58 protein-coding genes and 1 pseudogene (2 of these 59 only partly in view) are annotated in these 54,509 nt (G+C 62.1%); 28 read left to right on the top strand and 31 right to left on the bottom strand.

Annotated features, from left to right (window positions below):
* The 3 genes in view from PZN02_RS28735 to PZN02_RS28725 are tightly spaced (at most 45 nt apart) and all read right to left on the bottom strand, a layout consistent with a single transcriptional unit that may run on beyond the window.
* On the bottom strand, positions 1–619 hold the 5' portion of the coding sequence (locus tag PZN02_RS28735) for an SDR family oxidoreductase (protein ID WP_280662338.1). 161 nt of this gene lie to the left of the window's left edge; only the first 619 of its 780 coding nucleotides appear in the window; it begins with the start codon at positions 617–619; its stop codon lies beyond the left edge, outside the window.
* A 32-nt stretch (positions 620–651) separates the two neighbouring features.
* A complete protein-coding gene (gene dgoD, locus PZN02_RS28730) occupies positions 652–1,800 on the bottom strand; it encodes a galactonate dehydratase (protein WP_280662337.1) in 1,149 nt (382 codons plus the stop codon).
* 45 nt (positions 1,801–1,845) lie between these two features.
* The gene (locus tag PZN02_RS28725; RefSeq protein ID WP_280663311.1) at positions 1,846–2,625 is read right to left on the bottom strand and encodes a FadR/GntR family transcriptional regulator; all 780 of its coding nucleotides are present in this window, start codon (positions 2,623–2,625) and stop codon (positions 1,846–1,848) included.
* A 192-nt stretch (positions 2,626–2,817) separates the two neighbouring features.
* Here PZN02_RS28725 and PZN02_RS28720 point away from each other — a divergent pair, with 192 nt between their 5' ends.
* From PZN02_RS28720 to PZN02_RS28705, 4 genes are all read left to right on the top strand, one after another.
* Positions 2,818–3,801 (top strand): arabinose ABC transporter substrate-binding protein, encoded by a 984-nt coding sequence (locus PZN02_RS28720; protein WP_280662336.1) that lies wholly within the window; start codon positions 2,818–2,820, stop codon positions 3,799–3,801.
* Positions 3,802–3,869: 68 nt separating this feature from the next.
* The gene (gene araG, locus PZN02_RS28715) at positions 3,870–5,396 is read left to right on the top strand and encodes an L-arabinose ABC transporter ATP-binding protein AraG (protein WP_280662335.1); all 1,527 of its coding nucleotides are present in this window, start codon (positions 3,870–3,872) and stop codon (positions 5,394–5,396) included.
* A 2-nt stretch (positions 5,397–5,398) separates the two neighbouring features.
* Complete coding sequence (gene araH, locus PZN02_RS28710) at positions 5,399–6,349, top strand: L-arabinose ABC transporter permease AraH (RefSeq protein ID WP_280662334.1); 951 nt, start codon at positions 5,399–5,401, stop codon at positions 6,347–6,349.
* 6 nt (positions 6,350–6,355) lie between these two features.
* Positions 6,356–7,240: an aldose 1-epimerase gene (locus PZN02_RS28705; RefSeq protein ID WP_280662333.1), complete on the top strand. Its 885-nt coding sequence runs from the start codon at positions 6,356–6,358 to the stop codon at positions 7,238–7,240.
* 92 nt (positions 7,241–7,332) lie between these two features.
* On the opposite strand, the gene PZN02_RS28700 is transcribed toward PZN02_RS28705, so the two are convergent.
* The 7 genes from PZN02_RS28700 to PZN02_RS28670 form a co-directional block, all read right to left on the bottom strand.
* Positions 7,333–7,479, bottom strand: a complete 147-nt coding sequence (locus PZN02_RS28700; RefSeq protein ID WP_280662332.1) for a DUF1127 domain-containing protein — start codon at positions 7,477–7,479, stop codon at positions 7,333–7,335.
* Positions 7,480–7,688: 209 nt separating this feature from the next.
* Positions 7,689–8,996 carry a Gfo/Idh/MocA family protein gene (locus PZN02_RS28695; protein ID WP_280662331.1) on the bottom strand — a complete coding sequence of 436 codons (1,308 nt, stop codon included), beginning with the start codon at positions 8,994–8,996 and terminating at the stop codon, positions 7,689–7,691.
* Between the two features lie 166 nt (positions 8,997–9,162).
* Entirely contained in the window at positions 9,163–9,987 is an 825-nt protein-coding gene (locus PZN02_RS28690; protein ID WP_280662330.1) for a sugar phosphate isomerase/epimerase family protein, read from the bottom strand.
* A 19-nt stretch (positions 9,988–10,006) separates the two neighbouring features.
* On the bottom strand, positions 10,007–11,428 hold the full coding sequence (locus PZN02_RS28685) for an enolase C-terminal domain-like protein (protein WP_280662329.1): 1,422 nt from the start codon (positions 11,426–11,428) through the stop codon (positions 10,007–10,009).
* Between the two features lie 7 nt (positions 11,429–11,435).
* A complete protein-coding gene (locus tag PZN02_RS28680) occupies positions 11,436–12,599 on the bottom strand; it encodes a dihydrodipicolinate synthase family protein (protein WP_280662328.1) in 1,164 nt (387 codons plus the stop codon).
* A gap of 3 nt (positions 12,600–12,602) precedes the next feature.
* Positions 12,603–13,751: a Gfo/Idh/MocA family protein gene (locus PZN02_RS28675; RefSeq protein WP_280662327.1), complete on the bottom strand. Its 1,149-nt coding sequence runs from the start codon at positions 13,749–13,751 to the stop codon at positions 12,603–12,605.
* A 123-nt stretch (positions 13,752–13,874) separates the two neighbouring features.
* Positions 13,875–14,552: a TetR/AcrR family transcriptional regulator gene (locus tag PZN02_RS28670; RefSeq protein WP_280662326.1), complete on the bottom strand. Its 678-nt coding sequence runs from the start codon at positions 14,550–14,552 to the stop codon at positions 13,875–13,877.
* Between the two features lie 212 nt (positions 14,553–14,764).
* On the opposite strand from PZN02_RS28670, the gene PZN02_RS28665 reads away from it, so the two are divergent.
* The 9 genes from PZN02_RS28665 to PZN02_RS28625 all read left to right on the top strand — a co-directional run bounded on the left by PZN02_RS28665 (position 14,765) and on the right by PZN02_RS28625 (position 23,504).
* Positions 14,765–16,051: an ABC transporter substrate-binding protein gene (locus PZN02_RS28665; protein WP_280662325.1), complete on the top strand. Its 1,287-nt coding sequence runs from the start codon at positions 14,765–14,767 to the stop codon at positions 16,049–16,051.
* Between the two features lie 4 nt (positions 16,052–16,055).
* Complete coding sequence (locus tag PZN02_RS28660; RefSeq protein ID WP_280662324.1) at positions 16,056–17,012, top strand: carbohydrate ABC transporter permease; 957 nt, start codon at positions 16,056–16,058, stop codon at positions 17,010–17,012.
* Entirely contained in the window at positions 17,005–17,892 is an 888-nt protein-coding gene (locus PZN02_RS28655; RefSeq protein ID WP_280662323.1) for a carbohydrate ABC transporter permease, read from the top strand. The genes PZN02_RS28660 and PZN02_RS28655 overlap by 8 nt, the downstream gene beginning before the upstream one ends.
* Before the next feature lie 22 nt (positions 17,893–17,914).
* The gene (locus PZN02_RS28650) at positions 17,915–18,919 is read left to right on the top strand and encodes a Gfo/Idh/MocA family protein (RefSeq protein ID WP_280662322.1); all 1,005 of its coding nucleotides are present in this window, start codon (positions 17,915–17,917) and stop codon (positions 18,917–18,919) included.
* Positions 18,920–18,932: 13 nt separating this feature from the next.
* Positions 18,933–20,006, top strand: a complete 1,074-nt coding sequence (locus PZN02_RS28645) for a Gfo/Idh/MocA family protein (protein WP_280662321.1) — start codon at positions 18,933–18,935, stop codon at positions 20,004–20,006.
* Positions 20,007–20,034: 28 nt separating this feature from the next.
* Positions 20,035–21,114, top strand: coding sequence for an ABC transporter ATP-binding protein (locus tag PZN02_RS28640; RefSeq protein WP_280662320.1), 1,080 nt, complete (start codon positions 20,035–20,037; stop codon positions 21,112–21,114).
* Positions 21,115–21,328: 214 nt separating this feature from the next.
* A complete protein-coding gene (locus PZN02_RS28635) occupies positions 21,329–22,009 on the top strand; it encodes a redoxin family protein (RefSeq protein WP_280662319.1) in 681 nt (226 codons plus the stop codon).
* A 167-nt stretch (positions 22,010–22,176) separates the two neighbouring features.
* A complete protein-coding gene (locus PZN02_RS28630; protein WP_280662318.1) occupies positions 22,177–22,647 on the top strand; it encodes a carboxymuconolactone decarboxylase family protein in 471 nt (156 codons plus the stop codon).
* The gene (locus tag PZN02_RS28625; RefSeq protein ID WP_280662317.1) at positions 22,647–23,504 is read left to right on the top strand and encodes a sigma-70 family RNA polymerase sigma factor; all 858 of its coding nucleotides are present in this window, start codon (positions 22,647–22,649) and stop codon (positions 23,502–23,504) included. Before PZN02_RS28630 ends, PZN02_RS28625 begins: the two co-directional genes overlap by 1 nt.
* Before the next feature lies 1 nt (position 23,505).
* Here PZN02_RS28625 and PZN02_RS28620 read toward each other — a convergent pair whose 3' ends face one another.
* Positions 23,506–24,600, bottom strand: coding sequence for a helix-turn-helix domain-containing protein (locus PZN02_RS28620; protein WP_342394725.1), 1,095 nt, complete (start codon positions 24,598–24,600; stop codon positions 23,506–23,508).
* 69 nt (positions 24,601–24,669) lie between these two features.
* On the opposite strand from PZN02_RS28620, the pseudogene PZN02_RS28615 reads away from it, so the two are divergent.
* A pseudogene (locus PZN02_RS28615) lies at positions 24,670–25,735 on the top strand (alpha/beta hydrolase family protein).
* Positions 25,736–25,745: 10 nt separating this feature from the next.
* On the opposite strand, the gene PZN02_RS28610 reads toward PZN02_RS28615, so the two are convergent.
* Positions 25,746–26,630: an SMP-30/gluconolactonase/LRE family protein gene (locus PZN02_RS28610; protein ID WP_280662316.1), complete on the bottom strand. Its 885-nt coding sequence runs from the start codon at positions 26,628–26,630 to the stop codon at positions 25,746–25,748.
* Positions 26,631–26,792: 162 nt separating this feature from the next.
* Here PZN02_RS28610 and PZN02_RS28605 point away from each other — a divergent pair, with 162 nt between their 5' ends.
* A complete protein-coding gene (locus PZN02_RS28605) occupies positions 26,793–27,749 on the top strand; it encodes a dihydrodipicolinate synthase family protein (RefSeq protein ID WP_280662315.1) in 957 nt (318 codons plus the stop codon).
* A 352-nt stretch (positions 27,750–28,101) separates the two neighbouring features.
* Here PZN02_RS28605 and PZN02_RS28600 read toward each other — a convergent pair whose 3' ends face one another.
* Positions 28,102–28,824, bottom strand: coding sequence for a FadR/GntR family transcriptional regulator (locus tag PZN02_RS28600; RefSeq protein ID WP_280662314.1), 723 nt, complete (start codon positions 28,822–28,824; stop codon positions 28,102–28,104).
* 77 nt (positions 28,825–28,901) lie between these two features.
* Here PZN02_RS28600 and araD point away from each other — a divergent pair, with 77 nt between their 5' ends.
* Positions 28,902–30,626, top strand: a complete 1,725-nt coding sequence (araD, locus tag PZN02_RS28595) for an L-arabinonate dehydratase (protein WP_280662313.1) — start codon at positions 28,902–28,904, stop codon at positions 30,624–30,626.
* A gap of 14 nt (positions 30,627–30,640) precedes the next feature.
* Entirely contained in the window at positions 30,641–31,432 is a 792-nt protein-coding gene (locus PZN02_RS28590) for an NAD-dependent epimerase/dehydratase family protein (protein ID WP_280662312.1), read from the top strand.
* A 276-nt stretch (positions 31,433–31,708) separates the two neighbouring features.
* Here PZN02_RS28590 and PZN02_RS28585 read toward each other — a convergent pair whose 3' ends face one another.
* Positions 31,709–32,995, bottom strand: coding sequence for an ABC transporter substrate-binding protein (locus PZN02_RS28585; RefSeq protein ID WP_280662311.1), 1,287 nt, complete (start codon positions 32,993–32,995; stop codon positions 31,709–31,711).
* A 147-nt stretch (positions 32,996–33,142) separates the two neighbouring features.
* Between PZN02_RS28585 and PZN02_RS28580 the strand changes: the two genes are divergently transcribed.
* The 7 genes from PZN02_RS28580 (at position 33,143) to PZN02_RS28550 (ending at position 39,604) form a co-directional block, all read left to right on the top strand.
* Positions 33,143–34,168 carry a LacI family DNA-binding transcriptional regulator gene (locus PZN02_RS28580; RefSeq protein ID WP_280662310.1) on the top strand — a complete coding sequence of 342 codons (1,026 nt, stop codon included), beginning with the start codon at positions 33,143–33,145 and terminating at the stop codon, positions 34,166–34,168.
* On the top strand, positions 34,165–36,018 hold the full coding sequence (locus PZN02_RS28575) for a DUF2264 domain-containing protein (protein ID WP_280662309.1): 1,854 nt from the start codon (positions 34,165–34,167) through the stop codon (positions 36,016–36,018). The genes PZN02_RS28580 and PZN02_RS28575 overlap by 4 nt, the downstream gene beginning before the upstream one ends.
* The gene (locus PZN02_RS28570) at positions 36,015–37,025 is read left to right on the top strand and encodes a hydroxyacid dehydrogenase (protein WP_280662308.1); all 1,011 of its coding nucleotides are present in this window, start codon (positions 36,015–36,017) and stop codon (positions 37,023–37,025) included. The genes PZN02_RS28575 and PZN02_RS28570 overlap by 4 nt, the downstream gene beginning before the upstream one ends.
* A complete protein-coding gene (locus tag PZN02_RS28565; RefSeq protein WP_280662307.1) occupies positions 37,022–37,792 on the top strand; it encodes a sugar phosphate isomerase/epimerase family protein in 771 nt (256 codons plus the stop codon). The genes PZN02_RS28570 and PZN02_RS28565 overlap by 4 nt, the downstream gene beginning before the upstream one ends.
* Positions 37,793–37,922: 130 nt before the next feature.
* Positions 37,923–38,348, top strand: a complete 426-nt coding sequence (locus tag PZN02_RS28560; protein ID WP_280662306.1) for a low affinity iron permease family protein — start codon at positions 37,923–37,925, stop codon at positions 38,346–38,348.
* A 98-nt stretch (positions 38,349–38,446) separates the two neighbouring features.
* Complete coding sequence (locus tag PZN02_RS28555) at positions 38,447–38,818, top strand: hypothetical protein (protein WP_280662305.1); 372 nt, start codon at positions 38,447–38,449, stop codon at positions 38,816–38,818.
* A 3-nt stretch (positions 38,819–38,821) separates the two neighbouring features.
* Positions 38,822–39,604 carry an SDR family oxidoreductase gene (locus PZN02_RS28550; protein WP_280662304.1) on the top strand — a complete coding sequence of 261 codons (783 nt, stop codon included), beginning with the start codon at positions 38,822–38,824 and terminating at the stop codon, positions 39,602–39,604.
* A gap of 515 nt (positions 39,605–40,119) precedes the next feature.
* On the opposite strand, the gene PZN02_RS28545 is transcribed toward PZN02_RS28550, so the two are convergent.
* The 3 genes from PZN02_RS28545 to PZN02_RS28535 all read right to left on the bottom strand — a co-directional run bounded on the left by PZN02_RS28545 (position 40,120) and on the right by PZN02_RS28535 (position 40,837).
* The gene (locus tag PZN02_RS28545; RefSeq protein ID WP_280662303.1) at positions 40,120–40,365 is read right to left on the bottom strand and encodes a hypothetical protein; all 246 of its coding nucleotides are present in this window, start codon (positions 40,363–40,365) and stop codon (positions 40,120–40,122) included.
* 11 nt (positions 40,366–40,376) lie between these two features.
* Entirely contained in the window at positions 40,377–40,619 is a 243-nt protein-coding gene (locus tag PZN02_RS28540; protein WP_280662302.1) for a hypothetical protein, read from the bottom strand.
* An 86-nt stretch (positions 40,620–40,705) separates the two neighbouring features.
* Positions 40,706–40,837, bottom strand: a complete 132-nt coding sequence (locus PZN02_RS28535) for a hypothetical protein (RefSeq protein WP_280662301.1) — start codon at positions 40,835–40,837, stop codon at positions 40,706–40,708.
* Positions 40,838–41,072: 235 nt separating this feature from the next.
* On the opposite strand from PZN02_RS28535, the gene PZN02_RS28530 reads away from it, so the two are divergent.
* Positions 41,073–41,930, top strand: a complete 858-nt coding sequence (locus PZN02_RS28530) for an SDR family oxidoreductase (RefSeq protein ID WP_280662300.1) — start codon at positions 41,073–41,075, stop codon at positions 41,928–41,930.
* 148 nt (positions 41,931–42,078) lie between these two features.
* Here the strand turns inward: PZN02_RS28530 and PZN02_RS28525 are convergent, their stop codons facing one another.
* The 5 genes from PZN02_RS28525 to PZN02_RS28505 form a co-directional block, all read right to left on the bottom strand.
* Entirely contained in the window at positions 42,079–42,345 is a 267-nt protein-coding gene (locus PZN02_RS28525; protein WP_280662299.1) for a DUF982 domain-containing protein, read from the bottom strand.
* Positions 42,345–42,815: a CBS domain-containing protein gene (locus PZN02_RS28520; RefSeq protein WP_280662298.1), complete on the bottom strand. Its 471-nt coding sequence runs from the start codon at positions 42,813–42,815 to the stop codon at positions 42,345–42,347. Before PZN02_RS28520 ends, PZN02_RS28525 begins: the two co-directional genes overlap by 1 nt.
* Positions 42,816–43,225: 410 nt before the next feature.
* On the bottom strand, positions 43,226–43,501 hold the full coding sequence (locus tag PZN02_RS28515) for a hypothetical protein (protein WP_280662297.1): 276 nt from the start codon (positions 43,499–43,501) through the stop codon (positions 43,226–43,228).
* A gap of 37 nt (positions 43,502–43,538) precedes the next feature.
* A complete protein-coding gene (locus PZN02_RS28510; protein WP_280662296.1) occupies positions 43,539–43,823 on the bottom strand; it encodes a DUF1236 domain-containing protein in 285 nt (94 codons plus the stop codon).
* Between the two features lie 292 nt (positions 43,824–44,115).
* Positions 44,116–44,436, bottom strand: a complete 321-nt coding sequence (locus tag PZN02_RS28505; RefSeq protein WP_280662295.1) for a hypothetical protein — start codon at positions 44,434–44,436, stop codon at positions 44,116–44,118.
* Positions 44,437–44,769: 333 nt separating this feature from the next.
* Between PZN02_RS28505 and PZN02_RS28500 the strand changes: the two genes are divergently transcribed.
* Positions 44,770–45,291 (top strand): sigma-70 family RNA polymerase sigma factor, encoded by a 522-nt coding sequence (locus PZN02_RS28500; protein ID WP_342394734.1) that lies wholly within the window; start codon positions 44,770–44,772, stop codon positions 45,289–45,291.
* A 22-nt stretch (positions 45,292–45,313) separates the two neighbouring features.
* Here PZN02_RS28500 and PZN02_RS28495 read toward each other — a convergent pair whose 3' ends face one another.
* The 8 genes from PZN02_RS28495 to glgX form a co-directional block, all read right to left on the bottom strand.
* Complete coding sequence (locus PZN02_RS28495) at positions 45,314–45,472, bottom strand: hypothetical protein (RefSeq protein ID WP_280662293.1); 159 nt, start codon at positions 45,470–45,472, stop codon at positions 45,314–45,316.
* Between the two features lie 178 nt (positions 45,473–45,650).
* Positions 45,651–45,839, bottom strand: coding sequence for a DUF3008 family protein (locus PZN02_RS28490; protein ID WP_280662292.1), 189 nt, complete (start codon positions 45,837–45,839; stop codon positions 45,651–45,653).
* Positions 45,840–45,955: 116 nt separating this feature from the next.
* The gene (locus tag PZN02_RS28485) at positions 45,956–46,615 is read right to left on the bottom strand and encodes a DUF6766 family protein (RefSeq protein WP_280662291.1); all 660 of its coding nucleotides are present in this window, start codon (positions 46,613–46,615) and stop codon (positions 45,956–45,958) included.
* 43 nt (positions 46,616–46,658) lie between these two features.
* Positions 46,659–47,177, bottom strand: a complete 519-nt coding sequence (locus PZN02_RS28480) for a hypothetical protein (RefSeq protein ID WP_280662290.1) — start codon at positions 47,175–47,177, stop codon at positions 46,659–46,661.
* A 228-nt stretch (positions 47,178–47,405) separates the two neighbouring features.
* A complete protein-coding gene (locus PZN02_RS28475; RefSeq protein ID WP_280662289.1) occupies positions 47,406–47,846 on the bottom strand; it encodes a CBS domain-containing protein in 441 nt (146 codons plus the stop codon).
* A gap of 71 nt (positions 47,847–47,917) precedes the next feature.
* Positions 47,918–48,157, bottom strand: coding sequence for a DUF2934 domain-containing protein (locus PZN02_RS28470; RefSeq protein ID WP_280662288.1), 240 nt, complete (start codon positions 48,155–48,157; stop codon positions 47,918–47,920).
* A gap of 463 nt (positions 48,158–48,620) precedes the next feature.
* On the bottom strand, positions 48,621–49,670 hold the full coding sequence (locus PZN02_RS28465) for a DNA topoisomerase IB (protein WP_280662287.1): 1,050 nt from the start codon (positions 49,668–49,670) through the stop codon (positions 48,621–48,623).
* The gene (gene glgX / locus PZN02_RS28460) at positions 49,663–51,768 is read right to left on the bottom strand and encodes a glycogen debranching protein GlgX (protein ID WP_280662286.1); all 2,106 of its coding nucleotides are present in this window, start codon (positions 51,766–51,768) and stop codon (positions 49,663–49,665) included. Before glgX ends, PZN02_RS28465 begins: the two co-directional genes overlap by 8 nt.
* Positions 51,769–51,921: 153 nt before the next feature.
* Between glgX and treZ the strand changes: the two genes are divergently transcribed.
* Positions 51,922–53,730, top strand: a complete 1,809-nt coding sequence (gene treZ / locus PZN02_RS28455) for a malto-oligosyltrehalose trehalohydrolase (protein ID WP_280662285.1) — start codon at positions 51,922–51,924, stop codon at positions 53,728–53,730.
* Between the two features lie 107 nt (positions 53,731–53,837).
* On the top strand, positions 53,838–54,509 hold the full coding sequence (locus PZN02_RS28450) for a UdgX family uracil-DNA binding protein (protein ID WP_425336328.1): 672 nt from the start codon (positions 53,838–53,840) through the stop codon (positions 54,507–54,509).
* On the bottom strand, positions 54,504–54,509 hold the 3' portion of the coding sequence (locus PZN02_RS28445) for a glutathione S-transferase (protein ID WP_280662283.1). It continues 729 nt past the right edge of the window; only the last 6 of its 735 coding nucleotides appear in the window; the start codon falls outside the window, past its right edge; it ends in the stop codon at positions 54,504–54,506. The two genes, PZN02_RS28450 and PZN02_RS28445, sit on opposite strands and share 6 nt — an antisense overlap.

Raw genomic sequence — 54,509 nt, 5'->3', positions numbered from 1 at the left:
CCGCTGCCGGATCGGGGAAGCTATTCCAGTAGTCGATCACCTTCTGGGTTAGCACATAGCCCGGGGCCAGGGCGTTCACGCGGATTCCCTTCGATGCATATTCGATCCCAAGCGACTTCGTCATGCCGATGAGTGCATGCTTGGCAACGGGATAGGGGAAGGTGTGCGGAATGATGGTGAAGGCATGTGTCGAGGCGATGTTGAGGATGACCCCGCCGCCCGCCTCAATCATGCCCGGAAGCGCCGCCTTGCAGCAATTCCAGGTGCCCTTGAGGTTCACGTCGAAGCAGCGTTGCCAGTCCGCATCGCTCGTCGCCAGCGGTTCCGCGAAGACGTTGATGCCGGCATTATTGACCAGCGCGTTGGGGCGCCCGATGGTTTTCTCCGCCCTGGTAAAGGCCGCCGCGATTGCGGGAGCATCGGCAATGTCGGCGACCGCCGAGGAGACCGTGCCGCCCTCAGCCTGGAGTCTTTCTGCTTCCTTTTCCAGAAGCGGCCCATCGCGATCGATCAGGAACAGGCTGGCACCCTCGCCGTGGAAGATCTCGGCGATGGCGAGGCCAATGCCCTGCGCCGCGCCCGTTATGACGATGCGTTTGCCATCGAGCCGGTTGCCCATGATCTTTCCTCCTTTAGCCATCTAATCCCGCGTCACCACTCGGCGACGCTACCATCCTCGTGGCGCCAGATCGGATTGCGCCAGCGATGGCCTTCGCGCGCACGCTCGATGACATAGGCCTCGTCGACGTCGACACCGAGGCCTGGCCCTTGCGGGATCGACACAAAACCATCTTCGTAGCGGAACACCTCCTTGTTGGAGATGTAATCGAGGATGTCGTTGCCGGCGTTGTAATGGATGCCGAGGCTCTGCTCCTGGATGAAGGCGTTGTAGCTGACGGCATCGACCTGAAGGCAGGCGGCGAGCGCGATCGGCCCCAGCGGGCAATGCGGCGCCAGCGCCACGTCATAGGCTTCCGCCATCGCCGCGATCTTGCGGCACTCGGTGATGCCGCCCGCATGCGAAAGATCGGGCTGGATGATGTCGACATAGCCATCGGTCAGGACCGACTTGAAATCCCAGCGGGAATAGAGGCGCTCGCCAAGCGCGATCGGCGTCGACGAATGGTTGGCGATCTCCTTCAGCGCCTCCCGGTTTTCCGACAGCACCGGCTCCTCGATGAACATCAGCTTGAACTGCTCGAGTTCCTTGGCGAGTACCTTGGCCATCGGCCGATGCACGCGACCATGGAAGTCGACGCCGATGCCGACATGCGGGCCGATCGCGTCGCGGATGGTGCCGATGGTCGAGACGGCCTTGTCGATCTTCTCGTTGCTGTCGACGATCTGCATCTCTTCGCAGCCGTTGAGCTTGATCGCCTTGAAGCCGCGGGCGACGACGTCCTTGGCATTGCGCGCAACGTCGCTCGGCCGGTCGCCGCCGATCCACGAATAGACCTTGATCCTGTCGCGGCATTGGCCGCCGAGCAGCTGGTGGATCGGCTGGCCGAGAGCCTTGCCCTTGATGTCCCAGAGCGCCTGGTCGATGCCGGCGAGAGCGCTCATATGCAAAGCGCCGCCACGATAGAAGCCGCCGCGATACATCACGTTCCAGTGGTCCTCGATCAGGAACGGATCCTTGCCGACGAGGTAATCGGCGAGTTCATGCACGGCCGCCTCGACCGTCAGCGCGCGGCCTTCAACCACCGGCTCGCCCCAGCCGACAATGCCCTCGTCGGTTTCGATCTTGAGAAACAGCCAGCGCGGCGGAACGATATAGGTGGTGAGCTTGGTAATCTTCATGACGTGATGTCCATTGGGGAAGAGCAAACGGGCGGGCTGCCCGTTTCACGGGTTGTTCAGGAGACCGGCGCCTGAGGGCCGGTGCCGTTTGACGGCCGCCGCGAGGTCGCGTGCCGCAAGATCCAGCATGCGCATCGAGCATTCGCGCGCGCCCGCCTTGTCGCGCATGCGCAATGCCTCCACCAGCTCGCCATGGATGTCGATGGCCTCATCCCGGCGTTCGGCGGCTTCGTTTGAAGCGTGCAGCGAGAATTTGAGCGCGGCCTGGATGATGCCGACGAGTTGCAGGAAGACCTGATTATGGCTCGCCTTCAGAAGGCAGGTGTGGAAGGCGACGTCGGCCTCCGTGAAGTCCGCGACGTCGCGCTCGCCGTCACGCATATCGCGCCAGGCGCGTTCAAGATCGGCGATTTCCTGCACCGTCGCGCGCTCGGCAGCAAATTCCGCCGCCGCCGGCTCGATTGCCCGGCGCGCTTCCAGGATGCAGTTCAGCAGATCGAATTCGAAGATGCGCTCGCCGATCCATTCGAGAACCTGCGAATCGAGAATGTTCCACTCTTCCTTGTTGCAGACGACCGTGCCGACGCGGGAACGGCCGCGCACCATGCCCTTCGATTCTAGGATCTTCAACGATTCCCGGATCACGGTGCGGCTGACGCCATAACGCTCGCAAAGATCGTTTTCGCGAGGCAGGAACGTACCGACCGGAAAGATCTCGGCGCAGATGTCGGAGGCAATGGCCCGCGTGATGTTCTTCTGGACGCGCGGACGGCGCTGCAGCCGTTCCGCCACGATACCCTGATGCTCCTGCCCTTCCGCTGCCATCGCCTTCCCCACGCTGATCAAGTCGATGCTCCATAGCGCAGATCGCCCTAACTGGCGACAGCGCGCCGAAGCGCACGCGTTCACTGTCATACATCACTATCGTATTCATCATACAAAGGCAATTGACGAATATGATGATTCATCATACACAAATGCCAACTGCAGGAGGCAGTTCACCAGGGGAGAGACATCATGCGCTTCATCAAGGCAGCCATTCTGGCTGGTACCGTCGCCGTATTCGCCGCCACTTCGGCATTCGCCGCCGACGTCAAGATCGGCTTCATCGTCAAACAGCCCGAGGAGCCGTGGTTCCAGGACGAATGGAAGTTTGCGGACGTTGCCGCCAAGGAAAAAGGCTTCACGCTGGTCAAGATTGGCGCCGAAGACGGCGAGAAGGTCCAGTCGGCCATCGACAATCTCGGGGCCCAGGGCGCACAGGGCTTCATCGTTTGCACGCCCGACGTCAAGCTCGGCCCGGGCATCGTCGCCAAGGCTGCCGCCAACGACCTCAAGCTGATGACCGTCGACGACCGCCTGGTCAACGCCGACGGCAGTCCGATCGAAGATGTGCCGCACATGGGGATCTCGGCCACCAAGATCGGCGAGGCCGTCGGCCAGGCGATCGTCGACGAGATCAAGAAGCGCGGCTGGGACATGAAGGAGGTCGGGGCGATCCGTGTCTCCTACGACCAGTTGCCGACCGCCGTCGACCGCGTCGAAGGCGCCCTTTCCGTTCTCAAGGCCAACGGTTTCCCGGAAGCCAACATCTTCGACGCGCCGCAGGCAAAGACCGATACGGAGGCCGCACTCAACGCCTCGACGATCGTGCTCAACAAGAACGCCGGCATCAAGAAATGGGTCGCAGTCGGCCTCAATGACGAAGCGGTGCTCGGCGCCGTGCGCGCCACCGAATCCGTCGGCATTCCCGCCGACAGCATGATCGGCGTCGGCATCGGCGGCGCGGAGTCGGCGATCAACGAGTTCAAGAAGCCCGCCGCCACCGGCTTCTTCGGCACCGTCATCATCTCGCCGAAGCGTCACGGCTACGAAACCGCGCTCAATATGTACGAGTGGATTGCCAACGAGAAGGAGCCGGAAAAGCTGATCCTGACCGCCGGCCAGCTCGCGCTTCGCGACAATTACGAAGCCGTCCGCAAGGAACTCGGCATCGAGTAATCGTCCCTTTCGACGCCATCGAGCCCGGCGGTACTCGTACCGCCGGGCACCTCGCTTCGGAGCAGCGCATGCAGGACTTCCTCGAATTCCGATCCATTTCCAAAGGCTACCCCGGCGTCCAGGCGCTCTCGGATGTCTCCTTTGCCGTCAGCAAGGGCGCCGTCCACGGGCTCATGGGCGAGAACGGCGCCGGTAAGTCGACGCTGATCCGGGTTCTGTCCGGCGACCAATCGGCCGATGAGGGCGAGATCCGCATCGACGGCGAGCTGCAGCACTACCGTTCCGTGCGCGACGCCTTCCATGCGGGCGTCATCGTCATTCACCAGGAACTGCAGCTCGTGCCGGAGCTGACGGTCGCCGAAAACCTTTGGCTCGGCCATTTCCCCGGCAAGGGTGGCGTGATCGACCGGCGGAAACTCGTCGGCGTCGTCTCCCAAAAACTGGCCGAGATCGGCATCGATGTCGACCCAACCGCCAAGGTCGCATCGCTTTCGATCGGCGAGCGCCAGATGGTCGAGATCGCCAAGGCGGTGATGCTCGATGCGCGCGTCATCGCTCTCGATGAGCCTACCTCTTCGCTGTCCTCCCGCGAGAGCGAAATCCTCTTTGCCCTCATCGAGCGCCTGCGCGCGAATGGTACCGTTATTCTTTACGTCTCGCATCGCCTCGACGAGATCTTCCGGCTTTGCGACAGCCTCACGGTGCTGCGCGACGGCAAGCTCGCCGCCCATCACACCGACATCGCCAAGGTGACGCGCGACCAGATCATTTCGGAGATGGTCGGGCGTGAAATCGCAAACATCTGGGGCTGGCGGGGACGCAGCTTCGGCGCCGAGCGGCTGCGGGTCGAAAACATCGCGGGGGCAAAACTGAAGGTCCCGTTGAGCTTCTCCGTCAGGCGCGGCGACATCGTCGGATTCTTCGGCCTGATCGGCGCCGGCCGCAGCGAGATGGCGCGGCTCGTCTATGGAGCCGATACGCGCAGCCAGGGCAGCGTGTCGGTCGATGGCGCGGCGGTACCGGCAGACAGCCCGCCGAAGTCGATCCGTGCCGGCATCGTTCTTTGCCCGGAGGACCGCAAGTTCGATGGCATCGTCCAGGGCCGGTCGATCGAGGAGAACATGGCGATCTCCTCGCGCCGCCACTTTTCTCGCCTTGGCATCATCAACCCGAAGAAGGAAAGCGAGCTCGCCGACAAGTTCATCGCCAAGCTTCGGGTGCGAACGCCGTCCCGCCGTCAGGACATCGTCAACCTCTCGGGCGGCAACCAGCAAAAGGTCATTCTCGGTCGCTGGCTGTCCGAAGAAGGCGTCAAGGTTCTCATTATCGACGAGCCGACGCGCGGCATCGACGTCGGCGCGAAATCCGAGATCTACGAAATCCTCTACGGGCTCGCCGAACAGGGCATGGCGATCGTCGTCATCTCCAGCGAGCTGCCGGAGGTAATGGGCATCACGGATCGCATCATCGTGATGTGCGAGGGTCGACTGGCGGCCGACATGCCGCGCGCGGAATTCGATGAGCGGCGAATCCTCGCGGCAGCCCTTCCCGACATCAAGAACACCAAAGACCTTCCCCTCTCACAGGTGCAGTGACGATGACCTCTTTGAAAAAAATCCTTCTCGGCGAACAGGGCCTCGTCGTCATCTTCGCGGTCGCTTTCGTCATCGTGTCGCTGACGGTTCCGAATTTCCTCAGCGAACGCAATATGCTCGGCCTGCTGCAGTCGGTCGTCACCATCGGCATCATTGCCTGCACCATGATGTTCTGCCTCGCCTCACGCGATTTCGACCTTTCCGTCGGCTCGACGGTGGCGTTTTCCGGCATGGTGGCCGTCATGGCCTCGAACGCCTCTGGCTCGATCCTGATTGGGCTGCTGGCCGCCGTGCTGTGCGGCGGCTTTGTCGGCACGATCAACGGCGTCGTCATCGCCCGCTTTCGCATCAATGCGCTGATCACGACGCTTGCGACCATGCAGATCGTCCGCGGCTTCGCGCTGATCGCGTCGGACGGCCGCGCCGTCGGCATCAACGATCCCAGCTTCTATCAGCTTGCGCTGTCGCGCTTCCTCGGCGTCCCGACTCCGATCTGGGTGATGGGCCTGTTCTTCATCGTCTTCGGCTTCGTGCTGAACCGAACCGTCTTCGGCAAGAACACGCTGGCGATCGGCGGCAATCCGGAGGCCTCGCGTCTCGCTGGCGTCGACGTCGCCCGCATGCGCATCTGGATCTTCGCGCTGCAAGGCATCGTCTGTGCCGTTGCCGGCGTGCTGCTTGCCTCGCGCATCACCTCCGGACAGCCCAATGCCGCGACGGGCCTCGAACTCTCGGTCATCTCGGCCTGCGTGCTCGGCGGCGTGTCGCTTGCCGGCGGCCGCGCGGCGATGACCGGCGTCATCGTCGGCGTTTTGATCATGGGCATCGCCGAAAACGTCATGAACCTGCTCAACATCCAGGCCTTTTATCAATACGTGGTCCGCGGCCTGATCCTGCTGCTCGCGGTCCTCCTCGACAATCTGCGCTCGGTCGCGGGCAGACAGCGCGTCTGATCGGCAATGCCGAACGATGTCCTGCATCTCAAGAATGACGAGCTCTCGATCGAGCTGAGCCGCTTTGGCGGCTCGCTCATCGCCGCCGCCTGGCGCGGCATCCCGTTCGTGAAGCCGATTGCGACCGCCGGAATCGCGACGCAGCGGTTTGGAGCGGAGGCGGGCTTCCCGCTCGTGCCCTTCGGCAACAGGATAGAAGGCAACAGCTTCACCTTCGATGGCGAGCGCTTCTTCCTCGAGCCGAATACATCAGGCGATCCATTCTGCCTGCATGGCGATGGATGGCTCAGCGAATGGGAGCTGAAATCGCACAGCGGCGAACAAGCGACACTTTCCTTTGTGCACGCCGAGCGAGCCGGTAGTCCCTATGCCTATGAGGCCGTGCAGGATGTGCGGCTTGATGGCAGCACTCTGGTTCTCTCCCTGACGGTCACGAACATATCGGCTCGCCGCTTACCCTTTGGATTGGGGCACCACCCCTTCTTTCCTCGCACGGCCGGGACGCGGCTCCGGGCGAGGGCAAAGCGCATCTGGGGCGAGAGGATCGGACACCTGCCCGACGTTCCCGGCCCAATTCCCCGCACGCTCGATTTCACCGAGGGCAATGTGCTCCCCGCTCACTGGATGAACAATGCCTATGACGGCTGGGACGGCGACGCCTCGATCGAATGGCCCGAGCGTCAGCTTGCCTTAAGGCTTGAAACTCAAGGCGCGTTCGGGTGCTTCATGATCTATTCGCCGGGTGCGGACGCGGACTTCTTCTGTTTCGAGCCGATGACGCATCTGCCGAACGCTCACAACATGCCGAACGAAGCCGGCGGCCTCGTTGCGTTGAAGCACGGACAAAGTCTCGCTGGCACCGTCAGGTTTCATCTGACGCCCATACGCTGAGAGCGGAGCAAAACAAAAGCGCCCGCTGGGAGGTGCAGGCGCCTTGAACAAATCTAAATCAGTTCTGAAGTGGGCGTACCCGTGTCCGAGCCTTAGCGGCCGACAGCGGCGCGGGCGACGCTATGGATATCGCCGCGGGTAATGCCAAGGTCGTTGAGTTCGCGCGTCGACATACGGCCCAGCTCGGCGACCGTCTGACGGTACTTACGCCAGTTGTTAAAAGAGCGTGCTACGTTCATTTTGATCCCCTTTCATGGGCTTTCGAAGCCTGGCTGCCAGTCCGTGGCGCCTCGCTTGCTTCGATGCGCAACATATAGTGACTGACCTCGGGGGATTGCAGCGCTCATATGTCAGCGCACCCATGCGTCAAATGCATGGGTGCGAGCGTGACCAATTGTGACGGCGCGAGGAAGCGTTCAGCTAAGCTGCAGGAGCGGCCGACTGAAACTCATTGCCGACCGGCAGAGGCAGAAACTTGCGCCGCGGATCGGGGAACAGAGCCGAACTCGTCCTCGAAGAGCTCCGGCATCAGATCGGCAAGCCGGACCAGCTTGCCCGTGCGCGAGCTCTGGAGTGCCGCGATGCCGCAGAGGACGGACATCGCACCGGCGCGGGCGCCTGCCCGCTGCCCCAACGGGTCCGTCGCATCTGGCTTGAAAAGCATGTTCCGCAGCCGATCATCGCCGCCATAGTGCCCGCCGGGGGAATGCGGCACGGCGATGCGCTCGACTCCCGGGCGGCCTTTCGGAAAATTGCGAACCAGCAGGATGACGTCCTCCTCCGGCATCTCCCACGGCTGGTCCTCGTACTGGCGAAGCTCGATCCTGCCCTTCGTTCCGTTGAAGGCGATGTGGTGGCCCTCGATCGGCTGGAAGGTGTTCAGCGAATAGGAGACGTGGACATTGTTGCGGTAGCGTATGTTCGCGACCATCGTATCGGGAATGTCGATATCCTCGCGGAAGACGCAGCCGTCGCGGAAGTAACCGTCGATCTCCGAGGGGTCCTCGTAGAGCGCGTCGAGGAATGGATCGGCTTCGAGATCCAGGTAGAAATCGCATTCATTCTTGTGAGGACAGAGCTTGCAGCGCGGCCCGCGGAAGGGACCCCTGCGGCCGTACATCTGCAGGTCGGCAAACGCCGTGACGGCATCCGGATCACTGTCGAGATACCAGTTCAGCAGGTCGAAATGGTGGGTCGCCTTGTGCACGAATAGGCTGCCCGACTTGTCCGTATAGGCGTGCCAGCGACGGAAATAGTCGGCACCGTGCCTGGTATCGAGGTACCAATGAAAGTCGACGGAGGTCACTCGGCCGATCTCGCCGGAATTCAACAGTTCCTTGATGCGCGCCGCAGTGGGCGCGAAGCGGTAGTTGAACGAGACGTCAACCCGCCGGCCGTTGCGCTTCTCGGCGTCCAGAATGCGGCGGATCTTTTCAACGGTCGTCGACATCGGCTTTTCGGTGATGACATCGGCACCGGCTTCAAGCGCGCGTACGACGATGTCGTCATGCGTGTCGTCGGGCGTGCAGACGATCACGAGATCGGGCCGCGCTTCGGCAAGCATCGTGTCGACATTGCCGTAGATGGGCGCGTTGGTGGCAATCATCGTGCGCGCGCGTTCGGCTCTGAGCGCATTCGTGTCGGCAATGGCGACGAGATCCACCTCGCTGCGCCAACCGGCGAGTAGATACTTGCCCCACATCGTGGTGCCGCGGTTGCCGGTACCGACCAGCGCAAAACGACGTTTGTTGTCCATCTTCCTCACGCAATCCTGTCTGGAGTGAAGCCGCGCGACTGGCGGCTGTGGTTAGCACAACATGTAAATTCAACATACATGCTAGTGGCTGAAATCCGCGAGCGTCAAGGTGTTTTCCGCCGGTCCTGTCACCCAACTTGTAAGAAGCATGATCGAGGAACCCATCTCAGCAGGAGCTACGATAACGCTCCACGCAGGTGGCGATCACCTCCTCGGCCGGCCGCTTCCACCAGTTCTCGGCTGAGAAGATCTCGACCTCCTGCGTCCCATGAAAGCCGGCTGCCTCGATCCGGCGCCGAATCCCCTTCAAATCGATGACGCCGTCGCCCATCATGCCGCGATCCGTCAGCATGTCCCTGGTCGGGACCAGCCAGTCGCAGACGTGGTGTGCGAGGATCGCCTTCATTTCGCCCGCCCGCGCGATCTGGTTGGCGAGATCGGGGTCCCACCAGACGTGATAGACGTCGATCGCGACGCCGACGCCGGGGCCGAGCGCCTCGCACATGTCGAGCGCCTGGCCGAGCGTGTTCACGCAGGCGCGGTCGGCGGCATACATCGGATGCAGGGGCTCGATCGCAAGCGGAACGCCGGCGGCGCGCGCATGCCGCAGCACCGTGGCGATGCCATCCTCGACCATCCGGCGGGCAGCATCGATGTTCTTCGATCCACCGGGCAGACCGCCGACGACCAGCACCAGGCAATCGGCGCCGAGCGCGGCCGCCTCGTCGATTGCGCGCCTGTTATCGTCGATGGCCTTCTCTCGACCCGCTGCGTCCGCCGCCGGGAAGAAGCCGCCGCGGCAGAGACCGGTGAGCCTCAAGCCGTTGGACTTGACAATGCGGACTGCCTCATCGAGCCCAACCGCTGCCACCTGGTCCCGCCACGGGGCGATCGCCGTGATCCCGTGCCGCAGGCAGATGTCGACCGCTTCAGCAAAACCGCACTGCTCGCGGATCGTCGCCAGATTGATGGAAAGCCCCTCGACCTGCATGATGTTCTCCTCCCGCTGTTCATGAGACCGCCGTCATCGACGCCCAGTCCGGCTCGACCGAGGAGCCGAGACCGATCGCCCCCAAGGCGGTTCCGAAAGTGACTTCGCCGCCCCGGATGACGAGCCGTGCCCGTCCGGACGCGCCCTCGTACAGATCCGCATGGGCAGCGAGGTAAGACGCCTGCTCGCCCGCCGGGGCCCGTCCCATGCCGTCGACATAGTGATGACCGTTGCGCTCGACATGGCCGGCGCCGACGAGCGCGGCCAGGACCAGATCCTGCTGGAGCGCGAGGCCTGATTGCGTTGTCAGGTCCTCGGCGGACATGAAATACCGGGAAGCGCCCGCCTCGCGGTTCCATTTCTCGACGCGCGCGCGGTTGATCAGCGCCCGGTAGAAACCCTTGCAGGATTTCGAGGAGATGCCAGCATAGCCCAGGTCGCGGGCGCGCGGAAAGGCGCCGACGTCGCCGTCGGACTCGTCTATTTCGAGCGGCATGCGCTGCGCGAGCCCGGCGACCGATTTCGACAGCGCCTCGGCACGCGCGATCGGCTGCTCGAAAAAGAGAAGGGATCGGCGCAGCCTGGAAAGGCGCGGCTCCTTCTGCAGGCGATCAAGAAGGTCGGCCGCCGCATCGGCGCTTTCGAACTGTTCGTTGCCGTCGAGCGTCGCCCGATAGCCGTCGACCGTGCGATCGAGCACCGCGGCAATGGCTATCAGGCGCTCTAGGTCTTCGGCTGGGCGCCCGGACACTTTGATCTTGAAATAGCGGTGCCCATAAGCGGCAATCACCTCTTCGAGCGTCTGCGGCAGACCGTCCTTGAGCCGCTGCTCCGACGCTAGATCGGCGGCGGTCAGCGCATCGGCGAGGCCGATGGTATGACGCACGGCGAGCCGCGGCGAAGGCTCGAGCCGCGAGAGAAAGCCCGCGAGGTCAAAACCCGCAAGGTCCGTTGCGGTGGCATCGGTGATGCCGAGCAGATCGTGCCTGATGGCGTCGACCGCACTTACGCCTTTCATCCGGCACACGACATCGATGATGGCGCGATCGACGAGCGCAAGGCCGTACGACGCCACGAGCGGCGGGAGGCCCCGGCCCGCAGCCGCCTCGTGATGATCGGCCTCGACGGCGGCATGCAGCCCGAAGGGCGTCGCTGCGCCAACCGCCCGCAAGCTTTCGATAGCCAGGTGGAGCGACGCGCGAAGCTGCGCGACGTTGTCATCCGGCGAAAGGACCGGATTCTTGTCGAACCATTTCGGCATCATCATCTCGGCCGACCAGCCGGTGGACTCATGGCCGCTTTCGTCCGCGATCCTCACCCGAACGAAGGCCTGCGGCGCGCTCTCGACACGCGCCGCTCCAAATCGGAAAGGAAAGCGGAAGCCGACCTGCCGCTCGAAGATATCCGCCTCAACGAGCCTGACCACGGGAGCCTCGGTCATGGCGGCTTCAATCGATGCCGTGGACAGCGAGGACGCGCTGCATGCGCGAGATCGCCAGTTCCGGATCAGCAAGAGCGCCCGCCCTGTCCGCCAGACGGAAGAGTTCGGCGAGATGGGCAAGCGAGCGCGCGCTCTGCTGCCCACCGATCATCACAAAATGATCCTGCAGGCCGTTCAGATAGGCGAGGAAGACGACGCCGGTCTTGTAGAAGCGCGTCGGCGCCTTGAAGATATGGCGCGACAGCGGCACGGTCGCCTCCAGCAATTCGAAGAATTCGCCTTTGCGCCCTTTGCCGAGCGCCTCAAGCGCCGCTGAAGCCACCGGCGCGATCGCATCGAAGATGCCGAGCAGCGCGTCCGAGTGCCCCTCCTCGTCGCCGGCGATCAACTCGGCGTAATTGAAGTCGTCGCCGGTATACATGCGCACGCCCTTTGGCAGCCGGCGCCGCATCGCGATTTCCTTCTCCTTCGACAGCAGCGATATCTTGATGCCGTCGACCTTTTCGGCATGCGCTTCGATGACAGCAAGGCAGGTTTTCATCGCCGCCAGATGGTCGGCATTGCCCCAATAACCGTCGAGCGCCGGATCGAACATTTCGCCCAGCCAATGGATGATCACCGGCTCCTTCACCTGCGAAAGGATGCGGTCATAGACGCGGATATAATCTTCCGGCCCCTTCGCCGCTGCCGCGAGCGCCCGGCTCGCCATCAGGATGATCCGCCCACCTTCGGCTTCGATCGCTTCGATCTGGCTCTCATAGGCCTTGAGAATATCGTCGATCGAGACATCGGGGCCTGGCGCCAGATGATCTGTGCCTGCGCCGCAGGCGATCAGCGCCCCGGAGCGCCCGCGCGCTTCGGCAAGCGCACGGCGGATGAGTTCACGCGCTTCCGGCCAGCCGAGGCCCATGCCGCGCTGGGCCGTGTCCATCGCCTCGGCGACGCCGAGGCCGAGGTCCCAGAGGCGGTGGCGAAAGGCGAGTGTCCGTTCCCAATCGATCGCCGGCGTCAGCCACGGATCATTATCGGCAAGCGGGTCGGCGACGACGTGCGCCGCCGCAAAGGCAACTCGCGGGAAATCCGCCGGTGCACGCTTTTGCAACGGAACCGGCCGTCCGATGAGCTCGTAACGCGTAAGCCTGCCTTCAAGAGGAAGATCGATGCTGGTCATCGCTCAAAACTCCAATGCCGGTACATCGAGCCAGCGGCGCTCGGCCCAGGATTTCAGTCCGAGTTCCGCAAGCTGCACGCCCTTGGCGCCTGCCTCCAGCCCGTAGGGCCATGGACTGTCCTCGGCGACATGGCGCAGGAACATCTCCCATTGCGCCTTGAAGCCGTTGTCGAAGACCTGCGTGTCCGGCACTTCATCCCAGGTCTTGTAGAAGTCGATGGTCTGCGGCTGATCCGGGTTCCAGACCGGCTTCGGCGTGTTGACGCGGTGCTGGGTCCAGCATTTCGTCAGCCCGGCGACGGCCGAACCATGTGTGCCGTCGACCTGGAAGGTGACGAGATCGTCGCGGCGCACGCGGACCGTCCAGGAGGAATTGATCTGCGCGATCACGCCGCCGTCGAGCTCGAAGGTCGCATAGGCCGCATCGTCCGTATCGCAGTCATAGGTGCGGCCCTGCTCGTCGACGCGGGTCGGTATATGGGTGGCGCCGAGGCAGGAGACGGCCCGGACCTCGCCGAAGAGGTTGTCCAGCACGTAGCGCCAGTGGCAGAGCATATCCAGAATGATGCCGCCGCCGTCGCCCTTGCGGTAATTCCAGGAGGGACGCTGGGCAGGCACGCCCCAATCGCCTTCAAAGACCCAGTAGCCGAATTCGCCGCGCACCGAGAGGATCTTCCCGAAGAAGCCCGAGTCCCTGAGCAGCGCCAGCTTGCGAAGTCCGGGTAGGAACAGCTTGTCCTGCACGACGCCGTGCTTGAGACCGGAGGCGCGCGCCTTGCGGGCGAGTTTAAGGGCTATGCCGAGATCATCGGAAATCGGCTTCTCACAATAGACATGCTTGCCGGCATCGAGCGCCCTGCCGATGAGCTCGGCGCGCATCAGCGTCGTGCCAGCGTCGAAAAAGATCTGGTCGTTGGGATCGGCTAGCGCCGCATCGAGATCTGTCGACCAGCGAGCGATATTATGACGCTTCGCGAGTTGCTCCATCTTGTCTCGGTTGCGGCCGACGATGATCGGGTCGATCTCCAGCCGTTCGCCGGACTTGAGCGTGACCCCACCCTGATCGCGAATGGCCAGTATCGAGCGCACCAGGTGCTGGTTGTAGCCCATGCGGCCGGTGACGCCGTGCAATATGATCCCCAAACGTGGCATGCGGTCTCCTCCCTGCCAGGCCTCACGGGAGCGGACCCAGCCCTCCCAAGCCAGTAACTAAACAGTTACTTTGTGGCAGAGAAAAGCCACGCCTGTCAACAAAAAAAACGACATGTCGAAGATTCAGCGCCTGATCGAAGCCAAAGTCACATGAACGATGTGACGTTCCCAGCCCTCGATATTGGCACGCTCCGCGAGATCACGACCAAAGATCGTCGACAGCGTGTACTGGTTCGAGAGGTAGAAATAACCGAGCGCCGCCATCGTCAGATAGAGGTGCAACGGGTCGACATCCTCCCGGAAGAGGCCCTTTGCCCTGCCGCGGTCGAGCAGGTCGGAAAGCTTGCCCATGAGTTGCGAATGCAGCTCCTTGAGCCGGGTCGATTGACGCAGCCAGCGGGCGCGGTGAAGGTTCTCCGTACCGAGCAGACTCAGGAACTCTGGATGCTCGAGGAAGTACCTCCATGTGAACATTGCCAGCTCGGCGATGCCCTGTTCCGGCTCCAAGTCACTGAGATTGATCGATTTTTCAGCCGTCCTTATGCCGATATAGGCCTCCTCCAGGACGGCGAGGTAGAGCTGCTCCTTGTCGCCGAAGTAGTGATAGAGCATGCGCTTGTTGATGCCGGCTCGCTCGGCTATGGCATCGACTCGCGCCCCGCCCATGCCGTTCTCCGCGAACTCCTTGGTGGCGGCCGCGAGGATAGATGCGCGCGTCCGCTCGGGATCGCGCTGCGCGGAGCGTTCAGCGCGCTCGCCGTTTCCATTCCTTCCTCTGGGACCCGCCTGCGGCTTTTCCATTACATCACCTCCGGCACCTCTTGCCTTCGGCGGCATTCGATGCGACATCGTAAAGAAAATTTACAAGATAATGACAGCACTTCACACAACTGCTTGACACGATCTTTGCTTGCCCCTAGTTTGTAACCAATTAGTTATTTATTGCAAGAGGTCTCAACAACACGACTATGAGACGGAGCGTTGTGGAGGCGCTCCCGAGGGAGGAGGAACAAATGACGCATCGCATCAGCAGACGCAGTGTGCTTGCAGGAGGAGCGGCACTTCTTTCATATTCCGCGCTGGCACCCCGCGCGTTCTCGCAGGAGGCGCGGCTGCGCCTGCTCTGGTGGGGATCGCAGACCCGCGCCGACCGCACCAACAAGGTCAGCGAGCTTTTCAAAAAGGCGAATCCCGGGGTTGCCATCAACGGCGAATTCCTCGGTTGGAGCGACTACTGGCCGCGCCTGGCGACGCAAGTGGCGGGCGGCAACGCGCCCGACGTCATCCAGATGGATTACCGCTATATCGTCGAATATGCGCGGCGCGGCGCTCTCGCACCGCTCGACAGCTACCTCGGCTCGGTGCTCAAGGTCGAGGATTTCGACCAGGTGCAGATCAAGGGCGGCAGCGTCGACGGCAAGCTCTACGGCATCAGCCTCGGCGCCAACTCGACGGCAATGATGGTCAACACGGTCGCCTTCGAGGAAGCCGGTGTCGACCTGCCGACGCCGTCCACCACCTGGGACGAGCTCGCCCGCATGGGTCTCGAGATCACCAAAGCGGGCAAACGCAAGGGCTATTACGGCCTCTCGGACGGCAGCGGCGTCGAGCCGCTCCTCGAAAACTGGCTCCGCCAGCGCGGCAAGGCCCTCTTCACCGCGGACGGCAAGATCGCCTATGACGCGAACGACGGGGCCGAATGGTTTGCCATGTGGCAGAAGATGCGCGAGGACAAGGCCTGCGTGCCGGCCGATATTCAGGCGCTCGACCAGTTCAATATCGAGACGAGTCCCCTGTCGCTCGGAAAGGCGGCGACGTCCTACGCCCACTCCAACCAGCTCGTCGGCTATCAGGCGATCAACAAAGACAAGATCGTGCTGAGGAGCCATGCGCTGATCAATAAGGATGCCAAGGGCGGCCATTACCGCAAGCCATCGATGTTCTTCTCGGTATCGGCCAAGAGCAGCGATCCGGAACTCGGCGCCAAATATGTCAACTTCTTCGTCAAGGATCCGGAAGCCGCCAAGATCCTCGGCGTCGAACGCGGCGTGCCGGAATCGGCCTCCGTGCGCGAGGCGCTCGCGCCGTCGCTCGATGACCTCGGGCGGGCAGCACTCGAATATGTCTCCGGGCTCGGAGCGCTCGTCGGCGATCTGCCGCCGCCACCGCCATCGGGTGCCGGTGAGGCGGAACTCGCTCTGCGCAGCGTCGCCGAGCAGGTGGCCTTCGGCCAGCTCGACGCGAAGCAGGGCGGCGAGACGCTGGTGAACGAGGTCACACAGATCCTGTCGCGAGGTTGAGGAGATGGCGGCCGTGCAGGATTCCGCTGTCGTCGTCGGTGCGGGCGCCCAAGTGCGCCCCGCCGCACAGGGCCGATGGGCCTCCATCTGGGCGAAGCACGGAGCCGGCTACATGTTTTTGTTGCCATGGCTCATCGGCTTCTTCGGCCTGACGCTCGGGCCTGCGGTTGCCTCGCTCTATCTCTCCTTCACCAGCTTCGACCTGATCCGCGCGCCGGAATGGGTCGGGACCGCCAATTACGTGCGCATCGCGACAGCCGATCCGAAATTCGCTGCCGCGATGCAGGTGACCTTCCTCTATGTCGTGCTTTCGGTGCCGTTCAAGCTCAGCTTTGCGCTGCTCGTCGCCATCCTTCTCGATCGCGGCGTCCGGGGACTCACCGTCTACCGCGCGATTTTCTACCTGCCGTCGCTGCTCGGCGGCAGCGTCGCGATCGCCGTGCTCTGGCGGCAGCTCTTTGCCGGCGACGGCCTCATCAACAGTCTGCTTGCCCAGTTCGGCATCGAGGGCCCGAGTTGGATCTCGCATCCGAACTATTCGATCTGGACGCTCGTCGTCTTGAGTGTTTGGCAATTCGGCTCGCCGATGATCATCTTCCTTGCCGGTCTCCGGCAGATCCCGACCGATATGTATGAGGCCGCAAGCCTCGACGGCGCGTCGAAGTTCCGGCAGTTCTACAAGATCACACTGCCGCTCTTGACCCCGGTCATCTTCTTCAATGCGGTCGTTCAAACGATCGATGCCTTCAAGGCCTTCACCCCGGCCTTCATCATTTCCGGCGGTACCGGCGGACCGATCAACTCGACGCTTTTCTATACGCTCTATCTCTACCAGGAAGCCTTCGGCAACTTCCGCATGGGCTATGCCTCGGCCTTGGCCTGGATCCTGGTGCTGATCATCGCGCTCTTCACCGCCTTCTCGTTCCTGACCTCTCGCTACTGGGTGCACTACGATGACTGACGCGATCATGAGCTCCGTAACCGCCCCGTCATCGGCACCGCTCGGCCGCCGCGGCCCGTTGGGGTCGGTCCTTGTCCACGCCGGCCTGATCGCCGCCTCGATCGCGATGCTCTACCCGCTCCTGTGGATGATTTCCGCGTCGGTGCGGCCGGAGGACGAGATCTTCGCCTCGACCTCGCTCTGGCCGTCATCGATCGATTTCGCATCCTATTTGCGCGGCTGGTTCGGCCTCGACGTCAGCTTCGGCCGCTTCTTCTGGAATTCGCTCGTCGTGTCCGTGCTGACGGTGATCGGCAACGTCGTCGCCTGCTCGCTCGCGGCCTACGCCTTCGCCCGGCTTCGCTTCGCCGGGCGCAATTTCTGGTTCGCGATCATGCTGGGGACGCTGATGATCCCCTATCACGTGACGCTCATTCCCCAATATGTGCTCTTCCTCAATCTCGGCTGGGTGAACACCTTCCTGCCGCTCGTGGTGCCGAAATTCCTGGCAAGCGACGCCTTCTTCATCTTCCTGATGGTTCAGTTTTTCCGCGGCATTCCGCGCGAACTCGACGAGGCGGCGATGATGGATGGCTGCGGTGCCTGGCGCATCTACTGGAAGATCATGCTGCCGCTCTCGCTGCCGGTGCTGGCAACGGCCGCGATCTTCTCCTTCATCTGGACCTGGGACGATTTCTTCGGACCGCTGATCTACCTGAACGACATGAACACCTACACGATCCAGCTGGGCCTCCGGACCTTCGTCGACTCGAGCAGCACCTCCGACTGGGGCGGACTCTTCGCCATGTCGACGCTGTCGCTCGTGCCCGTGTTCTTCTTCTTCCTGTTCTTCCAACGCCTTCTGATCGAAGGCATCGCCACCACCGGCATGAAGCGCTGATCGCGGGAGCTGGAGTTTACCCATGGACGAATTGCGTTTTGCCGCGGTCGGGCTCAACCACAACCACATCTACGGCCAGGTCAATTGCCTTCTGAGAGCCGGCGCCCACCTTGTCGGCTTCCACGAAACGGACGATGCGTTGGCCGCGGAGTTCTCGGCCACGTACAAGGATGTGCCGCGTATCGCGACACTCGACCGGATACTCGAAGACGAGAGCATCGGCCTTGTCACCTCGGCTGCCGTCTCTGCCGAGCGGGCGGAACTTGCGATCCGCGCCATGCGACACGGCAAGGACGTGCTCGTTGACAAGCCGGGAATGACGAGCCTGGACCAGCTCGCCAAAGTGCGCCGCGTCCGGGCCGAAACGGGGCGCATCTTCTCGATCCTCTATTCCGAGCATTTCGAGAGCCCGGCAACGGTGAAGGCCGGCGAACTGGTCGCAGCCGGCGCCATCGGCGACGTCGTGCACATGGTCGGCCTCGGACCACATCGGTTGCGCAAGGAAAGCCGTCCCGACTGGTTCTTCCGCCGCTCGGACTACGGCGGCATCCTGACCGACATCGCCTCGCACCAGTGCGAGCAGTTCCTCTTCTTTGCCGGCGCCAGCGATGCCACCATTCTCTCGGCAAGCGTCGACAACCGGAGCGTTCCCGACAGCCCGGAACTCCAGGATACGGGCAACATCCACCTTTCGACGGGACAGGCCACCGGCATGATCCATGTCAACTGGCTCACCCCCGACGGCATGCCGACCTGGGGCGACGGCCGGCTCTTCGTCGTCGGCACGACCGGTACGATCGAGGTTCGCAAGACGGTCGACCTCGCCGGGCGCGCAGGGGGCAACCACCTGCTTCTTGCCGACCGCAACGGCGTCGAGCACATCGATTGCTCGGGCGTCGACCTTCCCTTCGGCCGTCAGCTCCTCGCCGACATCCGCGACAGAACCGAAACCGCCATGCCGCAGGAACGCTGCTTCAAGGCCATGGAGCTTGCCCTTTCAGCGCAAGCGATCGCCGAACGTAACTAGGAAAAGAACTGACATGAGCGTAAAGACAGTTGCCATCATCGGCTGCGGGATCGGACGGTCGCACATCGTCGAAGGCTATCGGCCGCATCCGGACAAGTTCCGGGTTACGGCACTGTGCGACCTCAACGAGGAACGGCTGAACGAAGTCGGCAACGAGTTCGGCATCGAAAAGCGCACGACGTCGTTCAAGGAATTGCTCGCCGACGACAGCATCGACATCATCGATATCTGCACGCCACCCGGCATTCACCTCGAACAGGTGCTCGACGCGCTGGCCTCGGGCAAGCACGTGATCTGCGAGAAGCCGCTCACCGGTTCGCTCAAGGGCATCGACCGGATCATGGAGGCGGAGAAGCCGGCCCGGGGCGTGCTGATGCCGATCTTCCAGTATCGCTACGGCGACGGCATCGAGAAGGCGAAGCGCATCATCGACGCCGGCATCGCCGGCAGGCCCTATGTGGGCTCGGTCGAAACCTTCTGGCTGCGCACGCCCGAATATTACTCCGTTCCTTGGCGCGGCAAATGGGAGACGGAACTCGGCGGCGTGCTGGTGACTCATGCTCTGCACCTGCACGACATGATGCTTCACCTTCTTGGTCCGGTCGCAAGAGTGTTCGGGCGCGTTGCAACGCGCGTCAACGACATTGAGGTCGAGGACTGCGCCTCGGCAAGCCTGCTCATGCAGAACGGCGCCTTCGTGTCGCTCTCCTGCACGCTCGGCTCGCAGGAGCAGATCAGCCGCCTTCGCCTGCACTTCGAGAATGTCACCTTCGAAAGCAGCCATGAGCCCTATGCTCCCGGAAAGGATCCCTGGAAGATCATTGCCGCCAACGAAGCCGTTCAGGCTGAGATCGACGAAGTGATCGGCGACTGGCGTCCGGTCTTGCCGCGTTTCACGACGCAGATGGCCCATTTCCACGCCTTTCTCAGCGGTAACGGGCCACTTCCAGTCACCACCAAAGATGCGCGGCAGGCGTTGGAACTGGTGACGGCGATCTATCAGTCCGCCGATACGGGTCGCGAGATAACGCTTCCGATCGGACCGGAGAGTCCGAAATATGCCAATTGGCGTGCGAACACGAGGTAACGGCAAAGGCCGCAGGGAGGAATTCGAAATGGCAACCAGCGTCGTTCTTCAGAAAGTCGAGAAGCGCTACGGCGCGCTCGATGTGATCCACGGCATCGACCTCACCATCGACCCCGGCGAGTTCGCCGTCTTCGTCGGCCCGTCCGGTTGCGGCAAGTCGACTCTCCTGCGCATGATCGCCGGTCTGGAGGAGATCACCGGCGGCACGCTCATGCTCGACAACGACCGGATGAACGAAGTGGCGCCGGCCAAGCGCGGCATCGCCATGGTGTTCCAATCCTATGCGCTCTACCCACATATGTCGGTCTACAAGAATCTCGCCTTCGGCCTTGAGACGGCGGGCTACAGGAAGGCGGAGATCGAACCGAAAGTGCGTCGCGCCGCCGAGATCCTGCAGATCGAGAAGCTGCTCGACCGCAAGCCGAAGGCGCTCTCCGGCGGTCAGCGCCAGCGCGTGGCGATCGGCCGGGCGATCGTGCGCGAGCCGCGCATCTTCCTCTTCGACGAACCGCTTTCCAACCTCGATGCGGAACTTCGCGTACAGATGCGCGTCGAAATCTCCCGGCTTCACCGCGATCTCGGCAACACGATGATCTATGTGACCCACGATCAGGTGGAAGCCATGACCATGGCCGACAAGATCGTCGTCCTGAACTCCGGGCGGATCGAGCAGGTGGGAGCGCCGCTCGATCTTTACAACCACCCGGTCAACCGCTTCGTCGCCGGGTTCATCGGCAGCCCGAAGATGAACTTCCTCAAGGCGCGCATCGCTGCAGTCGGTGAAGCGGAAACAGCGATCCAGGTTTGTGGCGGCACGATCCGCCTGCCGCGGGCCCTAAGCGGCGCAGCGGCGGGAGAGGAGGTGACCTTCGGTATCCGGCCGGAACATCTTTCCGCGCACGACGATGGCATCGCGCTCGCCCCGATCAATGTCGAGCTCGTTGAAAACCTCGGCGGCGAAACCATGCTCTACGGCATCACCCCTGACGGCCAGCACATCACGGTCGCGCTCGAGGGCCAGCAGAAAGTGGAGCGCGGCACCAACCTCGCAGTCCACTTCGATCCTTCACGCTGCCACGTGTTCGGCGCCGACGGCAAGGCGATGTGAGCGCGGCACCGGCTGCGCGCCATGGAACGAAACGGCGGAAAGGCCAATGGATCGGTCCGCTGTTTACCGCTTGCTCATGGACCAATGTGGCGCCATTCTGAGGGCGTATCCTGGCTGTAAGGCCGAACGCTGTTTCGCCCCTGGAACGCCAGCTCGACCTCGAAGCACTTGAGTGCTGCCTTTTCTCGACTGATCCCGGGGGAGGAGGTTGTCCATGTCTACGCCCCATACCGACCATCCATTACAACCGGGCGACCGGGCGCCGAACATTGTGCTCGATGCCATCTCGCGCGAGGGAAAAATCGCACTTGATGATTTTCGCGGCCGCAGCCCGCTGTTGATCGGTTTGTTTCGAGGCCTGCTGTGTCCGTTCTGCCGGCGCCATGTCGCGGCGATGGCACAGCTCAACCCGGCGCTGCATGAGAAAGGCGTGAACTCTCTAGCGGTGGTAAACACCCCGGTCGAACGCGCGCGACTCTATTTCCGTTATCATCCGATACCCGGTCTTCTTGCTGCATCCGATCCGGAGCGAGCTTCACACCGCGCCTTCGGCTTACCTCTCCTCGAGATCACGGAGAATGAGACCGACTGGCCATACAAGGTCGGAATGGATGTGGTCACGACATTGCGGGTCGACCGGCCCGGGGAACTGCCTGAACCGATGAATCCGGACGCAGCAGGCGACCTCCTCAACGCGAAGGATGGGTACGAAATCACAGAAGCCGATCAGCAGGTGAGAATTCCCGGCCATATGCAGCTCGTCGGCCACTTTCTGCTCGATCGAGAAGGTGTGGTGCGCTGGAGCTTTACCGAAGTTGAAGAGGAAGGTCGAAATGTGTGCCGGGCGCTCAATCCCGAAGAGTTGATGTCGGCAGCTTCCGAAGTCGCCTCTTAACAGCGAAAACGCGCTCGGCAGCCACTCCGGTAGTGATTGCGTGGGCCCTCAAGCGCGTCGGCCAAAGTTTCCTGCCCGCATGCACCGATAAGAAATTTCTGCGCTCATGTCACACTCGCAGATCCTGTCTCGTCATGGTGTCGGAACCAACAGAAGGAAACCGAACCATGACTGCCAAACTCGATCTTTTCGCCGCTGCCCCGTCGCTGATGAAAAGCTGGATGAGCACGTCGGTCGCCACCGCCTCCAGCCTCGAGCCAATTCTCGCCGAATTGGTGAAGATCCGCGCCTCCCAGATCAACGGCTGCGCCAACTGCATCAACATGCATACGGTGGAAGCGCGGGAAAATGGCGAGACGGAGCAGCGCATCTATCTGCTATCGGCCTGGCGTGAAGCTCCCTGCTATTCCGATCGCGAGCGCGCCGCGCTAGGCTGGACCGAGGCACTGACGCGGCTGTCGGAAGGCCACGCGCACGAAAGCGCCTATGAGGCCCTGAAGGCTCAGTTCACCGAGGAGGAGCAGGTGAAGCTCACGCTCATGATCAATGTCATCAACGGGTGGAACCGCCTTGCGGTTGGCTTCGGCCTGTGGGTCGATCCGGCCGCGGCAAAGGCCGCTGCCCAGGCGGCCGCCTGATGACGGACGCCAGGCGCGAGGACGCAGCGGCGGGATTTGATCCGCTGCGTCCCAAACTCATGCGCGTCGCCTATCGCATGCTCGGCTCCGTCGCCGACGCGGAAGATATGGTGCAGGAGGCCTTCATCCGCTGGATGGGGGCCGACCGCTCGGCGGTGCGCGAGCCCGAGGCGTTTTTGCGCCGTACGGTCACGCGGCTCTGCCTTGACCAGCTCAAATCAGCACGACGCCAGCGTGAGACGTATGTCGGTCCTTGGCTTCCCGACCCGGTCGTGGAAGAGGAGCAGGAGGAAGACGTCACTCTGCCTTTGATGCTTGCCCTGGAACGCCTATCTCCACTTGAACGGGCAGCCTTCCTGCTCCACGACGTTTTTGGGCTGGGATTTGAAGAGGTCGCGGCAACCATCCAGCGCGACCCGGCTGCCTCCCGCCAGCTCGCCAGCCGTGCGCGCACCCATGTCCGCGAGGCGAGACCTCGCTTCCAGATCGAGAAACAGAAAAGCCTCGAGATCGCTGAAGCTTTCTTCACCGCCTCGCGCAGCGGCGACATGAAGGCGCTCGGTGCGATGTTGGCAGCCGACGTCAGCATCCATGCCGACGGCGGCGGCAAGCGTCCTGCAGCGATGAAGCCGATCATCGGATTTGATGCCGTGATGAAGGTACACGAGAGCCTGGCGGTTCTGTTCCAGAAGGGCGGCTCGAAAATCGTTCGGGCCGGTTTCATCAACGGACTGCCCGGTTTCGTCACGCTGGAAGCCGACGGTGAACTCCAGACGACGGCGCTCGATATCGAGGACGGCAAGGTCGCTGCAATCTATGTGATGCGGAACCCCGAGAAGCTGAGGCACTTGCATTAGCTCACGATGGCGACGATCGATTTCGCTCGCGCCAGGAAGCCGGGCTGAGGGAGGTCACCCGTCGGAACTCCCGGTTGAAGTTCGATTTCGTTTGAAAACCGGATTCGAGCATCGCTGCGGTTACCGACAGGTCGGTCTCCCTGAGGAGCCGGCAGGCTTCGGCAATTCGGAAATCGTTGATGTACTGAGAGACGTTCTTGCGCGCCAATCGATTGACTGCACCGGAAATCTGCCGGGCCGGCACGCCCGCTCGCCGCGCCAGCCGCGACAAGGTCAGGTTTTCGTCACGGGACAATCGCTGCTCGGCCAGCAAATGATCGATGCGATCCAAGACTTCACGATCCTTCGCCGCCAGGGATGAAGCTTGATCAATGTTTACGGCTGACGTCGGCAGCGGCCGCGCGCGGGCTGCGACGATTGCGGTAAGGCCCAGAAAAAGCAGCCCCAGAAGATTCGCATTGCTCGCGACGAGAGCAGCATTGGTCCCCCTGGCCCATTGGAAATCGAGAAAGATCGCCAGGTCGAACAGGGCTGACACACAGAGCGCTGCGGCAGCGATGAGGAGGGCGCGGTGCGCCGCGTGAGCACCGTCGAAACGTGCCTCGTCCAAGCCGTCAGGACCGGCACGGCCGAGCTTCACCAAGGCCAGCGCGTATCCGACAAACAGCACTATCAAGGCACCATCGATCAGAGAGGGCGACAGCAACAGCAGCACAATTATCCCAAGCGGCGGCGTAGCGTGAAGCCAACGGGCACTCCCGGCCGCCTCCTCCCGGTGGATCAAGCTGCGGAAACTTGCCAGCACCAGAGATGGCAGGCAACTCGCCAACACCGGCAGCACGTATCGCAGTATCTCCACGTCGTAACCCCACCGCAGGCCGACGATGATCGATTGTACGGCGCACAGGAAAACCAAGGCGAGGAACGGCCGAAGTCCTTTGCCCGGCTCGTCGCTGCGCAGCATCGCAGCGAGAAAAATCAGAAGCAGTAATGCGACGACGAAGGGCAGCGGGACGAAAATCAAGGTCTGTCCTTTTGGGTGAAGATCAACGGCCGGATGTTGGCCGAAATCGCGATTCGGGACGACCTGAATCATGATCGAGGAAGCGGAAGAGCGGGCATGGAGCAATTATTCGCCGGTCCCTTCAACCTCGTGAGGCTTGTAATGACCCCTTCCCATATTCTTGCCGCCGTTGCCCTCTCCGTCGCATTCGCGGCACCTTGCCACGCAATCGAAGTCGGTGTGCGCGAAATCAACCTCGACCCGCCCGAAGGCGGGCGAAACCTCCAGGTCACCGTCTGGTACCCTGCCGGACCTGGCGGCGAACCCGTTCTCGTGGGTGAAAACCAGGTATTCAAAGGCACGCCAGCGCATAGGAACGCACCGCTCCTCGCAGGGCGCTATCCGCTGGTTGTGCTGTCGCATGGATCGGGCGGTCGCATTCAGGGCATGAGTTGGCTCGCCGCCGAACTGGCGAAGGCCGGATTTGTCGTTGCCGGACCTAATCATCCCGGCAGCACGAGCGGCAACTCGACCCCCGCGGATACGCCGAAGCTATGGGAGCGCACGCAGGATCTATCCTCCGTGATCGACATGCTCACCACCGATCCGCAATGGAGCGCTGTCGTCAACGCTGATCGCGTTGGCGTTGTCGGCTTCTCGCTCGGAGGCGCGGCTGCCATGGAGATCGCTGGCGCCCGGGCAAATCTCGAAGACTATGCCCGCTATTGCGACACTTATAAAAAATGGGATTGCGCCTGGTATGCGGGCGGTAAAGGCTACGTCGACGATAAACCAGTCGAGGTCGATAAAGTCGACCTGCGCAAAATCGACCGGGCGCGCTTCGAGCAGTCGAACCTCGACCGGCGCATCAAATCAGCGGTTCTGATCGACCCGGGTCTCGCGCAAGCCTATGACGCTCAGAGCCTGAAAGAGATCACGATCCCGATGACTTTCATCAATCTCGGCAGCAACGGGACGATTCCCGCGGGGGTGATCGCCTCGGGGCTGGCGGCGCTGTCGCCCCATGGAACATATTTCAGCGTTGCTGGGGCCGATCATTTCAGCTTCCTGCCCGAATGCAAGGATTGGGGCCGAGTTGCTGAAATCGTTCGGGGAAGTCGATCCCATTTGCAGTGATGGCGATGGCCGATCACGCGCGGATATCCATTCCGCTTTGACTAAGCTCGTACGGGACGCCTTGCAGCGAACCCTCGAAGAGCGTTCGTGAGTCTAAAGCCTCAGAGCCGGCGATCCTCGAAGCGATGGACGGCGGCTCCGGCCACAGGGCTTCGAGTAACGAAAATGCCGCCGGCCCGGCTGTCCTCCGAGGCACCCGCCGGAAGCAAGGACGTGACGAAGAGCGTTTTCCGATCCGGACCGGCGAAGCACGGCATGGTGGGCGTAGGCACCGGAAAGCGATGCGTCCTGACCAATTCGCCTTCGGCGGAGAAGCAGTTGAGGACGCCGGCCGAAACGCCGGCGCTCCAGTATCGACCTTCCACATCGGTCGCCGCTCCGTCGGGCCGCCCGCTTGCTTCGTCGAGGACGACGAGGCGGCGGCGCGCGGAAATCTCACCCGTCGCGGGATCGAATTGCCAACGGTCGATCCAGGGCCCACGCGAATCCGAGTGAAAGAGAACGGAATCGTCGGCGCTCCAGGCGAGACCATTGGAACAGATGACGTCGCCGACCTTCCGCTCCACCGTGCCGTCCGCCGAAACGCGGTAAAGCGAAGCGACCCGCTGCCGGTCGGCCGCCTCATGCATCGTTCCCACCCAGAACGCACCGTCCGGCCCGACCTTGCCGTCGTTCAGACGTGTGTCCGGCCTTTCCGCTTCGATCGAGGCGATCTCCTTCGCGATCGTGCCGCTCTCCGGATCGAACAGCACGACTCGGTCCCTTTGCGCGAGCACGAGGCGCCCAGACTGGGCAAGCCCGACGCAGCAGGCACCATGCTCGAAGGTCCACGCGACATGGCCCGCCCCGGTAAGATCGGCACGATGGAGAACGCCCTTGCCGATATCGACGAAAAACAGGCAGTTTCGGCGGTCGTCGTAAACCGGGCTTTCAGCCACCGCACAGCGCAAATCTAGCACGCACTCAAATGTCAAGTCGAAAGACATGTTTGGGACCATCGTCTGACAGTTGTCGGTTGGAGAGAGAACGAGCATCTCTCGCAAACCACGGGTTTCTCAAGCGTTATCGGCTGACTTTTCTCTAACATTGCTATTGCCCTTGCTCAACTTGTAAATTAAAAATACAAGAAACTTGGCAAGGAGATTTCCATGAAAACGACTCCCGTAGATGCGGCCGACCTCGCCTCTTCCGTCCTTTCCGTGCCGCCGCTGGCGCGTCAGGCGAATGGCGAGCCGAGCAAGACGGAAAATCGCAGACAAGTCGATTGGCTGCTCTCGGGCGGGGTGACCACCTATCTCTACGGCGGAAACGCCAATCTCTACAATTTCGGCGTAACGGGATTCGGCAGCCTTCTCGACATGCTCGAGGACATTGCCCCGCCGGACCGCTGGATGATCCCCTCGATCGGTGCCGACTTCGGCAAGGCGATGGACCAGGCGGCGATCCTGCGCGGGCGGAATTTTCCGACCGCCATGGTGCTCCCCCTCACCTTCCCGGCAACTTCGGCGGGCCTCGTCTCCGGATTCGCCAAGCTGGCGGATGCCGCCGGCCGGCCGTTGATCGCCTATATCAAGAATGACGGCTTCCTCGATGCCAGGGATGTCGCGCGCCTCTTCCGCGATGGCGCGATCTCGGCCTTGAAATACGCCGTGGTGCGGCCCGACCCGAAGAACGACGCCTATCTTTCCGCCATCCTCGATGCCGTCGGCTCGGGCGAGCGGATCGTCAGCGGTATCGGCGAACGTCCGGCAATCGATCACGTCGAGATGGGCCTCGCCGGCTTCACCTCCGGCTCGGTCTGCATTGCTCCGCATCTCTCGACCGCGATCCTGAAGGCGTGTCAATCCGGTGAGTTCGCCGAGGCACGTGCAATTCGCGAGAGCTTCATCCCGCTCGAGGATCTGCGCGACGCACATTCGCCGATCCGCGTCCTGCACGAAGCCGTCCGGCTTGCGGGCATCTGCGATACCGGCCCGATCGGCGAATTCCTGTCGAATCTCGACAACGCCGGACAAATCGATGCGATCGCCGTGGCCGCGCGCAAGCTGAAGGCGAAGAGCGAAGCCGCGGCCGGCGAAGCCCGGCCTCTATCGGCGAGCGCATGACATGGTACGGGTAAGGCGCCGCGCTCTTCGGCGACTGGCCCCGGAGCGGGATTCGAACAGGCTGCAGTGGCGAAAATCGGGGACACCGGTGTCGATACCCCCCTCTGCCCTGCCGGGCATCTCCCCCACAGGGGGGGAGATTAAGGAGGCACGGTATTCCACCACGGCCACTTCAGGCTGCGAGGTTGACCCCGCCGACGAGAGGGAATGGGGCGCCCGCACCTTGCCGTTCTCCCCCCATGTGGGGGAGATGCCCGGCAGGGCAGAGGGGGGTGCAGGCCGGCGCCACTCGGAGAGGCGACGCGCGAAACCCGGCGATTGCCGGAACGATCCGGTCACACGGGGTATCGCTCTAGAGATCGCCGTGGGATCCGGTGATGCGGGCCCGCGATTCGGTCAGGTGATAGCGCATGTAAAGGCGAGCGAGCTCGCGGTTTTGTCCGGAAATCGCGGTGAATATCTTGCGGTGCTCCTCGAGCACGCGCCGCCGCCGGTCCTCCGAGCCCTGCCGCGTCAGGCTGAGCGCCATGCGCATCGAGCCGCGCAGAATATCGCCAAGCTCTTCCAGGAGGCGCGGGAAAAGCTCGTTGCCCGCGGCCGCGGCAACGGCAAGATGGAAGGCGAAATCTTCCTCCCAACCGGTCTCGCCGCGGGCAAAGGCGCCCTCCAGTGCCGCCAGCGCCTCGCCGATCTGGTTGAGCTGGGCCTTGGTGCGGCGCATCGCGGCCAGTCCCGCACACTCGGTTTCGAGTGCCAATCGCGGTTCGAAAGCCCTGAGGTAGCTGGCGATCTCCGCCGAGGCCGCAAAATCTGTCAGCTTGTTGGAGGGGCGCGACTTGACGAAGGTGCCGATACCCTGCCGCGAAACCACGAGGCCGTCCGCCTGCAGCCGCATCAGCGCCTCGCGAACGACCGGCCTGGAAACCTGGAAGTCGCGGCAGATCCGGGCTTCCGACGGCAATTTCGCACCCTCGGCCATCTGGCCGCTCGCGATCTGCTCGAGGATCTGGCCGTAAAGAACATCGGCGAGCCGCTCTCGCCGCGCCGGTTTCAGTTTCAACATCACATCGTTCAAGGGTCCGCCTTCACCTGTCATTTTTCTGAACAGGCGCAACTTAACCGACCCGCCCGGGAATGCAAAGGAGGTGACCGATGACCAGGCGCAAGAAACCGGAGGAATTTCGAAGCTTTCGCTGGTTCGGCGTCAAGGACCTGCGCTCCTTCGGCCACAGGTCCCGGCTTTACCAGATGGGCTACGACAATGCCGAAATCGCCGGCAAGCCGGTCATTGCGATCATCAACACCTGGAGCGACATCAATCCGTGCCACGCGCATCTGCGCACCCGCGCCGAGGAGGTGAAGCGCGGCGTGTGGCAGGCCGGCGGCTTCCCGATCGAACTGCCGGCGATGTCACTGGCGGAAACCTACGTGAAGCCGACGACGATGCTTTACCGCAACTTCCTCGCCATGGAAGTGGAGGAACTCATCCGGTCGCATCCGGTCGACGGCGTCGTGCTGCTTGCCGGCTGCGACAAGACCACGCCGGCGACGATCATGGGCGCGATCCAGGTCGACCTTCCAACTATCTTCGTGCCGGCGGGACCTATGCTGCGCGGCAACTATCGCGGCCAGGCCCTGGGTTCGGGCTCCGATGTCTGGAAGTACTGGGCGGAAAAAGAGGCCGGGCGCATTACCGAGCAGGAATGGAACGTCATGGAGCGCGGCATCGCCCGCTCCTTCGGCACCTGCATGACCATGGGCACGGCCTCCACGATGACGGCGCTTGCCGACACGCTGGGTCTCTCACTGCCCGGCGCCTCCGCCATTCCCGCCGCCGATGCCGGCCATTCGCGCATGGCCGCGCTCTCCGGCGCGCGCATCGTCGAGATGGTCTTCGAGGACCTGAAGCCCTCGGACATCCTGACGGCCAAGGCGTTTGAGAACGCATTGACGGTGCATATGGCGATGGCCGGCTCGACCAATGCGATGATTCACCTGATAGCGATGGCGCGGCGATGCGGCGTCAAGCTGACCTTGGACGACTTCGATCGCGTGTCGGAGAAGGTCCCGGTCCTCTGTAACATCCGCCCGACGGGCGAATTCCTGATGGAGGACTTTTACTACGCCGGCGGACTGCCGGCGTTGTGGAAGCAGTTGGAACCGCTGCTGCACCTCGAAGAGCGCAACGTGATCGGCAGCATCGGCGAGGCGATCCGCGAGATCGAAGTTCATCTGCCGGACGTGATCCGATCGCTCGATAACCCCGTTGCCGCGCGCGGCGGCACGGCGATCCTGAAAGGAAACCTCGCGCCCCAGGGCTGCGTCATGAAGCCCGCCGCAGCCGACCCTGCCCTTCTCAAGCATCGCGGGCCCGCGCTTGTCTTCGACGATTACGAGGCGATGATGAAGGCGGTGAACGACGAGGATCTCGACGTCACCGCCGACACGGTCCTGATCCTGCGCAACGCCGGTCCCGTCGGCGGACCGGGCATGCCGGAATGGGGAATGCTGCCCATCCCGAAGAAGCTTCTGAAACAGGGCGTGCGCGATATGGTGCGCATTTCGGACGCTCGCATGAGCGGCACCAGCTACGGCGCCTGCATTCTGCACGTCGCGCCGGAGTCTTACGTCGGCGGTCCGCTGGCGGCCGTGCGCAATGGCGACGTTATCGCCCTCGACGTCGCCAATCGGACGCTCACGCTGGAGGTCAGCTCAGCGGAGATCGAGCGCCGGCTCTCGAGATGGCGACCGCCGGAGCGCGATTATTCGCGAGGCTTTCTGAAGATGCATGCGGAGCATATCCAGCAGGCCCCCGAAGGCTGCGATTTCACCTTCCTGCAATCGCCCCATAAGCTGCCCGAACCGGAAATCCATTGACACGGGTGGGACGGATGACGACGCGACTGCTGGTGACGGGAGCGGGAGGTGCCTTGGGCCGCAATGCCCGGCAGGGTTTGAAAGGCTGCGCGAAGGTCTTGCGCCTATCGGATATCACCGATCTTGCCCCGGCCGAGGAGGGCGAGGAAGTGGTCCGGTGTGACCTAGCCGACCGGCAGGCCGTCGATGATCTTGTGCGTGACTGCGACGCGATCCTGCATCTTGGCGCGATCGCCGTTGAAGCCGATTTCGACGCCCTGCTCCAGGCCAACATCGTCGGCACCTATAATCTCTATGAGGCGGCGCGAAAGGCGGGCGTCCGGCGCATCGTCTTCGCGAGCACCAACCATGTGACGGGCTTTCACCGCATCGGCGAGATGCTCGACCATACGTCGCCACGTCGGCCGGACAGCCTTTACGGCGTCAGCAAGTGCTTCGGCGAGGATCTTGCCCGGCTCTACTTCGACAAATACGGCCTGGAGACGGCTTGTCTGAGAATAGGAAGTTGCTTCCCCGAGCCGAAGAACCAGCGCATGCTTTCCACCTGGCTGAGCCCACGTGATTTCCTGTCGCTGGTGCGCAGGCTTCTCGAGGCTCCGGCCATCGGTTATCTGGTGCTCTACGGCGCCTCGGAGAACCGGGATGCGTGGTGGTCGAACGCGCACGCCGATTTCCTCGGTTGGCAACCGATAGACAGCAGCGAGCCTTTTCGCGAGGCAATCGAGCGGCGCGAGCCCGGACCCGCGGAAGGCAGCGCGTACCAGGGCGGTCGCCTTGCGACGGTCAAGGCCCGCCCCGGGGATTAGAGGCAGATCGGGCTCTGCGTAAATACCCCCCTGTGCCCTCCCGGGCATCTCCCCCACAAGGGGGGAGATCGGCTAGAAGCAAAAACCGCGCCCGACAGCGATCTCGTGAACGCCGAACTCAACCGTGAGCGGCGCGCAACTGGTTGAGCGGGACATCACCGCTTACCGATCGCCCCCCTTGTGGGGGAGATGCCCGGCAGGGCAGAGGGGGGTGCCACGGCGCCCAACTCGCAGCTGTGCCCCCGCGGTGAGCGCAACGATCCAGTGAGCAGGCGTTCAGCCGGCGCGGATGGTCGCTTTCCCCTCTTCGACGAGACGTGTTGCAGCATCCGCGACCGATATGCGCTCGAAAGCGAGCTCGTCGGCAATCGGGCGAAATACGCGATGGTCGAACTCCGTCGCCCCGAGCGGAGCCGGCGGCGGATAGCTGCCGACCTGGTCCTTCAGCGCGTTGATGTATTTCACCGTTTCGGCTTCCGTCGGATTAAGCAGCGGCAGTATTGCTTCGCGAACCTTCGGCGACATCGGCACACCGCGTTCGACCCCGAGGATCTTGCCGGCTTCGACGTCGTTGACGAAGAAACTGATGAACTTGGCGGCTTCTTCGCCATGCTCCGTGGTGGCGCCGACACTCCAGATCAGAGCAGGACGATAATAGTGGCCGGAGGGGCCGCCCTTCTCGCCCCGCGGCAGCATGCCGATGCCAAGCTTGCTCTTCATGATGAGCTGGTAGCCGATCATCTGGTTCGAATAGGCCATGCCGATCGCCGAATAGCCGAGCGCCAGGCAGTTGGTGTCGATCGTATTCTGGTCGAGCGTCTGGATGTCGGCCCCCACGGTGCCGCCCCGCTTGCGCAGATCCTCCCAGTAGGCATACCACTCCTTGGCCTCTTCGACGCCGAAGCCCAGTCCACTTTCGTTGAAAAGACTGCTGCCGCGCTGCCTCAGCCAGGCATCGAAGACATAGGTGTAGCGAGCTGCATACGGCCCGCCGCCCTTGCCGGTGGCCTTGGCCATCTCGACCGCGATGTCGGCGTATTCCGACCAGGTGGTGTCAAGCCCGGGAGGGGTGACGCCTGCTTTTGCGAAAGCATCGGCATCGTAAAACAGTGCAAAGGAGTTGAGGCCGAGGCCAATACCCCAGAGTTTGCCATCCACGGTCGTCAGCTTCAGCACGTCGTCGCCGAAACCTTTCACATCCAGCACCGAAGGGACAAACGGATCCAGAGCGAGGCAGGCGCCGCGCTTCGAGTAATCCGAAATCGTATTGGGCTCGAGCTGGAAGATGTCGGCTATGGCGCGACCGGCCATCTGTGTCGCGAGCTTCGTCCAGTAGCCTTCGCCGCTCAGGCTCTCGCCGACAACGGTGATGTCGGGGTTCTTCTCCTGGAAGAGCCTGGCAACGCTTAATGTTCGCTTCGAGCGATCGTTGGAGCCCCACCACATGGCGCGCAGATTCACGTTTTCTGCCGCAAAGGTCGGCCGAAGGCCACTGGGGCCGAGCGTAACACCAGCAGTTGCGCCTGCCGCGCCGAGCATGAATGTGCGTCGATTGATTAGCATGCGAGTCCTCCCTCTTGTTATCTGCCTCGCGCTCTCCTCCAGCGTCCGGCGGACCAAAGTTCCGCAATAACATTATGCAAAAATCTAGATTTTGCAAGAAATTGTTTTTTTCTTGCAAATTTGCATTGTTTGCGCAACATTTGCGATATGAGTGACGCGCCCACAAAACGATTCCGCCAATCCGACATCGCCACCCGCGCCGGAGTTTCAGTTTCCACCGTCTCGCGTGTTCTCGCGAACGAACCTGGCATCAGCGAAGACGTCCGCCGACAGATTCTCAAGGTTGCGAGCGACCTCGGCTATCCCGTGAAGGCCGGCCCGAGGATGACCCCGGGTACCTTGGCACTGATCGCGAGCAATGGCGTCACCGGAGTGTTGAGCATTTTCTACGAGGGTATTGTCGAGGGCTTGCGTTCAGAGGCTGCCCTGCAGGGCATTCCCTTTGACATCCGCCTCGTCAGCGAGGCGAAGGCGACACCCGAGACTGTCCGGGATCTGATGGAATCCGTCGGCGCGCAAGGGCTGTTCCTGGTCGGCATCGACCCCGGTGAGGCGCTCAGCGCGTGGCTGATGGAAAGCCGCACGCCCGTAATACTCGTCAACGGCACCGACCCTCGATTGCGCTTCGACGGTGTCTCGCCGTCGAACTTCTTCGGCGCCTATGCAGCGGCGCAGCGGCTTATCGACGCCGGCCACCGCCGCATCCTCCACCTGACCGGGTCGCATCGCCACACAATCCGCGAGCGCATATGCGGTTTCGAAACGGCCGTCGCTTCGGCTGGAGGCGAGGCGCGTGTCATCCGCTTGCCGTTCGAGACCAATGCGAGCGTCGAGGCACATGCGGCGACACTCGCCGCACTCAAGGAGGATCCCGGTTTCTCGGCCGCCTTCTGCATGAACGACTTTGTCGCCGTAGGCGTGCTCGAAGCGGTGACCGAACTCGGCCTTAAGATGCCCAAGGATTTTGCCATCGTCGGCTTCGACGACCTGCCTTGCGCCGAGATGGCCAGCCCACGTCTGGCGACGATGCGCGTCGATCGCGTGGCCCTCGGCCGCGAGGCGGTCGGCATGATGCACTTCCGCTTCCGTCATCCGGAAGCCCCCGCTCGGCACGTGTCCCACGCGGTCATCCCGGTACATGGCGGCACACTAGACAAAGGACAGCGCTCATGACCTATGATCCCGCCACCGCCAATCCGCTTGGCTCCAATCCACTGGCAACGCGCAGTGACATGCGGCGCGCCCTGGTCGACCTCTTCAATCCGCTGCTGCCATACTTCTCCAGAGGAAACGCCCGCGTTCGCCTCGACGCCGCCGCTGGTCACTTCGATCGCGCCGCGGCTGACCTCGAAGGTTTTGCAAGGCCGCTTTGGGGCCTCGCACCTTTCAGCGCCGGCGGCGGTCAGTTCGCCCATTGGGACCGTTATGCAGAGGGTATCGCCAATGGCACCGACCCGAACCATCCGGAGTTCTGGGGCAGCGTCAACGGTCGTGACCAGCGCATGGTCGAGCTCGCCGCGTTGGGCTTCGCGCTTGCCCTGGTGCCGGAAAAGCTGTGGGATCCGCTATCTCCTCGGGCGAAAGACAACCTCGTCGCCTATCTCATCCACGCCCGGCAGTTCGACTATGCTGACAATAACTGGAAGTTCTTCCGCATATTCGTCGACATCGCTCTGGATCGTCTGGGTATTGAATACGACCGCAGCCTCACCAAGCAGTATCTGACCGAACTCGAAGGCTTCTATATTGCGGATGGCTGGTATCGCGATGGCAATGTACGGCGCATCGACCACTACATCCCCTTTGCCATGCACTTCTACGGCCTGATCTATTCGCGGCTCGTCGATGATGATTATGCCAGGCGCTACCGCGAGCGAGCCCTCGCCTTTGCGCAGGATTTTCGTCACTGGTTCGGGCAGGACGGCGCGACCCTCCCCTTCGGCCGCAGCCTCACCTACCGTTTCGCCTGTGCGGGCTTCTGGTCGGCGCTCGCCTTTGCCGATCTGGAGGCGCTGCCCTGGGGCGAGATCAAGGGCCTTTGCCTTCGCCACCTCAGATGGTGGGCGGACAAGCCGATGACCCACCGGGACGGCGTGCTGTCGATCGGCTACGGCTATCCGAACCTCCTGATGTCGGAAAACTACAATTCGGCGGGCTCGCCCTATTGGGCGTTCAAGGCTTTCCTGCCGCTTGCGATCGGCGAAGACCACCCGTTCTGGACAAGCCCGGAAACGCCTCCGGCGCCGCTCGACGAGACGGTCCCCCTTCGCCATCCGGGCATGGTGATGATGCCTTGCAAGGGCGACGTGATCGCGCTTTCCTCCGGCCAGGAAAACCGGCAGATGCGGTTCGGTTCGGAGAAATATGCGAAATTCGCCTATTCGACGCGCTACGGCTTCAGCGTCGAGAGCGACGAACGGGCTTTTGCCGGCGGCGCCTTCGATTCCATGCTGGCCTTCAGCGACGACGGCATTCACTACCGGGTGCGAGAGGCGAATGAAGTAGCGCGGCTTGCCGGTAATGTGCTCTATTCGAAATGGTCGCCTTGGCCGGACGTCGTCGTCGAAACCTGGCTGCTGCCGTCGGCGCCGTGGCATGTGCGGGTGCATCGGGTCACGACGCCGAGAGAGCTCGAGACAGCCGAAGGCGGCTTCGCCATCGCCAGACGAGACTTCGAGGCCGACACGCTTTTCTCGGCGCCCGGCGCGGCCCATGCCATCGGCGCGGAGGATTTCAGCGGGATCTGCGATCTCGGCTCGTCTGTAGCGCGCGAAGGGCTGGCTCAGAAGGCTCCGCCAAATACCAACCTGATCTCCGCAAAGACGCTGGTGCCACAACTGCGCGCCACCATACGCGCCGGCGAGACCATCCTGCGCTGCGCCGTGTTGGCCGTTCGCGACGCCTCCGCCGTTTCAGGTGATTGGACGAGGCCGCCGGCCGCCCCAGACCTTGACGCCTTGCATGTTCTCGCGAGGCAAGGCGAGAGCGTGAGCGCAATGGACGCACCAGGACGAATTCCATGACGCGCCCCGCAATTGCTTTTGCGATGCAGCCGGACAGGACGCGGTACGTTCTCACACCAGAACTTCTTGTCAGGTTCGACAGTCTCGGGCGCGTTCTGGATCAACGACCGATGACGGAGTTCGGCGATGCCCGCGCGAAGCGGCTGCTGGCCGAAACGGAAATCCTGGTCACCGGCTGGGGTGCCCCCTTGTTCGACCGAGCGGCGCTTGCCGCGGCACCGCACCTCCGCCTCGTCGTACACGCGGCCGGAACGATCAAGGGGGTGATCGACGACTGCGTTTTCGATGCAGGAGTGGCCGTGAGCCATGCGGCCGAAGCCAACGCCGTGCCGGTCGCCGAGTTCACACTTGCGGCGATCATTTTTGCCGGCAAGCAGGTGTTTCGGTTCCGCGATCTCTACACCGCCGACCGGGACCGCACGCGCACCTATCTCCTGCAGGGGCAGCCGATTGGAAACTATCGCCGCACAATCGGGATTGTCGGCGCGTCGAGGATCGGCAGACGGGTGATCGAGCTTCTTCGTCCCTTCGATTATCAGGTGCTGCTCTATGACCCGTTGGTCGGGCAAGAGGCCGCTTCCGCCCTCAATGTCGAGAAGGTCGATCTCGATACTTTGATGGCGCGTGCGGACATCGTATCGCTGCATGCACCGTCGCTCCCCGAGACCCGGCACATGATCGACGCGCGGCGGCTGTCGCTCATGAAGGACGGCGCAACGCTGATCAACACGGCGCGAGGTGCACTCGTCGACGAGGCCGCGCTTATCGAGAAGCTGAAGACCGGCACGATCAATGCCGTCATCGACGTCACCCATCCCGAAGTGCCTGAAAGGAATTCTCCGCTCTACGACCTCCCGAACGTCTTCCTGACCCCGCACATTGCCGGCGCTGTCGGCCTTGAACGGACGCGCCTTGGCGAGATGGCGGCCGATGAGATCGCCCGCTTCATCGAAGGCAGGCCGCTGCTTTACGAGGTTCGCAAGGCCGACCTGGAGCGCATGGCATGAGCACGTTCGAACCCGGGCTCTGCACAGTCACGTTCCGCAGCCTGCCCCCAGACAGGATCGTGGAGCTGGCGGTAGAAGCCGGGCTTGCGGCGATCGAATGGGCGGGCGACGCCCATGTCCCCCCGGGGGACGAGCCGATCGCCCGCGACGTCGGGCGTCTCTCGGAAAGGGCCGGCTTGGCAACGTCCTATGGTTCCTATGTTGCGCCGCCCACCGATGACCTTTCCGTGTTCCGACGCGCTCTCGACAGCGCAATCGCACTTGGAGCGTCGAATATCCGCATCTGGCCCGGCACGCGCCAGCGCGATTCCAAAGACTACAGCGCCAGTGAACGACGGGCCGCAGCGGCTGCAATCCGCGACATGGGTGCGGAAGCCGCGCGGCATGGGGTCACCGTGTCGTTGGAATATCACCCACAGTCCTTGACGGATAATACGGATTCTGCGCGTCGCCTGATCGATGCGATCGCGCACGCCAATGTCTATCTTTACTGGCAGCCACGGCCGGGGCTTCCGCTTGACGAAGCTCTGGCCGAGATCGGTCAAGTCGGCCAGCACATTTCGCATCTTCATGTTTTCGCCTGGGATAGCGATCGCAACCGCTTTCCCCTGAAGTCGGCGTCCGATTACTGGCGGGCGGTTCTGGCCGCCATGCCTGCCTCGCGCTGGACCGGGCGACGCTTTGCCATGTTGGAATTCGTGGCAAATGACGATCCTGCAGCCTTCTCCGAAGACGCCGCGACCCTCGGCCAAATCCTCCAAGGATGACAAGGATGCTATGCCGCTGAAAGCAGCAGCGGCATTCGCCCTCGGCGCCCTGTCCATCATAGCCGGTCCGGGGTGGAACTCTTTTCTACACCGGGGGTTATCGGAATCGAATGAGCGTCGGGTGTCGCGAATGTCACAAAAGACCCATGTGTTCACCAAGTTTTCGACTGCGGTTGCGGAATATTCCGGGCGGCCAGTCGCATTCGTACTTGCCGTGGCCGCGATCGCCATCTGGGCCATCAGCGGACCGTTTTTCGGCTTTTCCCAAACCTGGCAACTGATCGTGAACTCCGCGACCACAATCGTAACCTTTCTCATGGTTTTCGTTCTCCAAAATTCGCAGATCCGCGGCGGCACAGCGGTTCAGGCGAAACTCGACGAGATCATCCTGACGAGTTCGGCGGAGAACGAATATGTCGGCATCGAGGAGCTTGAAGAGGAAGAACTGAAGCGCATCACCGAGATCCTTAAGGAACACGCTCAAAGCGAGGAAGATCACGCTCTGCACGAGAAGATATCGCGCGCGACCCGGCGCCAGCCCGCAGGAAAAGCATAACGACAACGGCCACGATCGTCCGCATACCGGTACATCGCGGGAACCAAACGCCAGCGAAGCCGTTTGCGTAGCGAACGCAGTTGCCAGGAGGGTACCGCATGCATCTCGTTGGAACACAGGTCATCCCCGAACAAGGCGGCCGCTCGGGCTTTACGGTCGAATTCGTCGGCGAAGGCGGGGAGATCGTCTCGGTTTCGATGCGCAATGACGCGTCGCGGAGCCTCAACCGGCTGAACGCGGTCGAACGGGCCAAGGCGGTTATGCTGGAGCTTGCGCACACCGATGCGCCGGATAGCAGCGATGCCGACGTGGAGCGCAAAGTGAAGGCTGCACGGAGCGCACGGGCGGCCAAGGACGCGGCCGAGATGGAGCGCCAGCTCGACCAGGGCCTGGAAGACACCTTTCCTGCCAGTGACCCCGTTTCCGTCACGGGTTCAACCATCGCGAGCGATCACAGGAAGAAGCAGTAGGCCATGGCGGATCGATCGTCTGTCGCCCTGATCACGGGCGCGGGCTCCGGCATCGGACGCGCCACCGCACTTGCGCTTGCCGCCGACGGAATGAAGGTCGGCCTGCTCGGCCGTACCCGCCCGCAGCTCGAAGATTGCGCTTCGGAGATCGGTGCCGCCGGGGGCGAAGCATTGGTGCTCGAAGCCGATGTGGCGGATGAGCTTGCGATGCGAAACGCGGTGAAGACGCTTGTCCGTGAATTCGAGCATCTCGATGTCGTCGTCGCCAATGCCGGCATCAACGGCGTCTGGGCGCCGATCGACGACTTGAAGCCGTCCGAATGGGACAAGACGATTGCCGTCAATCTGCGCGGGACGTTTCTGACGCTGCATATGACGGTTCCTTATCTCAAGGAAAGCGGAGGCGGCTCGATCGTCGTTGTGTCATCGATCAACGGTACGCGGACCTTCACCACACCCGGCGCAACCGCATACACCGCCACCAAGGCGGCGCAGGTAGCGATCGTCCAGCAACTGGCCCTCGAACTGGCCAAGCACCATATTCGCGTGAATGCGGTGTGCCCGGGAGAGATCGAGACGCAGATCGACGAGAACACCAGCCTGCGCCATGCGAAGGAAACCGCGATACCGGTAGAGTGGCCGGACGGCGAAATCCCGATTACGGGCGGCAAACCCGGCCGCAGTGAGGACGTTGCGGAAGTCATCCGCTTCCTGGTTTCCGATGACGCGCGACACGTTACTGGCACCCCCATCTGGATCGATGGAGGTCAGGGCCTGCTGAGGTAAAGCTCCTGCAATTCAAAGTGCTACAGCGACCTTTGCGCGTCCGATTGGACGTACGGCGTTGTCGGTGCGCCCGATTTCGACGTTTTCATCATTGCTCGCCAAGAATATGTTCGAAGACGAAACCTCACCGTTGGCAAGTCGTTCCCGGCTTACAAAAGTCATCGCACTGATTGCCCAAGAAAAATGGGCTCCACCAAGAGTGATGGAGCCCGATCTGCACTGTTGTTTGGGATCGCGCGGATCCGTAGGGGCTTGCGGAGAGGGGACTTTTTCCACGCGGTCCGACACATAAACCGGGTACGTGGCGATTTGTTCCCGGTCGGTCCGAGAAAAGCTTGCGCGGAGGTAGAACCCTTCAGGGTTAATGGAAACAGTTCTGTTGGCTCAAACGGAATCGGATGGTCGACCGGCCGGCGCGCGGCGTAGCCAAAGCATACGTCCAAGCCGGCCGGTCGATCAGGCGGCCCGTTTCAGCCAACAGAACTGTTTCCATTTAACCCTGAAGGGCTCTAGGTTCACAATGACCAGAACCGCTGGCTGCGCGCGGGAGCGGCTGAGGTGCCGCCCATGAAGTAGCCCGCGACAAATGCCAGGGTCGCGACCACGAGCAGAGTGCCGCTGAGCGCCGCCGGATGATCGCGGGCCGTCCCTGCGACCACCGCCGCCTCGTCGCGTACGTAGCGCGCGGCATCCTGTGTCCTCGTTTTCAGATAGGGTTCCGGCTTGCCGGTGAAGCCGGCTCTCAATGATTTCAGTGCCATCGTTCCGCTCCTCATTCCTGGTCTTTCATGCCCGGAGTCGGATAGCGTTGATCCGCATCCTCAAGATCGGACTCCACGAGATAATCGTCTCTCTTTTGTCGCGTGGCTTCCCGCATGGCGCGATGGCTTGGGAGATCGTCCGGCTCGACAGGCTGTTTTTTCAAGCGCGGATGCAGATCGCTATCCTTCTCGACCGGTCTCTGTCCGGCCGTATCACCGGGGGTTTCCTTGCGCTGTTTTTTCGTGGTTTTCACCTTTTCCTCCTGAGCGTTCCTGACGAGTCAACGTCAGGCGGGATAGGAAGTTCCCGGCTGACGCCTCTCGGGCAATCCTGAAACGATCAATCGGTTGTAGCGGGAAGGCGCGTACCGCCTTCCTCGGCTGGACGGCGGTCGGCGGTGTCGTAGATCAGCAAGGCGAGCGCCGCCGCCATCAGAAAGATAATCCCAGTGAGAATCGTGCGCGGTTTCATTCCTAGTCGTCCCGTCGGTGGTGAAACGCCGCCGGGCGTCATCGGTTCCGACGAACCACGGGGACGCCCAAGCGCGGAATGCATCCGGAACAAAGCGTCCAGCCCTCGGTTAGGCCTACTGCATGATTCCAAGTGCTACAGCGACCTTTGCGCGTCTCAAAAGGCGCGCGGCGCTGTAGGCGATACGCTGGCGGACCTGCGAATGCCTGCCTCATCCGATACGGAGCTTTTGGAAATGGATACCTTTCCTCGCCCTCCCTTTGCACGGCAGTCTCAAGCCCTGCCCGGAACAACCGATCGAATGGAGCCGATGCCGGATCATGGGGAGAATTCCTATAAGGGTTCGGGCCGGCTGGAGGGAAAGAAGGCGATCATAACCGGTGGCGATAGCGGCATCGGCCGGGCGGTGGCGATCGCCTACGCCAGAGAGGGCGCCGACGTCCTCATCGCCTACCTTAGCGAGCATGAGGACGCGCAGGCGACGAAGGCGCTCGTCGAAGAAGCCGGACGCAAGGCCGTGCTGGTGCCGGGCGACATCCAGTTCTCCGATCACTGCCGGCGCATCGTCGACACGGCCATCGAAGAGCTCGGCGGCATAGATATTCTCGTCAACAACGCGGCTCACCAGGCGTCCTTCCGGGCGATCGAGGACATCACGGACGAGGAATGGGAACTGACCTTCCGGGTCAACATGCACGCAATTTTCTACCTGACCAAGGCGGCGGTGCCACATATGCGTGAAGGCAGTGCGATCATCAACACCGCTTCCATCAACGCCGACAGTCCCAATCCGACCCTGCTCGCCTACGCCGCCACCAAGGGTGCGCTGCATAATTTCACAGCCGGTCTCGCGCAGCTATTGGCCGAGCGGGGCATCCGCGCGAATGTCGTGGCTCCAGGTCCGATCTGGACGCCATTGATCCCGTCCACCCTCCCGGAAGATTCCGTCGTCGATTTCGGCAAGCAGGTGCCGATGAAGCGTCCGGGCCAGCCGGTGGAACGGGCTTCGACCTTTGTCATGCTGGCGGATCCGATGTCGAGCTATGTGTCGGGCGCGACGATCGCCGTGACCGGAGGCAAGCCGTTTCTCTGACACGGATGAGAATAGCGTGAAATAATCTGCGCACGTCCGCATGTCGACGCTTTGAAAGCAGTCACGACAGACCGATGCAATGCGACATGATCCGGTCGCCTATGCTATCGGTCCTGAGGCGCTGCCTCACCGGAACGCTGCCGCCGACTCAGGAACCGGTCCAACTGTTGACGCGGAATTGCGCTTCCTCGGCCGCCTTGATGAAGGCGGCACGTGCGGCGTCGGGTTCGTCGTTTCCCTCGATCACGCGGTCGCATACTGCCAATGCTTCGCTTTTTGCCTTTCCGTCGGCGAGCGGCCAATGGTTCTTGAGGCATAGAAAGGCGTCGCGCGTGCTCTGTACCCGCAGCACTCGCCTCGGCGCCTCCAGGATGACCGCTTCGCTCCACAGGCGATCCTGCGTCAGGCTTGGCATTACGAAACTCCTTCAAGTGGAGGGGATTGGGGCGCCTGACGGCTTATTCCACCCAATACGAGCCCCCCGAGTTCCGGGCTTGCGCGCGTAATGTCCGCCAGCGATACGATGCCTGCCGCGCGCTTCTCTTCGTCAACGACGACAAGGCGGCGTATTTTGTGTTCATGCATCTTCTGCGCCGCCAGCAGGATACTGTCGTCCTCCTCGCAGGACTCGGCCGAAACCGTCATGAACTCGAACACTGCCATCGATGTCGACAGTCCCTTGGCTACCACTGAGGTAAGGATGTCACGGTCTGTGACGATCCCGAGGATCGTTCCGACGCCCGGAGCCTCGACCGGCAAGGCGCCAACGCCTGCTTCCTCCATCAGCCGCGCAACAGACTGCGCCGTATCGCTCGTTGAAACCGTAAAGACCTGCTTGGACATCACGTCCCGAACGCGTATCGCTCTGTCCTCATGGGCGACCATCGGCGAGACTCCTGCCATTGATGGATGCAGGCACCCTGACTTCCTCATCTGCCGGCTTCTTGAGTGTGAGATCGACGCGGTATGGGACAATCACCTGGGGCTGCCACGTGTTTCGCTGCGCCTTCTTGGGGTTCGGATTTTCAGGCGGTCGAGCGAATCTCGGTCGCTTTTGTTTCGATCTTTGCCGCACGATATGCTCCCTTCTGCTCGTGTGGACATGCGCGGGCTCCTGCACGGTCCCTTAAATCGGAACCGATTTAAGGACAAAATCATGCAGAAACTCAAAGCTCTACGGCGACCTTTGCGCGTCCGTTGAACGTGCGGCGCCGTAAGCCGCAATGCTTCCTTAACGCACCAAAAGAGGAGCGGTTCCCCCGTGCGGCCAGGCTATTTCGTTTTTCTCAACGATCTCAACGATCGTTTTTCGACTCGGCAGGGCTCCCGCCGGCAGCCGCGCGTGCGCTGGCGTCCTGAAGAATCGATGAGATTTCCGCCGTCACCGCGTTCTGCCGGGCAAAGGCCTCGGACGGAACGATGCCCGGATCTTCCTCATGATCCTGCACGATCAGCTCTTCTTCCAGTATACGGTTGATCTCCCGCCAGGCGTCGTCATTTTTTGCAAGCGCGGAAAGAATAGCCACGAGAATTTCGCGCTGGGCGGCCAGTCGAAATTCGGTGCTTTCCACGCGTTTTCCCATATTTCGTCCCGAAACGGTTCATCGGCTATTCAAGAACCTGCACGACCGTCTTCGTCCTCGGGTTCACGATGACCCTCTTTTCATTGACGACCGCGTAGGCGAAATCAGGCTGATCCGGAATAGGGTAGACTTCCACCACGTCAGGCACCGGCTGGCCGACGACGATCTCGCCCTCATATTGAACCGATGGCGTATTCTGTTCAAGCACGTAGGTTCTGACTTCGCCAGGCAACACTATAGTGTCCTGGGCAATCGCCGACGAACCCACAAACGTCAGCAGCGCGGTAATCATCATGGCAAATTTATTCATTGATATACTCCTTCCTTGAGAGACCTCCCAACCAACAGCAACGCAATTGGTTCCCGGCCCGCTCATGAGCCTGGCTTGTGATCTCTCTCGCCCTTGGAGTGTCCGCCGCGGAGAGCGGCACGCGCCTTCTCGACGCGGCAAGCGGCTGTGACGCCTTGAGCGGCCAAAACGAATGCTGAGCGATTGCAGGCGAAAATACGTTTTGACGGACGATGCGAAAAAGAGGCCCTTCAACGAGAAGGACCTCTTTAGACCCCCGGTCGGTAGTTACATTAAGTCAGATTTGCCGCCCTCAATCGCCGCCACCCCCGGATGTGCCGCCACCGGTACCGGTGCCCTCTGCACTGGTGCTGGCGGAGGTCTCCGCGCCAGCGGCACCGGTGTCTGCACCTCCACCGCCGGTATCGCTGCCATTGCCATTACCCTCGGCACCGCTGCCGGAACCCGTACCACTACCCTCTGCACCGCTTCCGCTGCTGCCGCCGCCGTCACTCCCCGTTCCTGGTATGAGAATGACACCGTTGTCCGCGTAGGCATTGCTTGACGAACCGCCATCGCCACTCACCGGGATGAGCGGCATTGCAGTCGCGGACGCGAGCCCGAATAGCGACACAGCAATTATTCTGGGAAGTTTCTTCATTGCGTACCTCCTTTGGCGGGCAAATGCCTGCCTCAGGCCAACCTTCACGAAAAGAAAGTAGGCGTATGGCCCCAACCATGTTCAAGGATCGCATCAGACCGAGGCATTTTAGAGATCTGCGATGCCATTTGCCGGATTTGCGGCAGCAAGGGCACTCCGCGCGAGGCGTGGCCGGGGCCTCGGCGCGCAATCGCGCTTCGCGTATCGGACCAAGAACAAATCATTGACGGAAAGAGGAACCAAAAGGCCAGCCAGGCATTGTTCGACATTACCTGTCTTCTGTTCGTGCAAAGGGTGGTATTCGATATGCCTGCCACCGGTGTTCATGCGCTTCACAAATCGCATCACATAGAAGAGCAGGTCGTCGACCTGATACCTGCTCTGCGGGCTTTTGCCCGGACATTTACGTCAGTACCCTTCGAGGCGGACGACCTATTGCAGGAAACTCTGTTTCGGGCGCTGAGAAGCATCGATCAATTTGAACCGGGTACCAGTCTCAAGTCCTGGCTATTCACCATCATGCGAAACACTTTCCGGACGCAATACAAGATCCGGACACGCGAGAGCCCTGGAAACACGAATTGCGCGGAGCTGCCAATTCCGATGGCACCTCCACAGGAATGGTCGGTTCTGAACGGCGAACTTCGTGATGCTTTGGCGTTACTGACCCCCGAGCATCGGGAGGTCATTGTCCTCGTCGCCGGCTTCGGGATGAGTTACAAGGAAGCGGCCGACATCTGCGATTGCGCGATCGGCACCATCAAGAGCCGCCTCAGCCGCGCCCGTGAAGAATTGATAGTCCAGATGCATGGAAATCCATTGAACTAGCCGCGGCGGGAAGAACATCCCCTCAGCGCCTGCGTGCATTCAGCGCTTCTTGCAGTTTCCGGGCCAGTTCAAGCAGCCGCTCCGGCACGGCTTCCCTCTGTATCTTGCCCATGAGGGAGGCGATCTGCTCGTCGATGGCCCTGTCTGCGTCCCCACCCGCACGTGCTTTGGTTTCGTTCATCCGCTTATCCTTCGTCATGGCGAGGATCTTACGATAGCGTATTGTGCCGGGTACTTCATGTAATCGCCAGAACGGGATGAGGAAAAGTGTGAGGCGTCAGCGGACGCCCCCACGTCGGAGGAGACCACCATACGCTTGAGCCGCAACGGTCGGCCAGCCGGGCCGCGCCGCGGTACAACTACGACTTGGAAGCGTGCTCCTTCTTGCCCTTGCGTTTCGTGGAAGCCAGCTCCTCGAGTTCCTCTTCGGTCATGGATTTTTCCATGCTTTTCGAAGCCCCTTTGAGTTCGCTCTTCTTCTTTTCTCCCCGCTTGGCGGCAAGTGCCGCACCGGCAGCCATTTGCTGTGCCTTCGATTTGGCAGGCATCTCTATTCTCCTTTGGGCGACCCACAGCACCGTACGGACTTCAACAGTCCCGGAACCAGCAATGGTCGATTATGTTCCATGAGGAGGGGGCGCATGACGGCGGTGAAAAACGCGGTCTATTTCCCGGTTTGCCACATGGGAGCCGCCACGGCCTTCGATTCCGGCGATCCGCGAAAACGCAAGAAAATGGAAAAGACCACCAGAACCAGAGTGGATAGAAATTCCGATTGCCAATTCTGGAAGCATTCGAACCAGAATTCAGGATTGGTGAGGTGAGTGAAGGCATCCGAGGCGGCTTCGCCATGGGCGGCCGCATCGAGGTTTGCCGCAGCGACGCTTGCGCGCAGGTGCAGAAGAAAAGACAGGGCGAACAGTGTGCAAAGGGCCATGCCGAGCGAGTAGGAATAAAGTGTTCGCAGCAGGCCGCCACGCCGCACCGGCCACGGTGCTGCGGGATCACGCTCCCGGGAAACCGGATCCTCTTCGCATTTCGATGCGGCATCAGGGTTCCTCGATTCCGCCGAGCCGCGTTGATAGAGATATGCTGTGAGGCAGACGTAAGCGGACATCTGCAGAAACTCGCTCTCCCAATTCTCGAAGAGAGCCGAGAGAAAATGACCCGATGCAAGATAGGAGACGAAGGTTACGGCCGAGCCACCGTGCAAGGTGGCATCATGGTTATAGGCATGCATGCCTGTGACCACCATGCCGGCAATCGTTGCCGAGGTCAGGACGAACAGCGTGATCGACAATCCGTTGTCACGCAGGAACAACATTGGTCCCCTCCGCTCCGGGCTGGCCATGATGCTCTGCCGCCGATCAGTCGGCAGCGAGCCAGAATACGGACGCGCATATCAGGATGAAGAGCGCAACCGCACCGAAGAAGCGGATCATCCCGGCATTGGTATTGTTGCCAAGGGCGCGGTTCCACGTTTCTCCGCCGGTGCCGTCGTCACCCTGTTTCGCGTCACTCTCCGCCATCGTCTGGCCACCACCGGCTTCGGACGCGGGTACGTATTTCACGGTCGTGCGAATGGTCTCCCCATAGTCGCGAGGCCGCGGCTGCGGCGGGTCTGCTCGCTCGGTGGTCTCTTCGCCAGTTGCGCTGGGCACCCAGCCGGCCGCGTCTCCCGCATCGGCGACGTGTACGCTGGGCGCCGCCTTGTCTTCCGCCTCGGGCAGGTGAAGTTCCGCCTCCTTCCAGGCCTCTTGCGGCTTTCCTGCTCTCGATGATTGGCCTGCTCTCGATGAATGGCCCGCTTGACGTGTCTCAGGCGAGCCTGGTTGCGCCCGACGCGGGTCTGCGCCGTTGCCGCTGCTGTGTTGCTTCGCTGGCATCTCCGGACTCCTTCGTTGCGAGAAAAGCGCAAGACATGCCTTTTGTTCCGCCTCGCGCACCGGCTGCGCCCGAAGCTCCAAGGAACGCCCGGGCGGATCGCATGTGTCCCCCGATCACGTTCATGATTTCAGTACGAATCCACCTGAAATCATGAACGTGATCGATCCTAATGAGTTGAGACGCGGGGATGCGGGCGGAAAACCGCCCACACTTTTCCTCATCCCGCTCTAGCCGCTCCGTCCGGCCTGATTGTGGGATCCGCCGGGAACCGTCACGCCTTTGAGGCCGGTGCCGGCAATCGCGGGCTGCTCGCGGGCCGCGTCTGCGAGCGATACAACGCCGACCAATCGCTTGTCGCGGTTGACCACGGGCAGGCGACGGACCTGGACGTCGCCCATATTGCGCGCGACGTCATCAATTTCCTCGTCTTCGAAGCAGTATTTGACATCGGTCGTCATGATGTCTCCTACTCTTGACTGAAGGTCGAGGCCGTCAGCGACGCCCCGAACAACGATATCCCTGTCCGTTATCATACCGACCAGGCGGTCGTTGTCTCCGACCGGCAGGAAGCCGATGTCGTTTTCCGCCATTTGCCTTGCAACCTCGGTGATGGTCTCGTCCGGGCTGACAAGATGAACGTCTCTGGTCATGATTTCAGATACGTGCATGATCTTGCTCCTTGTTTCTGACTTCCAAATTGCTGCCGACCGGCATTTCCGCCGGCGGGTTTCGGATGCGACTATTGCTCCGTCGAGCCGGCGTTTCGAGATTTGCCCGGCGACGCCGGCGTTGAGGTTGCGTGCGTTGTCCCCTCCGTTTCGAGATCCTGCTTTTCGCCACTCCTCGACCGGTTTTCCTCTTTCTGCATCTCCCGCGATGCCTGCTCCCAGTGCCTGAGGTGCTGGCCTTCGGGGCGACCTTCCCGCTCCCAGATCGCATAGGCCCTGCGCCGGATAAGCTCTTCCTTGTCGTTGTCCATGTCCCTTCTTCCTCACCGATGAACTCTGTCGATGGCAGAAGTCAAACGGCGCGACCGGTCAATTGTTCCACGGGTTGCGGCACGGTTGAAGTGTCTGGGAGGCTCCGGATTTTCGTCCGGATTGGGGACCGGCACTTCATCGGGAAGGCGGTCGGGATCCGGCTCTTCGATCGGTGGCTCGGGGTCCCAGGGCGGCGGAGGCGGCGGCTGCGGTGACGGTGGCTTCGGGTCTGGTTGGCGCGGATTCGGCATTTTTCCCTCCATTCACGCTGGAGCTCATCCTGCTGGGGCTCATGGCCCGTCCTCAACGCGGGGGCGTATGCCCCTGGCCTGGGGTTTCATTGAACAATTCCAGTCGACCGTGAATGTTCCACATATGTCTCCGCATCGTGGTCCGCAGTGCGCCTGCGCGACTGTACCCGTCGTCACCTTTTATATCTGTGGGGAAGGCCGGCTCTGTCGTTTAGTCTCGGCAGAGTCTCCGACGCCTCGATCGCTCCGCACGAGTGAGAAAATTCAGCATGCGCGCCTCCTCGGCGCGCAATTCGTTGTTCGCACGGCCGCGCTCCCCGAGTGTTTTGGCTGAGACCTGGTTGTCACCGGCAAGCGCGACGATCTGCGGATGGATGTAGCTCTCGCGTGCGATTGCGGGCGTGTTGTGCAGGACGGATGCGGCGGCCTCGCTCATCTGCTTGACCGTTGGCCGTTCCCCTCGCTCGAGAGCGGCGCGTGCGACCGTAAATGCCGCGACGCTTCCCGCCCAGGTTCGAAAGGTTTTCGCCGAAATCGCTGCGCCCGAAATCTCTGCAAGATAGCGATTGAGGCGCCCAGAATCGATCGGCCGCAACGTGTCGGTCTCATCCTTCCAGACGAAAAGCTGCCGGCCCGGCAAGTCCGCAATCTCTTCAAGCAACCGCTGCAATCTCGGATGGCGGAGCCTGCGCCTCACTCGCTTGCCGCCCTTGCCGGTGAAGCTCAGCTGGACGCAGCCATCCGAGAGTTTGAGGTGGCGCTTGAGCAAAGTCGTCGCGCCGTAGCTCGCATTGGCCTCGACATAGGCCGGACTGCCGACACGCAGGTGAGCCTCGTCGAGGAGCGCCACCAGCGCCGCCAGAACCGTGCGGATGTCGTCGGGAGCACCCTGCATATGGCGCCGCATCGTGCGGCGGATCCTGGGCAGCACCTTTCCGAATGTCGGAAGCTGTCCGAACTTGTCGCCGCTTCGCAGCGCCTGCCATTCCTTGTGATACCGATATTGCTTCCGGCCGCGCGCGTCGTAGCCCGTGGCCTGGAGATGGCCGCTCGCATCCAGGCAGATCCAGACGTTCTCGTAGGCAGGCGGCAGGCCCAGAGACGATATGCGCGCCTTCACCGCGGGGTCGGAAAGCGCCGAACCGTCCGGCAGACGATAAACGAAGCCTCGACCTTTGCGCTGTCGCCTGATTCCTGGCTCGGTGTCGCTTACGTAGACGAGGCCGTTTTCCTCGAGCGCGGGCTCGCCGCTTCTAGCCATTGTCCGCCGGAATGAAGACGGTGACGCTTTGTCCTGCGACAAGCTCATGGTCTTGTGCCGCGCGAACCAGACCGGGGTCGTCACTTGCCGCGTCGAAACTGGCCGTATCGAGCACGCGCTGCCACCGCTCCGTCCCATTCACGCGCGGCAGCGAGATCTCGCAATCGGCGCCGGCATTTAAAACCAGGAACATGCCGTTGGCTGGTGTCGCCTCCGCGACGCCGTTGCGGCTGATGTAGACGCAGACGATACGCAACGCTTCATCATGCCACGCTCCCTCGTCCATCAGATGGCCGTCAGCCCTGTACCAGGCGATTTCGAAGTGACCACCCTCGCCCGGTTCACCGTTGAGAAACCGCTCCTGGCGGAGCGATGGATTTTCCTTGCGGAACTCCACCATCTTTCGGCAGAAGGCCAGGAAGGCTTCGTCGCCGGAGGCCCAATCGAGCCAGCCGATTTCGTTGTCCTGGCAATAGGCGTTGTTGTTGCCGGCCTGGCTGTTTCCGAATTCGTCGCCGCCAAGGATCATTGGCACCCCCTGACTGATCATCAGGGTGGCAAACATGGCGCGGCGCCGGCGCGCGCGAGCGTTCTTGATCCCCTCGTCGTCGGTGGCGCCTTCGACGCCCATGTTGTCCGAATGGTTGTCGGGGTGTCCGTCGCGATTGTCCTCGCCGTTCGCCTCATTGTGCCTGTCGTTGTAGGAAACCGTGTCCAGCAGCGTGAAGCCGTCATGCGCGCCGACAAGGTTAATCGACGCGGTAGCACCGCGGTCGGAATGATTGAATTGCACCGGCGATCCGGCGATACGCTCGGCAAGCACCGGCACAATACCGTCGTCCCCCTTCCAGAACCGCCGGACATCGTCCCGGAACCGATCGTTCCATTCGCGGAACGGATGCGGGAAGCCGCCGAGCTGGTAACCGCCGTCGCCGGTATCCCAGGGCTCCGCGATGAGCTTGACGCCGGCAAGGATCGGGTCCTGCCGGATCGCGTCGAAGAAGCCGCCTTCCCGATCGAATTCCATGTCCTCGCGGCCGAGTGCGCTCGCGAGATCGAAGCGGAAACCGTCGATATGCATCACCTGCACCCAATAGCGGAGGCTGTCGAGAACCATGCGCATAACCATCGGATGGGCGACATTGAGCGTGTTGCCGGTGCCGGTCATGTCGAAGGTATGACGCGGTTTTCCCGGAGAGGGCCGGTAGTAGCTCAGATTGTCGAGACCGCGAAAATTCAAGGTCGGACCGTGCTCGGAGCCCTCGGCTGTATGGTTGTAGACGACATCCATCAGGACTTCGATGCCGGCAGCGTGAAACCGCTTCACCATCGTCTTGAACTCGGTGATCCGGCCGCTCTTCATGTAGCGCGCCTGTGGGGCGAAGAAACCGAGCGTCTGGTACCCCCAGTAGTTCCTGAGGCCACGCTCAAGCAGATGCCGGTCGTCGAGGAAATATTGCACCGGCAGGAGTTCGATCGCCGTTACGCCGAGTTTCGTCAGATGGTCGATGATCGGATCACTTGCCATGCCGAGGAATGTGCCGCGCAGGTCTTCCGGAACCGCCGGGTGCGTCATGGTCATGCCGCGAACATGGGTCTCATAGATGATCGTGTCCGGCCAGGGACGGCGGATCGCCTCGTCGCCGTCCCAGTCGAAAGCCGGGTCCTGGATGACGCCCTTGACCATGAACGGCGCGCTGTCGCGCTCATCGAAGGAAAGGTCGTTGGCCGTGCCGTCGATCGTGTATCCGAACAGCGCGTCATCCCAGACAAATGTGCCGGCGACCTGCTTGGCATAGGGGTCGAGCAGCAGTTTGTTCGGATTGAACCGGTGGCCGTTGTGCGGATCGTAGGGGCCATGGGCACGATAGCCATAGAGCGTCCCCGGCCCGATGCCTTCGATATAGCCCGACCAGACATCACCTTCCCGCTTCGGCAGCGGCAGGCGCGCCGTTTCCCTGCTGCCATCCTCCGAGAACAGGCAAAGTTCGATCTTCTCGGCATGAGCCGAAAAGACCGCGAAATGTGTACCGTCGCCGGTATATTCGGCGCCGAGTTCGGGTTTCAGAAAACTAAGTTCAGAGAAAGAAACGTTCATCGCCGTTACCATCACTCCCGCGCCCGCATGGAGCGATGGTGCAACGCGGAAGAAAAGAAATTGTTCCTATCGGGCGCTTCGGTCCTGAGAGAGGCTGTGGAACTTTCGCCGAAGCCGGCCAGTTTCCCTTCATTCATCCGAGGACCAAAGCCGATGCAGCAACAGCAAGCGCCAGGACTTTTCAAAAGAACCTGGGGCGCCAGCTTGATTTCGGCGGATGCCGCATACTTCAGGCTGTGGGCGCCCGACGAAAAAGCCGCCCGCCTCATTCTCAATGGGACCCCGCATGAGATGCAGGCGCTCGACGATGGATGGTTCGAGCATTCTCTGACAGCGCGTGCCGGGGACCTTTATTGTTTTCAGCTGTCCGACGGGTCGCTGGTTGCCGATCCAGCGTCGTCGGCGCAAAAGAATGGACCCTCTGGTCCTTCGATCCTTGTCGATCAGTCGGCATATCGTTGGAAGAGCGCGTCGTGGAGCGGCCGGCCATGGGAAGAGGCGATCATCTGCGAGCTGCACATCGGCACCTTCACCCCAGACGGCACGTTTCGTGCGGCAAGCGAGCGCCTCGCCCATCTCGCCGATGCCGGCGTCACCGTGATCGAGATCATGCCCGTGGCCCAAGCTCCGGGCGCGCGCGGCTGGGGCTACGACGGCGTGCTGCACTTTGCGCCCCACAATGCCTATGGGACGCCGGACGACCTGAAGGCTCTCGTCGATCGGGCCCATTCGCTCGGGCTCATGGTTCTGCTCGATGTCGTCTACAATCACTTCGGCCCGGAAGAAAACGCCTTGCCGCGCTATGCGGCCGATTTCTTCAACAAGGATCGCGCGACTCCGTGGGGAGCCTCGATTGCCTTCGAGCAGGACGCCGTCCGGCGTTTTTTCATCGAGAATGCGCTCTACTGGCTGGGCGATTTCCGCTTCGACGGGCTGCGCATAGACGCGACCGAGCAGATCAGAGATAGCCGCAAGCCACACATTCTCGTCGAGATGGCACGCGAGATACGCGAGACATTTCCCGCACGCCACGTCCATCTCGTCATCGAAGACGCGCACCGCCGCAGGAGTCTTGTGGGGCGGGGACCGGAAGGGATCGCAGAACTCTTCACCGCCGCGTGGAACGACGATCTGCATAACGCGTTGCATGTCGTCGCAACGGGAGAGAAGAAAGGCCACTACCGGCCCTTTGCCGCGGAGCCTTGGCAGAAGATTCGCGAGGCAATGGCCGAAGGCTTCGCTCTCCCCGCCAAGGGAACGGAAATATCGTCGCACTGGACGGGCGACCGGCTGCCGCCGCAGGCCCGTGTCAACTTCCTGCAGAACCATGACCAGATTGGAAACCGTGCCTTCGGTGAACGCCTCGTCTCGCTCGTCGGAGCGGACATGATGCGGGTCCTGACCGCCACGCTGATGCTCGTTCCGCAAGTTCCGCTGCTTTTCATGGGCGAGGAATACGGCGAGACCCAGCCGTTTTGCTTCTTCGCGGATTACGAGGGCGAGATCGCCGAGGCTATTCGCTCGGGACGCCAAGGGGAGGCCGAGAATTTCGGCGGCATGCCGCGCGGTAAGACCACGGCGGATTTGCCCGATCCACTCGATCCGCGGACGTTCGCCGCATCGAAATTGCGGTGGGATCGAGCGGAAAGCCCTGCGGGCAGGCGGCATCTCGCCTTCATCCGCGAGCTTGCCGATATCCGCCAGCGGCATATCGCCCCGCTGCTCAAGCAACCCGGCGTGCCCGGCCACCGTATACTTCCAACCGGCGACGGGCTCGTTGCAGTCGACTGGATGTTCGGGAGCGCCGTTTTGGCGCTGCGGATCAATCTCACCGACGAAGCCAAGCCCGTTCCCCCTTTCAGCGGCGAGCCGATCTTCACGACCATGGGACCCGGTGATTGCTCTCTTACAGCGGGTGAACTGCCGGGACCTGGCATCGTCGCCGCCGTCACACCGGGATAAGCGATCAACCAGGCGCGACGGAACATGATTTCGACCTTGCGGTTAGAACGTCGACGCGGCCACGGCGGCAGGCGTGCTTGGAAGCGAGGAACAAGGCTCGGCAACAGATGTCGCGAACAGCAGCAAAAACGGGGCCGGCTCTTTCCGGCGAGCATGCGAATGCGCACTCCATCGCGGCCTTGCGTAGGCAAGCGGAAAGCTGCGAACGCTGCGACCTCTACAAGAACGCGACACAACTCGTCTTCGGCGAGGGCCCTGTCGACGCCCGCATCGTTCTGGTCGGCGAACAGCCGGGTGACCGAGAGGATCTGGCGGGACATCCGTTCGTCGGCCCGGCCGGTCGGGTTCTCGACGAATGCCTGCATGAGGCAGGAGTCGATCGCTCAAGCTGCTATCTCACCAATGCGGTCAAGCACTTCAAGTTCGAGCAGCGCGGCAAGCGGCGCTTGCATTCGCGGCCGAATGCGGGCGAGATCCAGCGTTGCGCCTGGTGGCTGGGTGCCGAGTTGGAACAGCTTCGACCGGACCTCGTCGTTGCGCTCGGCGCCACGGCGGTGGTCACGCTGCTCGGTCGGAGCGCCGGGGTTACGAAGAATCGTGGCGATCTGATCGACACTCCAGCCGGCTATCCGGTCCTCGTCACGATCCATCCGTCCTATCTTCTCAGAATCCAGGACGGAGACGACGCGGCGAGCGAACGTGCGCGTTTCGTCAAGGACCTGGCAAAGGTCGCTGCCTATGAAGCTGATCGCGTCGGTCGGACGCAGCGCCGTCTATAA

It is taken from the genome of Sinorhizobium garamanticum, assembly GCF_029892065.1.
Classification (GTDB): Bacteria; Pseudomonadota; Alphaproteobacteria; order Rhizobiales; family Rhizobiaceae; genus Sinorhizobium; species Sinorhizobium garamanticum.
Note: the sequence above shows the minus strand (reverse complement) of the source record. Positions and strands in the feature narration are given on the sequence as shown.

Bases quoted from the DNA above. Each gene is read 5' to 3' on its own strand.
- dgoD (WP_280662337.1), bottom strand. From the start codon at position 1,800: ATGAAGATTACCAAGCTCACCACCTATATCGTTCCGCCGCGCTGGCTG.
- PZN02_RS28725 (WP_280663311.1), bottom strand. From the start codon at position 2,625: ATGGCAGCGGAAGGGCAGGAGCATCAGGGTATCGTGGCGGAACGGCTG.
- PZN02_RS28720 (WP_280662336.1), top strand. From the start codon at position 2,818: ATGCGCTTCATCAAGGCAGCCATTCTGGCTGGTACCGTCGCCGTATTC.
- araG (WP_280662335.1), top strand. From the start codon at position 3,870: ATGCAGGACTTCCTCGAATTCCGATCCATTTCCAAAGGCTACCCCGGC.
- araH (WP_280662334.1), top strand. From the start codon at position 5,399: ATGACCTCTTTGAAAAAAATCCTTCTCGGCGAACAGGGCCTCGTCGTC.
- PZN02_RS28705 (WP_280662333.1), top strand. From the start codon at position 6,356: ATGCCGAACGATGTCCTGCATCTCAAGAATGACGAGCTCTCGATCGAG.
- PZN02_RS28700 (WP_280662332.1), bottom strand. From the start codon at position 7,479: ATGAACGTAGCACGCTCTTTTAACAACTGGCGTAAGTACCGTCAGACG.
- PZN02_RS28695 (WP_280662331.1), bottom strand. From the start codon at position 8,996: ATGGACAACAAACGTCGTTTTGCGCTGGTCGGTACCGGCAACCGCGGC.
- PZN02_RS28690 (WP_280662330.1), bottom strand. From the start codon at position 9,987: ATGCAGGTCGAGGGGCTTTCCATCAATCTGGCGACGATCCGCGAGCAG.
- PZN02_RS28685 (WP_280662329.1), bottom strand. From the start codon at position 11,428: ATGACCGAGGCTCCCGTGGTCAGGCTCGTTGAGGCGGATATCTTCGAG.
- PZN02_RS28680 (WP_280662328.1), bottom strand. From the start codon at position 12,599: ATGACCAGCATCGATCTTCCTCTTGAAGGCAGGCTTACGCGTTACGAG.
- PZN02_RS28675 (WP_280662327.1), bottom strand. From the start codon at position 13,751: ATGCCACGTTTGGGGATCATATTGCACGGCGTCACCGGCCGCATGGGC.
- PZN02_RS28670 (WP_280662326.1), bottom strand. From the start codon at position 14,552: ATGGAAAAGCCGCAGGCGGGTCCCAGAGGAAGGAATGGAAACGGCGAG.
- PZN02_RS28665 (WP_280662325.1), top strand. From the start codon at position 14,765: ATGACGCATCGCATCAGCAGACGCAGTGTGCTTGCAGGAGGAGCGGCA.
- PZN02_RS28660 (WP_280662324.1), top strand. From the start codon at position 16,056: ATGGCGGCCGTGCAGGATTCCGCTGTCGTCGTCGGTGCGGGCGCCCAA.
- PZN02_RS28655 (WP_280662323.1), top strand. From the start codon at position 17,005: ATGACTGACGCGATCATGAGCTCCGTAACCGCCCCGTCATCGGCACCG.
- PZN02_RS28650 (WP_280662322.1), top strand. From the start codon at position 17,915: ATGGACGAATTGCGTTTTGCCGCGGTCGGGCTCAACCACAACCACATC.
- PZN02_RS28645 (WP_280662321.1), top strand. From the start codon at position 18,933: ATGAGCGTAAAGACAGTTGCCATCATCGGCTGCGGGATCGGACGGTCG.
- PZN02_RS28640 (WP_280662320.1), top strand. From the start codon at position 20,035: ATGGCAACCAGCGTCGTTCTTCAGAAAGTCGAGAAGCGCTACGGCGCG.
- PZN02_RS28635 (WP_280662319.1), top strand. From the start codon at position 21,329: ATGTCTACGCCCCATACCGACCATCCATTACAACCGGGCGACCGGGCG.
- PZN02_RS28630 (WP_280662318.1), top strand. From the start codon at position 22,177: ATGACTGCCAAACTCGATCTTTTCGCCGCTGCCCCGTCGCTGATGAAA.
- PZN02_RS28625 (WP_280662317.1), top strand. From the start codon at position 22,647: ATGACGGACGCCAGGCGCGAGGACGCAGCGGCGGGATTTGATCCGCTG.
- PZN02_RS28620 (WP_342394725.1), bottom strand. From the start codon at position 24,600: ATGATTCAGGTCGTCCCGAATCGCGATTTCGGCCAACATCCGGCCGTT.
- PZN02_RS28610 (WP_280662316.1), bottom strand. From the start codon at position 26,630: ATGTCTTTCGACTTGACATTTGAGTGCGTGCTAGATTTGCGCTGTGCG.
- PZN02_RS28605 (WP_280662315.1), top strand. From the start codon at position 26,793: ATGAAAACGACTCCCGTAGATGCGGCCGACCTCGCCTCTTCCGTCCTT.
- araD (WP_280662313.1), top strand. From the start codon at position 28,902: ATGACCAGGCGCAAGAAACCGGAGGAATTTCGAAGCTTTCGCTGGTTC.
- PZN02_RS28590 (WP_280662312.1), top strand. From the start codon at position 30,641: ATGACGACGCGACTGCTGGTGACGGGAGCGGGAGGTGCCTTGGGCCGC.
- PZN02_RS28585 (WP_280662311.1), bottom strand. From the start codon at position 32,995: ATGCTAATCAATCGACGCACATTCATGCTCGGCGCGGCAGGCGCAACT.
- PZN02_RS28580 (WP_280662310.1), top strand. From the start codon at position 33,143: ATGAGTGACGCGCCCACAAAACGATTCCGCCAATCCGACATCGCCACC.
- PZN02_RS28575 (WP_280662309.1), top strand. From the start codon at position 34,165: ATGACCTATGATCCCGCCACCGCCAATCCGCTTGGCTCCAATCCACTG.
- PZN02_RS28570 (WP_280662308.1), top strand. From the start codon at position 36,015: ATGACGCGCCCCGCAATTGCTTTTGCGATGCAGCCGGACAGGACGCGG.
- PZN02_RS28565 (WP_280662307.1), top strand. From the start codon at position 37,022: ATGAGCACGTTCGAACCCGGGCTCTGCACAGTCACGTTCCGCAGCCTG.
- PZN02_RS28560 (WP_280662306.1), top strand. From the start codon at position 37,923: ATGTCACAAAAGACCCATGTGTTCACCAAGTTTTCGACTGCGGTTGCG.
- PZN02_RS28555 (WP_280662305.1), top strand. From the start codon at position 38,447: ATGCATCTCGTTGGAACACAGGTCATCCCCGAACAAGGCGGCCGCTCG.
- PZN02_RS28550 (WP_280662304.1), top strand. From the start codon at position 38,822: ATGGCGGATCGATCGTCTGTCGCCCTGATCACGGGCGCGGGCTCCGGC.
- PZN02_RS28545 (WP_280662303.1), bottom strand. From the start codon at position 40,365: ATGGCACTGAAATCATTGAGAGCCGGCTTCACCGGCAAGCCGGAACCC.
- PZN02_RS28535 (WP_280662301.1), bottom strand. From the start codon at position 40,837: ATGAAACCGCGCACGATTCTCACTGGGATTATCTTTCTGATGGCGGCG.
- PZN02_RS28530 (WP_280662300.1), top strand. From the start codon at position 41,073: ATGGATACCTTTCCTCGCCCTCCCTTTGCACGGCAGTCTCAAGCCCTG.
- PZN02_RS28525 (WP_280662299.1), bottom strand. From the start codon at position 42,345: ATGCCAAGCCTGACGCAGGATCGCCTGTGGAGCGAAGCGGTCATCCTG.
- PZN02_RS28520 (WP_280662298.1), bottom strand. From the start codon at position 42,815: ATGGTCGCCCATGAGGACAGAGCGATACGCGTTCGGGACGTGATGTCC.
- PZN02_RS28510 (WP_280662296.1), bottom strand. From the start codon at position 43,823: ATGAATAAATTTGCCATGATGATTACCGCGCTGCTGACGTTTGTGGGT.
- PZN02_RS28500 (WP_342394734.1), top strand. From the start codon at position 44,770: ATGCCTGCCACCGGTGTTCATGCGCTTCACAAATCGCATCACATAGAA.
- PZN02_RS28495 (WP_280662293.1), bottom strand. From the start codon at position 45,472: ATGAACGAAACCAAAGCACGTGCGGGTGGGGACGCAGACAGGGCCATC.
- PZN02_RS28490 (WP_280662292.1), bottom strand. From the start codon at position 45,839: ATGCCTGCCAAATCGAAGGCACAGCAAATGGCTGCCGGTGCGGCACTT.
- PZN02_RS28485 (WP_280662291.1), bottom strand. From the start codon at position 46,615: ATGTTGTTCCTGCGTGACAACGGATTGTCGATCACGCTGTTCGTCCTG.
- PZN02_RS28480 (WP_280662290.1), bottom strand. From the start codon at position 47,177: ATGCCAGCGAAGCAACACAGCAGCGGCAACGGCGCAGACCCGCGTCGG.
- PZN02_RS28475 (WP_280662289.1), bottom strand. From the start codon at position 47,846: ATGCACGTATCTGAAATCATGACCAGAGACGTTCATCTTGTCAGCCCG.
- PZN02_RS28470 (WP_280662288.1), bottom strand. From the start codon at position 48,157: ATGGACAACGACAAGGAAGAGCTTATCCGGCGCAGGGCCTATGCGATC.
- PZN02_RS28465 (WP_280662287.1), bottom strand. From the start codon at position 49,670: ATGGCTAGAAGCGGCGAGCCCGCGCTCGAGGAAAACGGCCTCGTCTAC.
- glgX (WP_280662286.1), bottom strand. From the start codon at position 51,768: ATGAACGTTTCTTTCTCTGAACTTAGTTTTCTGAAACCCGAACTCGGC.
- treZ (WP_280662285.1), top strand. From the start codon at position 51,922: ATGCAGCAACAGCAAGCGCCAGGACTTTTCAAAAGAACCTGGGGCGCC.
- PZN02_RS28450 (WP_425336328.1), top strand. From the start codon at position 53,838: ATGTCGCGAACAGCAGCAAAAACGGGGCCGGCTCTTTCCGGCGAGCAT.